Annotated in this window: 49 protein-coding genes (2 of these 49 cut by a window edge); 17 read left to right on the plus strand and 32 right to left on the minus strand. The window is 31.2% G+C overall.

Annotated elements, in window-relative coordinates:
* Nucleotides 1-31, plus strand: the 3' end of a protein-coding gene (locus CCE28_RS06565; protein ID WP_095132208.1) for an arsenic resistance protein. The gene continues 944 nt to the left of window position 1, outside the view; 31 of the gene's 975 nt are visible here — the last part of the coding sequence; the start codon falls outside the window, past its left edge; its stop codon occupies nucleotides 29-31.
* A gap of 584 nt (nucleotides 32-615) precedes the next feature.
* On the opposite strand, the gene CCE28_RS06570 is transcribed toward CCE28_RS06565, so the two are convergent.
* Nucleotides 616-2208 carry an ArnT family glycosyltransferase gene (locus tag CCE28_RS06570; protein WP_095132210.1) on the minus strand — a complete coding sequence of 531 codons (1593 nt, stop codon included), beginning with the start codon at nucleotides 2206-2208 and terminating at the stop codon, nucleotides 616-618.
* Between the two features lie 238 nt (nucleotides 2209-2446).
* Here CCE28_RS06570 and CCE28_RS06575 point away from each other — a divergent pair, with 238 nt between their 5' ends.
* The 5 genes from CCE28_RS06575 to rfbA all read left to right on the plus strand — a co-directional run bounded on the left by CCE28_RS06575 (nucleotide 2447) and on the right by rfbA (nucleotide 7528).
* Nucleotides 2447-3364 (plus strand): sulfurtransferase, encoded by a 918-nt coding sequence (locus tag CCE28_RS06575; RefSeq protein ID WP_095132212.1) that lies wholly within the window; start codon nucleotides 2447-2449, stop codon nucleotides 3362-3364.
* 24 nt (nucleotides 3365-3388) lie between these two features.
* Nucleotides 3389-4345, plus strand: a complete 957-nt coding sequence (locus tag CCE28_RS06580) for a rhodanese-like domain-containing protein (protein ID WP_095132214.1) — start codon at nucleotides 3389-3391, stop codon at nucleotides 4343-4345.
* 88 nt (nucleotides 4346-4433) lie between these two features.
* On the plus strand, nucleotides 4434-5564 hold the full coding sequence (rffA, locus tag CCE28_RS06585; protein ID WP_095132216.1) for a dTDP-4-amino-4,6-dideoxygalactose transaminase: 1131 nt from the start codon (nucleotides 4434-4436) through the stop codon (nucleotides 5562-5564).
* A gap of 21 nt (nucleotides 5565-5585) precedes the next feature.
* A complete protein-coding gene (gene rfbB, locus CCE28_RS06590) occupies nucleotides 5586-6665 on the plus strand; it encodes a dTDP-glucose 4,6-dehydratase (protein ID WP_095132217.1) in 1080 nt (359 codons plus the stop codon).
* A gap of 5 nt (nucleotides 6666-6670) precedes the next feature.
* Nucleotides 6671-7528: a glucose-1-phosphate thymidylyltransferase RfbA gene (gene rfbA / locus CCE28_RS06595; RefSeq protein WP_095132219.1), complete on the plus strand. Its 858-nt coding sequence runs from the start codon at nucleotides 6671-6673 to the stop codon at nucleotides 7526-7528.
* A 44-nt stretch (nucleotides 7529-7572) separates the two neighbouring features.
* Here the strand turns inward: rfbA and CCE28_RS06600 are convergent, their stop codons facing one another.
* The 3 genes from CCE28_RS06600 to CCE28_RS06610 all read right to left on the minus strand — a co-directional run bounded on the left by CCE28_RS06600 (nucleotide 7573) and on the right by CCE28_RS06610 (nucleotide 10993).
* Complete coding sequence (locus CCE28_RS06600) at nucleotides 7573-9513, minus strand: GTP-binding protein (RefSeq protein ID WP_095132221.1); 1941 nt, start codon at nucleotides 9511-9513, stop codon at nucleotides 7573-7575.
* Between the two features lie 92 nt (nucleotides 9514-9605).
* Nucleotides 9606-9989, minus strand: a complete 384-nt coding sequence (gene mutT / locus CCE28_RS06605) for an 8-oxo-dGTP diphosphatase MutT (protein WP_095132222.1) — start codon at nucleotides 9987-9989, stop codon at nucleotides 9606-9608.
* Between the two features lie 227 nt (nucleotides 9990-10216).
* A complete protein-coding gene (locus CCE28_RS06610; RefSeq protein WP_095132224.1) occupies nucleotides 10217-10993 on the minus strand; it encodes a sporulation protein in 777 nt (258 codons plus the stop codon).
* A 209-nt stretch (nucleotides 10994-11202) separates the two neighbouring features.
* Here CCE28_RS06610 and CCE28_RS06615 point away from each other — a divergent pair, with 209 nt between their 5' ends.
* Both CCE28_RS06615 and CCE28_RS06620 read left to right on the plus strand, forming a co-directional pair.
* The gene (locus CCE28_RS06615; protein ID WP_095132226.1) at nucleotides 11203-11694 is read left to right on the plus strand and encodes a GNAT family N-acetyltransferase; all 492 of its coding nucleotides are present in this window, start codon (nucleotides 11203-11205) and stop codon (nucleotides 11692-11694) included.
* Nucleotides 11695-11730: 36 nt separating this feature from the next.
* Nucleotides 11731-12222 (plus strand): GNAT family N-acetyltransferase, encoded by a 492-nt coding sequence (locus CCE28_RS06620; RefSeq protein ID WP_095132229.1) that lies wholly within the window; start codon nucleotides 11731-11733, stop codon nucleotides 12220-12222.
* A gap of 54 nt (nucleotides 12223-12276) precedes the next feature.
* Here CCE28_RS06620 and CCE28_RS06625 read toward each other — a convergent pair whose 3' ends face one another.
* Nucleotides 12277-12831, minus strand: a complete 555-nt coding sequence (locus CCE28_RS06625) for a helix-turn-helix domain-containing protein (protein WP_095132231.1) — start codon at nucleotides 12829-12831, stop codon at nucleotides 12277-12279.
* A 248-nt stretch (nucleotides 12832-13079) separates the two neighbouring features.
* Between CCE28_RS06625 and CCE28_RS06630 the strand changes: the two genes are divergently transcribed.
* On the plus strand, nucleotides 13080-14444 hold the full coding sequence (locus CCE28_RS06630) for a D-serine ammonia-lyase (protein ID WP_095132233.1): 1365 nt from the start codon (nucleotides 13080-13082) through the stop codon (nucleotides 14442-14444).
* 61 nt (nucleotides 14445-14505) lie between these two features.
* Here CCE28_RS06630 and recQ read toward each other — a convergent pair whose 3' ends face one another.
* The 3 genes from recQ to CCE28_RS06645 form a co-directional block, all read right to left on the minus strand.
* Nucleotides 14506-16617: a DNA helicase RecQ gene (recQ, locus tag CCE28_RS06635; protein ID WP_095132235.1), complete on the minus strand. Its 2112-nt coding sequence runs from the start codon at nucleotides 16615-16617 to the stop codon at nucleotides 14506-14508.
* A gap of 154 nt (nucleotides 16618-16771) precedes the next feature.
* Nucleotides 16772-18181, minus strand: coding sequence for an HD-GYP domain-containing protein (locus tag CCE28_RS06640; RefSeq protein ID WP_095132237.1), 1410 nt, complete (start codon nucleotides 18179-18181; stop codon nucleotides 16772-16774).
* A 318-nt stretch (nucleotides 18182-18499) separates the two neighbouring features.
* Nucleotides 18500-19888 (minus strand): diguanylate cyclase, encoded by a 1389-nt coding sequence (locus CCE28_RS06645; RefSeq protein WP_095132239.1) that lies wholly within the window; start codon nucleotides 19886-19888, stop codon nucleotides 18500-18502.
* Nucleotides 19889-20454: 566 nt separating this feature from the next.
* On the opposite strand from CCE28_RS06645, the gene CCE28_RS06650 reads away from it, so the two are divergent.
* A complete protein-coding gene (locus tag CCE28_RS06650) occupies nucleotides 20455-22161 on the plus strand; it encodes a methyl-accepting chemotaxis protein (RefSeq protein WP_176461699.1) in 1707 nt (568 codons plus the stop codon).
* A gap of 274 nt (nucleotides 22162-22435) precedes the next feature.
* On the opposite strand, the gene CCE28_RS06655 is transcribed toward CCE28_RS06650, so the two are convergent.
* The 4 genes from CCE28_RS06655 to CCE28_RS06670 all read right to left on the minus strand — a co-directional run bounded on the left by CCE28_RS06655 (nucleotide 22436) and on the right by CCE28_RS06670 (nucleotide 26644).
* Nucleotides 22436-23233, minus strand: coding sequence for a DUF1835 domain-containing protein (locus CCE28_RS06655; protein WP_176461700.1), 798 nt, complete (start codon nucleotides 23231-23233; stop codon nucleotides 22436-22438).
* A gap of 91 nt (nucleotides 23234-23324) precedes the next feature.
* Nucleotides 23325-24422, minus strand: coding sequence for a TolB-like translocation protein (locus tag CCE28_RS06660; protein ID WP_095132245.1), 1098 nt, complete (start codon nucleotides 24420-24422; stop codon nucleotides 23325-23327).
* Between the two features lie 85 nt (nucleotides 24423-24507).
* Nucleotides 24508-25965, minus strand: coding sequence for a sensor histidine kinase (locus tag CCE28_RS06665; protein ID WP_095132246.1), 1458 nt, complete (start codon nucleotides 25963-25965; stop codon nucleotides 24508-24510).
* Nucleotides 25955-26644, minus strand: a complete 690-nt coding sequence (locus tag CCE28_RS06670; RefSeq protein ID WP_095132248.1) for a response regulator transcription factor — start codon at nucleotides 26642-26644, stop codon at nucleotides 25955-25957. Before CCE28_RS06670 ends, CCE28_RS06665 begins: the two co-directional genes overlap by 11 nt.
* A gap of 562 nt (nucleotides 26645-27206) precedes the next feature.
* Between CCE28_RS06670 and CCE28_RS06675 the strand changes: the two genes are divergently transcribed.
* Entirely contained in the window at nucleotides 27207-28481 is a 1275-nt protein-coding gene (locus tag CCE28_RS06675; RefSeq protein ID WP_095132250.1) for an S-layer homology domain-containing protein, read from the plus strand.
* A 244-nt stretch (nucleotides 28482-28725) separates the two neighbouring features.
* Here CCE28_RS06675 and CCE28_RS06680 read toward each other — a convergent pair whose 3' ends face one another.
* Nucleotides 28726-29298, minus strand: coding sequence for a TIGR03943 family putative permease subunit (locus tag CCE28_RS06680; protein WP_095132252.1), 573 nt, complete (start codon nucleotides 29296-29298; stop codon nucleotides 28726-28728).
* A gap of 266 nt (nucleotides 29299-29564) precedes the next feature.
* Between CCE28_RS06680 and CCE28_RS06685 the strand changes: the two genes are divergently transcribed.
* On the plus strand, nucleotides 29565-30839 hold the full coding sequence (locus CCE28_RS06685; protein ID WP_095132254.1) for an S-layer homology domain-containing protein: 1275 nt from the start codon (nucleotides 29565-29567) through the stop codon (nucleotides 30837-30839).
* A 67-nt stretch (nucleotides 30840-30906) separates the two neighbouring features.
* Here the strand turns inward: CCE28_RS06685 and CCE28_RS06690 are convergent, their stop codons facing one another.
* Together CCE28_RS06690 and CCE28_RS06695 are read right to left on the minus strand one after the other, a co-directional pair.
* Nucleotides 30907-32640 carry a heavy metal translocating P-type ATPase gene (locus CCE28_RS06690; protein WP_095132256.1) on the minus strand — a complete coding sequence of 578 codons (1734 nt, stop codon included), beginning with the start codon at nucleotides 32638-32640 and terminating at the stop codon, nucleotides 30907-30909.
* Between the two features lie 230 nt (nucleotides 32641-32870).
* Complete coding sequence (locus tag CCE28_RS06695) at nucleotides 32871-33230, minus strand: ArsR/SmtB family transcription factor (RefSeq protein ID WP_242972920.1); 360 nt, start codon at nucleotides 33228-33230, stop codon at nucleotides 32871-32873.
* A 318-nt stretch (nucleotides 33231-33548) separates the two neighbouring features.
* Between CCE28_RS06695 and CCE28_RS06700 the strand changes: the two genes are divergently transcribed.
* The 3 genes from CCE28_RS06700 (at nucleotide 33549) to CCE28_RS06710 (ending at nucleotide 35706) form a co-directional block, all read left to right on the plus strand.
* On the plus strand, nucleotides 33549-34022 hold the full coding sequence (locus tag CCE28_RS06700) for a MarR family winged helix-turn-helix transcriptional regulator (protein ID WP_095132260.1): 474 nt from the start codon (nucleotides 33549-33551) through the stop codon (nucleotides 34020-34022).
* A gap of 27 nt (nucleotides 34023-34049) precedes the next feature.
* On the plus strand, nucleotides 34050-34808 hold the full coding sequence (locus tag CCE28_RS22990; RefSeq protein ID WP_408607018.1) for a YwaF family protein: 759 nt from the start codon (nucleotides 34050-34052) through the stop codon (nucleotides 34806-34808).
* Between the two features lie 265 nt (nucleotides 34809-35073).
* Nucleotides 35074-35706, plus strand: coding sequence for a YgjV family protein (locus tag CCE28_RS06710; protein WP_095132264.1), 633 nt, complete (start codon nucleotides 35074-35076; stop codon nucleotides 35704-35706).
* Nucleotides 35707-35854: 148 nt separating this feature from the next.
* Here the strand turns inward: CCE28_RS06710 and CCE28_RS06715 are convergent, their stop codons facing one another.
* Nucleotides 35855-36835: an aromatic acid exporter family protein gene (locus tag CCE28_RS06715; RefSeq protein WP_095132266.1), complete on the minus strand. Its 981-nt coding sequence runs from the start codon at nucleotides 36833-36835 to the stop codon at nucleotides 35855-35857.
* Between the two features lie 294 nt (nucleotides 36836-37129).
* Nucleotides 37130-37987, minus strand: coding sequence for a MerR family transcriptional regulator (locus tag CCE28_RS06720; RefSeq protein ID WP_095132267.1), 858 nt, complete (start codon nucleotides 37985-37987; stop codon nucleotides 37130-37132).
* A gap of 209 nt (nucleotides 37988-38196) precedes the next feature.
* Here CCE28_RS06720 and CCE28_RS06725 point away from each other — a divergent pair, with 209 nt between their 5' ends.
* Nucleotides 38197-39525 carry an MATE family efflux transporter gene (locus tag CCE28_RS06725; RefSeq protein ID WP_095132268.1) on the plus strand — a complete coding sequence of 443 codons (1329 nt, stop codon included), beginning with the start codon at nucleotides 38197-38199 and terminating at the stop codon, nucleotides 39523-39525.
* A gap of 227 nt (nucleotides 39526-39752) precedes the next feature.
* Complete coding sequence (locus CCE28_RS06730) at nucleotides 39753-41360, plus strand: vanadium-dependent haloperoxidase (RefSeq protein WP_176461701.1); 1608 nt, start codon at nucleotides 39753-39755, stop codon at nucleotides 41358-41360.
* Nucleotides 41361-41468: 108 nt separating this feature from the next.
* Here the strand turns inward: CCE28_RS06730 and CCE28_RS06735 are convergent, their stop codons facing one another.
* The 15 genes from CCE28_RS06735 to glmL all read right to left on the minus strand — a co-directional run.
* Nucleotides 41469-43262: an aminopeptidase P family protein gene (locus CCE28_RS06735; protein ID WP_095132269.1), complete on the minus strand. Its 1794-nt coding sequence runs from the start codon at nucleotides 43260-43262 to the stop codon at nucleotides 41469-41471.
* A 51-nt stretch (nucleotides 43263-43313) separates the two neighbouring features.
* A complete protein-coding gene (locus tag CCE28_RS06740) occupies nucleotides 43314-44432 on the minus strand; it encodes a tRNA-dihydrouridine synthase (RefSeq protein ID WP_095132270.1) in 1119 nt (372 codons plus the stop codon).
* 14 nt (nucleotides 44433-44446) lie between these two features.
* The gene (locus tag CCE28_RS06745; protein ID WP_095132271.1) at nucleotides 44447-45475 is read right to left on the minus strand and encodes a LacI family DNA-binding transcriptional regulator; all 1029 of its coding nucleotides are present in this window, start codon (nucleotides 45473-45475) and stop codon (nucleotides 44447-44449) included.
* A 272-nt stretch (nucleotides 45476-45747) separates the two neighbouring features.
* Nucleotides 45748-47025 carry a cytosine deaminase gene (codA, locus tag CCE28_RS06750; RefSeq protein ID WP_095132273.1) on the minus strand — a complete coding sequence of 426 codons (1278 nt, stop codon included), beginning with the start codon at nucleotides 47023-47025 and terminating at the stop codon, nucleotides 45748-45750.
* A gap of 25 nt (nucleotides 47026-47050) precedes the next feature.
* A complete protein-coding gene (gene codB, locus CCE28_RS06755; RefSeq protein WP_095132274.1) occupies nucleotides 47051-48334 on the minus strand; it encodes a cytosine permease in 1284 nt (427 codons plus the stop codon).
* Between the two features lie 587 nt (nucleotides 48335-48921).
* Nucleotides 48922-49422, minus strand: a complete 501-nt coding sequence (gene citX, locus CCE28_RS06760; RefSeq protein WP_095132276.1) for a citrate lyase holo-[acyl-carrier protein] synthase — start codon at nucleotides 49420-49422, stop codon at nucleotides 48922-48924.
* 10 nt (nucleotides 49423-49432) lie between these two features.
* Nucleotides 49433-50452, minus strand: coding sequence for a [citrate (pro-3S)-lyase] ligase (gene citC, locus CCE28_RS06765; protein WP_095132278.1), 1020 nt, complete (start codon nucleotides 50450-50452; stop codon nucleotides 49433-49435).
* A gap of 5 nt (nucleotides 50453-50457) precedes the next feature.
* A complete protein-coding gene (gene citF, locus CCE28_RS06770; protein WP_095132280.1) occupies nucleotides 50458-51993 on the minus strand; it encodes a citrate lyase subunit alpha in 1536 nt (511 codons plus the stop codon).
* Nucleotides 51990-52877: an HpcH/HpaI aldolase/citrate lyase family protein gene (locus CCE28_RS06775; RefSeq protein ID WP_095132281.1), complete on the minus strand. Its 888-nt coding sequence runs from the start codon at nucleotides 52875-52877 to the stop codon at nucleotides 51990-51992. Before CCE28_RS06775 ends, citF begins: the two co-directional genes overlap by 4 nt.
* The gene (gene citD / locus CCE28_RS06780) at nucleotides 52870-53148 is read right to left on the minus strand and encodes a citrate lyase acyl carrier protein (protein ID WP_095132283.1); all 279 of its coding nucleotides are present in this window, start codon (nucleotides 53146-53148) and stop codon (nucleotides 52870-52872) included. The genes CCE28_RS06775 and citD overlap by 8 nt, the downstream gene beginning before the upstream one ends.
* A gap of 4 nt (nucleotides 53149-53152) precedes the next feature.
* A complete protein-coding gene (locus CCE28_RS06785) occupies nucleotides 53153-53710 on the minus strand; it encodes a Fe-S-containing hydro-lyase (protein WP_095132284.1) in 558 nt (185 codons plus the stop codon).
* Between the two features lie 10 nt (nucleotides 53711-53720).
* Complete coding sequence (locus CCE28_RS06790; RefSeq protein WP_095132286.1) at nucleotides 53721-54563, minus strand: fumarate hydratase; 843 nt, start codon at nucleotides 54561-54563, stop codon at nucleotides 53721-53723.
* Between the two features lie 20 nt (nucleotides 54564-54583).
* Complete coding sequence (locus tag CCE28_RS06795) at nucleotides 54584-55819, minus strand: methylaspartate ammonia-lyase (RefSeq protein WP_095132288.1); 1236 nt, start codon at nucleotides 55817-55819, stop codon at nucleotides 54584-54586.
* Between the two features lie 14 nt (nucleotides 55820-55833).
* Entirely contained in the window at nucleotides 55834-57282 is a 1449-nt protein-coding gene (locus tag CCE28_RS06800; protein ID WP_095132290.1) for a methylaspartate mutase subunit E, read from the minus strand.
* Nucleotides 57266-57671 carry the 3' end of a methylaspartate mutase accessory protein GlmL gene (glmL, locus tag CCE28_RS06805; RefSeq protein ID WP_095132293.1) on the minus strand. 1007 nt of this gene lie beyond the right edge of the window, so 406 of the gene's 1413 nt are visible here — the last part of the coding sequence; the start codon falls outside the window, past its right edge; the stop codon is at nucleotides 57266-57268. Before glmL ends, CCE28_RS06800 begins: the two co-directional genes overlap by 17 nt.

Raw genomic sequence — 57671 nt, forward strand, 5'->3', positions numbered from 1 at the left:
ATCAAAACAACAAGCATGTCAATATAACTAGACCTAAAATTTGAATTTAAAGAATAATAAAAAAGACCATGTGCAGAGTAAATTTATAAATATACTCTGCATTATGGTCTCTATTTTTTTATTAAGTGTATTTTGGGAATGATGGATTAACTAACAGCCTTGAAAAAAGCCTAGGATCTCTTCATCTTAATAAATATAAAGCTAAAGATCAAACAAGTCAGAACTTGTTTTGTAAAATAGCTGATGTAATAAATAGAATTAATATACTAATAAGTTCTAGTAATGAGAGTTTTGATTTATTAGAGACACTCACTGAAAAAATAAAACAGATATCATAATACTGTATAACGCAACACAATATTAATTATGTTGCATTGGGTGAAACCCACCAAACAATTGAAAATTCAAGAAAAGAAGGTGGTTTTTATAATCGCCTTTTTATTTTTGTTAGTTTGAATACAACATATAATACAATATATAATACAATATATCCATAATATGTTGCGTACAAAAAAGAATGATTTTTTGTATGAACTGAATTTCTATATTTAAATAGACTATAGCCTAAACTAACACTCAAAATATAAGTTCACATACCTTTAGCTTTGACGTAGTTTATCTATATTTATAATGATCCTTTACTCTATATATTTTTATAGTCCATATACCCTCATCTATATATTTATTTATTCTAATACCATAAGTTGAATCTTCAAACTCATCTATTAAAATACATTTATTCTCTAGAAAACTTTTCATATCTTCATAATAGAAAGATATATCTCCATACAAAGTATTAAACTTTGGTCTGTTTCTCATTATATAGTCCATTTCATTTGAATAAACTATATATTCTATTTCCCTTGAAATTATATATTCTTTAAAGACCATATTATTTTCTTTTAAATGATTTAAATTCCTATAATCATATAATTGATTGTTGTTAAATCCATACTCTGTATTTAGATTAGCCAATACTTTTTTATTGTGTGGAATAGAACTACTCACTCTTTTTATATAGTCATAATAATTATTATAATTTATATCCTTTAAATTCATATAACTATTGACAGTAGTAGCTACAAATAAACACAATATAATATACACTATCTTTTTTTCACTATTAGAATATAAACTTTTTAAGTTTATACTAAGTAGTAAAAACATGGATGGGTACAAAAATATTATGGATGTTTGATTGTATCTTCCTATTAAAAAAGTGGCTAGATTATATCCAATTATATTTAGTAGCACTACTCCTAGGTGGATTCTAGTACTCTTATCTTTTAAGTAGTTATATGTACTCCATAGGATTAGTCCTATAAACAATATAAAATCCATCTTTATGCTGGGAAGATAATAAGTTCCTAAGGATCTTGTGAATAACTTCTTATAAAACATAATAATTCCCATAGCCCTTGTAACTGTAGGTGCATCTACATTAAGAGTTTTTCCATAGGACATGTAATTAGAAAAAAAGTTGGGATCTAGCTTTAAACTAATAAATAAAAATATAGCTCCAAATATTCCTACACCTATAAAATAAGTAAACATACTCTTAAAGCTATTTTTGTCTTTCATTAAAACTAAATAAAATAAAGAACATATAAACATGGCCCCTACCACAAAGCTATTTGGGTGTACTCCTATTAATAGTCCAGTACTTATAGCCATCATAATAATGTTTATTAATCTATTTTCTTTAATATTTCTGAATAAAAATAAATAATTTATTATTATTCCTAGTAATATAATTGCCTCTTGTCTTGCAAAATGGGAAGCATAAATGAATTGAATATTTAATCCTAAAGTTAAAGTAATAAAAAAACTATAAATAGGTTTCATATTACTTTTTCTAATGATCAAATAAAATATGCATAGTCCTATAAGACTACTAATTAATGATATTAATCTAAAAGTCCATATGTCATAGGAAAATATGCTCATGAAGATCATTTGGATTTTGTGAAATAGAATCTTTATTCCATGGGGATTTCTTGGATATAGGTCAAAAAAGGTTTCTGTAACCTTCAATGAATCCTTCTCAATCATATTCCTACTAAGGCCACTTAACCAACTTTCATCTGAATGAACAAAGGGAAATTTCACTAGATAAAAACCGCTTATGATTCCATATATTAATATACCCACATAAGAATGTACATCTACCCAATACGCTTCTATAGGCTTTCTTTTAAATAATTCCATATATATTCCCTCCAATTATTCCCTACTATAGTTTCTAGTATAAAATATTTTCCTCCTTAAAAGAAGCTAATCCTTTCATAACGAAAACATATGTTGTATCGTTATTACTTATAACAAAATATCAGAAAAATAAGTTATAATTTATATAAGGTTTGTAGAATTATTAACAAACTAACATAATATAAGTGAATTATTTCAATAAATTTTCTAACCAAATTTAAAAAGGTGGTGATAATGCATGAAAGTGTATAGGAAGAAACCAATATACGTTCTAGTAATAATATCAATCCTTTTTACTCTTTTATTTGCAGGTTGTAGTGAAAAAACTTCCTATGAGGGATCTTTAAGGATTATAGAAGCACAAGAGTTATCATCTCTCCTTGGTAAGGAAAACGTTGTAGTTGTAGATGCAAGAAGTGTGACCAATTATAAGAAAGGTCACCTGGTAAATGCAGTAAATATACCTACTGGCACCCTTACTACCAACAAACCAGCTCCAGCTATGGTCATTGGTGACAAGGAACTTTCTAAAGTCCTTGGTTCAAAGGGCATTAAAAATGACGACTTAGTTATTGTGTATGATGACGACAAGGGAGTATCTGCTTCTAGGGTATTTTGGACTTTAAAGCTCTATGGACATGAAAAAGTAATGGTCCTAAACGGTGGAACAAATGCCATATTATCAAGTGGATTAAAAATTTCAGCTAAAAGTCCATCTATTAGTAACACTACATATGAGGCTAAACCATTAAACCAAGATATACTAGTGAGTTTAGAAGACATACAAAAAGTTGTTAATAACCCAACAAAGAATGTAAAGATTTTAGACGTTAGAACTCAAGCAGAATTTGACGAGGGACATATTCCTGGGTCCATATTGTATTCCCATAAGGATAACATGTATAAGGATGATACATTCAAGTCCTCTAGGAATATCTACTTGACTTATAAGGACTTGGGCTTAAACAAGGATGATTCTATTTATGTTTATTGTAAATCGTCATTTAGAGCTACTCAAACCTATATTCTTCTTAAAGAAGCCGGCTTTAATGATGTGAAGGTCTATGACGGAGCATATTTACAATGGTCTGGTGAAGGTATGGAAATAGAAAGATTAGAAGGAGCTAATGTTCTAAGTGAACAAGACGCATCCTAACAATTTGATAGGGGGATTATTTAAATGAGAAAAAAGTTTTTTAAAGGTTTATCCTTATTATTAATATTAATTTTATCACTTAGTTTTGTAGCATGTTCTAAGGAAGAACAGTCAAGTGTACCTGCACCACAAGAAAATGCTATGGTTGCTGCTGATGCTGAGGTAAATGTTTTAGAAGAAAAGGTTATGGCTTATTTTGCCAACATGCCAAAGGACATATATAAGGTAAAACATTCTAAAGCTGTTGAAGAAGTAAAAAATGGTGAAGATATTTTCATTTTAGATATAAGAAGTGCTGATGATTATGCCAAAGGTCATTTAAAGAGTGCTTATAATGCTCCTTGGGGACCTGCCATTGCAGAAGCTCTACCTATGATTCCGCAGGATAAAAAGGTTTATGTTTATTGCTACACTGGTCAAACTGCAGGTCAGGCTGTTATGACATTAAATCTTGCTGGATTTGACGCTAAGAGTATCAACTTAGGATGGATGTTAGGTATTTCTAAGGTTGAAGGTTATGAAGATGTAGTAGAAACTACTTCAAATGAACTAGCAGATAAAGTTACTGATATTGACCCAGAAATCCAAGAAGCTATAACTGCTTATTATAATGGTTTAGCAGATGTTTCTGGCTCAATCTTTAAAAACTATAAGGTATCTGAAAAAAGCTTAAAAGAACTTATAGATAACAAAGATGAATCTATCTATGTATTATCAGTAAGAAGTGCTGAAGACTTTGGTAAAATGAAAATAGCTACAGCTAATAACATCCCTTGGGGAGCAGGAATGGAAAAGGAATTTGCCAATCTTCCAAAGGATAAAACTATCGTAGTATATTGCTACACTGGTCAAACTGCAGGTCAAACAGTTGCAGGACTTAGATTATTAGGTTATGATGCTGTATCCTTAAATGGTGGTATGGGAATGGATATTAACAAACCACACGGATGGCTTAATAAGGGATACGAAACAGTTAAATAAGATTTAATACTTGGTGTATTTACCCTTAATGATATAATTATCATGTGGGAAAATACACCATTTATTTTAACTAATAAGGAGAGACTCCATGATAGATTTTAATAAACCTTATATTACAGATAAAGAATATTATTATATGGCTGATGCCCTTAGTAGAAAGAGTTTGTCAGGAGATGGACATTATACTAAATTAGTCTCCTCTTTTATGGAAAATAAATTTAAAACTAAAAAAGCTTTACTAACTACCTCTTGTAGTTCTGCCCTAGATATGAGTACTCTACTTCTAGATTTAAAACCTGATGATGAGATCATCTTACCATCTTATACCTTTGTATCTACAGGTAATTCTGCCCTTTTAGGTGGTGGTAAAATTGTCTTTGCAGATATAAGTGAAGATACTCTAAATATGGATCCTAATAGTATTATTGAAAAAATAAGTAACAAAACAAAGGCTATAATTCCCGTTCATTATGGTGGAGTATCCTGTGATATGGACTCTATAATGCATATTTCAAGGGATTATAATGTTACCGTTATAGAAGATGCAGCTCAAGGAGTTAATGGCAAATATAAGGATAAATATTTAGGTACCATAGGCCATATGGGTTGTTATAGCTTCCATGAAACTAAGAACTACTCCTGCGGCGAAGGTGGTGCTCTACTAATAAACCACAGTGATGAATTAGTCAAAAGAGCTGAGATTATTAGAGAAAAGGGTACTAATAAAAAACAATTTTTGAACAAAGAAGTAGATAAATATACTTGGGTAGATAAGGGATCAAGTTTTCTACCTTCAGATATTTTAGCTGCCCTTTTACACGCACAATTAGAAAAATTATATGAGATACATAATAAAAGAAAAAGTATATACGAAACCTACTCTAGAGAACTTAAAGATCTTCAAGATAGAGAATTATTAAAGCTTCCTATTATACCTGATTATAGTACAAGCAATTATCATATATTTCATATACTTCTAAATTCAGAGGAAGAAAGAAACTATCTTATGAACAAACTTAATGAAAGGGAAATTCAAGCATATTTTCATTATATACCCCTTCATTTATCTCCCATGGGGAAAAAACTAGGTTATAAAATGGGTGATTTACCTAAAACAGAAGGTTTAAGTGCTAGACTCTTAAGACTTCCCATTTATTGTGACTTAGAAGATAAAGAAATTAACTATATTATTGAAAATATATATGAAATTCTTAGATAAATTAAATGACAGGGTGATTATATGAAAACATACTTAATAACTGGCGGTGCAGGATTTATTGGTTCTAATTTTACCTCTTATATTCTAAAGAAATATGATAAAAATTCTATGATTATAAATCTAGATAAACTAACTTATGCTGGTAATCTTAACAATCTAAAATCTATTGAAAAACATACAAACTACAAGTTCATTAAGGGAGATATTTGTGATGAAACATTAGTAGATAGCATATTTAAAAATCATACCATAGATTATGTTATAAATTTTGCAGCAGAATCCCATGTGGATAGAAGTATAATGGATTCATCAATCTTCACAAAGACAAATGTGTTGGGAATTCAAGTTTTACTGGATAAGGCTAAGAAATATTGGCAATCAGGTGAATGTTTTAAACCTAACAAGAAATTTGTACAAATCTCCACAGACGAAGTATACGGCTCCTTAGATAGGGATGGCTATTTTAGAGAAGAGACCCCCTTATCTCCTCGTAATCCCTATTCGGCAAGTAAAGCTGCTGCTGATTTAATAGTTAATTCCTATTATCACACACACAAAATGCCCATTAACATAACACGTTGTTCTAATAATTATGGCCCCTATCAATTTCCAGAAAAGTTCATTCCACTAATTATAAATAATTGTTTAAACAATAGAAAAATGCCCTTATATGGAGACGGAAAAAATATTAGGGACTGGATTCATGTGGAGGACCACTGCAGAGCCATAGATGTGGTTCTAAGCCATGGAAAACCAGGAGAAACATATAATATTGGAGCTCATAATGAGAAAGAAAATATTGAAATTGCTAAACTCATTATAAAATATTTAAATGAAATTTTACCTAATTATAATTACTCTACTAAATATATAAGTCCAGACTCAATAGAATTTGTAAAGGACAGAAAAGGCCACGATAAAAGATATGCCATAGATTCATCAAAAATTAAGAATCAATTAAACTGGCATAGTGAAATAGATTTTAATGAAGGCATTATTAAAACTTTAAAGTGGTACTTAGAAAATGAAAATTGGTTAAAGGATATAACTTCAGGTGAATATATGAAATATTATAATTCTATGTACAATGGGAGGATTTAAAAATTATGAAGGGAATAATTCTAGCAGGTGGTCATGGAACTCGACTCTATCCAATTACAAAGGCTATTAGCAAACAGATACTACCTGTCTATGATAAACCAATGATATACTATCCCTTATCCGTTTTGCTATTGACAAAAATAAGAGAAATACTTATTATTTCTACCCCAAGGGATTTACCTTTATTTAAAGACCTCCTAGGTGACGGTAGCCAACTAGGTGTGTCATTTACCTATTTATCACAGGATGAGCCACGGGGTATTGGAGATGTTTTTTTAATAGGAAAAGATTTCATAGGTAAGGATACGGTATGCCTAGTTTTAGGAGATAATATTTTTCATGGAAGAGGCTTTTCTTCCCTCCTTAAGGATTTAGCTAACATAACAGAAGGAGCCCATATATTTGGATACCAGGTAGATAATCCTAAAGATTATGGTATTGTCAATTTAAATGATGAAGGACAAGTACTATCAATTGAAGAAAAACCATCACATCCAACATCTAATTTTGCAATCCCAGGTTTATATTTTTATGACAACAACGTTATTAATATTGCTAAAAGTATTAAGCCCTCTTCCCGTGGAGAACTTGAAATTAGTCACATTAACAATATATATCTAAGGAATAATAAATTGAATATTAATTTCCTCAGTAGAGGCTTTATGTGGTTTGATATGGGTACTAATGAATCTCTTCTTCAAGGAAGTAATTTTGTTTACACTGTACAAAAAAGACAGAGATTATATGTAGGTTGTATAGAAGAAATAGCTTATAAAAATGGATATATTAATAGGCAACAATTACATAATCTAGCTAACGCCATGATAAATACTGAATATGGTAAATATCTTTTAAAGTTATAGCAAAGAGTTTATGACATTAATCATAAACTCTTTTTTATATGATTTTACAAACAATGCATTTCTTCTTCAGCATTATCCCAAGGAACTACATAGGCCTGTCCCTTAGAACAGAATATGGAAGATGAAGTATACTCCATATCTATATTCTTATCATATCCTATTTTCTCTATAACCATATCTTGATTATGGCATATATCATATCCACTAAATGCTAGACTTATGACCCCTTTTCCATGGGTATAGACCACTAGTTCCATAGGATAATTCATAAAGGTAGCCACAGGTACCCGTCCTGTTACAATAGTTTTATCCCCTACAGTTTCTGGTGGATTAAAGGTTCCACTAGCCTTTTGTACATCCGATAAAACCCTTCCCATATGGTCTAAATCTACCTTTATCTTAAAGTCATAATAGGGTTCAAGAAGTATATTTTCTGCCTTTTCTAGCCCCTGCCTTAATGCTCTATAAGTGGCCTGTCTAAAATCTCCACCACTAGTATGTTTATTATGGGCTCTTCCTCTTAACAAGGTCACCTTTATATCTGTTATAGGTGAACCTGTTAAAATTCCTCTATGTTCCCTTTCATATACATGATGTTTTACTAGATTTTGATTTCCTATAGTTAAGTGGTCTGCATGACATAGATTTTCATACTTTATGCCACTATTTCTTTCTCCTGATTCTATTTTTAAATGTACTTCTGAATAATGGCCCAGAGGTTCAAAGTGACCATATCCTATTACTTCACCATTTATAGTTTCCTTATATAATATATTAGGTTCTCCAAATTCTACAGAAAAGCCAAATCTGTCTTTTACTATTTGTTCTAGTATTTCTAATTGGATAGGTCCCATAACATGAATATGAATCTCTTGTAGTTCTTCTTCCCAAGTTACTTTTAATGAAGGATCTTCTGAATCTAATATGTTAAAAGCTCTTACTACTTCTTTTATATTTAAAGAAGAGTCAAATATAACCTTAGATTTTAAAGTAGGTATCATATTATAGGTGGCTTCTTCTCCTAGATTACCTAGGCCCTGTCCTGCCCATGTTTGTGATAATCCTATTACTCCAATTAGTTCACCGGGATGTGCTTCATTTATGGTTTTAAATTTATTTCCGTCATATACTCTTATTTGTGTTATTTTTTCACTTTGCCCATTACTATAGGTTATCTCATCTCTCACTTTTAATTTGCCACTTAGAAGTTTCATATATGTTATTTTAGTACCGTTATTTTCATGACCTATCTTGTATACTCTAGCACTGAAAGTTTCTTCATTATCATATTCCGTATATGTTAGAGTATGAAATTTATCTAAAAAATCTATTACTCCTACATCTTGTAATGCAGACCCACTAACACAAGGATATATGCGATTTTCTTTAATCATCTTTTTCATATATTTTAGCCATGTGTCTTTGTTGTATCCATCTTCCATATATTTTTCTAAAAGTTCTTCATCTCTCTCTGCTATGAACTCTATTAATTCTTCATCCATATCATCATTAAATGAATCTGTAATGTCACATAGGTCTTCTGTTAAATTTAATTTTATCTCATTTAATACATTGTCCACATTTGCTCCAACCCTATCTATTTTATTAATAAAAAAGAAGGTTGGTATATTATGTTTCTTTAGTAATTGCCATACAGTCTCCGTATGTCCCTGGACTCCTTCTACTGCACTTATTATTATAATTCCATAGTCCATAACCTTTATGGACCTTTCCATTTCTGGTGAAAAATCCACATGGCCTGGAGTATCTATTAAGTAGTATGTTGAATCTTTATATTTCATTACAGCCTGATCTGAAAACACTGTAATGCCTCTTTCTCTCTCTATTTCATGACTATCCAGGTGAGAGTCCTTATGATCTACCCTCCCCCTTTGTCTAATTGTATTTGTATGATACAGCAACCCCTCAGAAAAAGTAGTTTTTCCTGCATCTACATGGGCTAGTATTCCTATTGTCTTGTTCATATCTACACCTCTATTTAGATTGTATAGATTAATTATATCAAAATAACAATAGATTTAAATAAAAGTGTTCTTAAACAAGAACACTTTCTAATTCAATAATTCATTAACTTTTCTACAAACTTAACATCAGCTGGCGCTATTTTATACTTATTTAACTCATATTCTTTACACCACACATATTCAGAGTGGTCTTTCAACTTTATATTACCATTTTTTATAATGGCCTCATATGCTTTTAATTTAATCTTCTTATCTGTATAATCATGTATATTTTCATCAAAATAACTTTTAACTTCTATTTCTATATCCATTTCTTCTTTCAATTCCCTTATGAGGCTTTCTTCATCCCTTTCACCCTTTTCTATTTTTCCTCCTGGGAATTCCCAGAATCCTCCTAGACTTTTATCTTCTTTTCTCTTAGCTATTAAGATTTCATTTTTATCATTTCTTATAATTGCTGCTACTACTTCTATCATAGCCTTCTCCTATAAAACTATTTGCTCTACTAATCATGTTAGCTAGCATTTGTTTTTCTAGTCTCCATTAGAAACCCATTTTATTATAATTTAGTATATCTATATACTTCATCTTTTATATGCTATTCATAGTATATTCTTTTAAATCCTTCTTTAACAAAAATCCTATTATAATTTTATGCAATGTAAAAGGGAACCCTATTCTGGCTCCCTAATTTATTTAATTTCTATTTAATTATACAGTTTTTAATAGCGTTATATATTTTTTCTTGAATATAATCTGTTCCCTCAATTAACTCTTCCTCTGTTAGTTCTAACCAGGTTCTAGTTTTATCTGCGTTAATTAACTCTCTAAAAAGACCTGATCTTTTATCAATCTCCATAAAAACCCTTATCTTTCTATCTTTAATGAAAAATGCCACTTTTAATTCATCTATCTCACCATTAAATGCCTTCGTTGGAATTATATTAAATGCTTGTATGAAATCAACATCCTTTACATATGTATTCTTCTCATTCTGTATTCCACTGTCAGTAAATCCCAGATCAATAAATCCATCTAATATAGGTTGAATATATGGATGAGCACTTACTTTAATATAGTCTAAATCTGTTGGATCTATAGCTTTTTTTATGTCTAAAGATGTATCTATCCAAATTTCATTATTTTCAGTAGAAACAGGAGTATTAGGAGATAATTGAAATTTAAAGGGAACTTCATATTCATCTTTTGGTAAAATAACTTTTTCAAAGGGCAGTACTATATTTTGAATTGTAGCCGTATTTGTATACACTTTTTTCTTCCCATCCCTATACTCTATCTCCTTATATTCTGTTCGAATATCCATGTATATTTCATCTACCTTTTGTTCAACCTTTCCCCCTCTGATAACAACTTTTCCTGTGACACTTGCCCCTGCTTGAACCCTTTCTGAATCTAGAACTGCATCTACTTTAGCGCTACCCATACCCATGGAAGCCATAGCTTTCTTAAAAAAACTCATATGTTAAATCCCCCTTTTGAACTTTAACATAAAATATAAACCCTATTTTTAGGGTTTATATTTTATAATTATTTTCTATTCATATCATAATATCCTCTATGAGTAATCTATGCGTGGCAATTTTCATTTATTCATATGTACATTAACATAATAAATTTCCACTTAATTTACCACTTAGGTTATAATAACTACAAAGGAGGCTATATTTAATGAGCAGACTAAATATACGAAATGTAGTATTAACCGATTTAGATTGTGTAAGCGAAATAGAATCTCTTTGCTTTCCAGCAGCTGAGGCTGATTCAAAAAATATTTTCCAAGAAAGAATTTCAGTCTTCTCAGAGGGATTTTTTGTAGCTCAATTAGATGATAAAGTTATAGGCTTAGTTAATGGTGGAGTTACAAATGATACTCACCTAAAAGATGCCTTTTTTAAGACTATGGATTTACACATACCTAACGGAGATAATATAGTAATCTTTGGCCTTGATGTACATCCTGATTATCATGGAAGAGGTTATGGTAAAGAATTAATGAATCATTTCATTGAAGCTGCACGAAAGTCAGGTAGAAAAAAAGTATTACTTACATGTAAAAAACATTTAATAAAATACTATGAGCAATTTGGCTATATAAATGAAGGTTTATCCAAATCTACCCATGGTGGAGCTACATGGTATGACATGTATTTAGTACTATAATATTTATTTAATAAGAATAAAAGGGGGCAAAGTTTAATGAGCAGACTAAACATACGAAATGTATTATCAAATGATTTAGATTGTGTATGCAAAATAGAATCTCTTTGTTTTCCGGCAGCTGAAGCTGCTTCAAAAAAGGCCTTTGAAGAAAGGATATCCGTATTCCCTAAAGGTTTTTTCGTAGCTGAATTAGATAATGAAATCATAGGATTTATTAATGGTGGAGTCACGAATGATATTCATATAGAGGATGACTTTTTTAAGACTATGGATTTACATATACCCGATGGAGATAATATAGTAATCTTTGGCCTTGATATACATCCTGATTATCAAAGAAAGGGCTATGCTAAAGAATTAATGAGTCATTTTATTGAAGATGCAAAAAAGTCTGGTAGAAAGAAAGTATTACTTACATGTAAAGAACATTTGATAAAATACTATGAACAATTTGGATACGTAAATGAAGGTGTGTCTAGCTCTGAACATGGAGGAGCTAAATGGTATGATATGTATCTTACAGTATAAATAATAAAATAAGAGTGCCCATCTATTAATATATGAGCACTCTTTGCTTTTTCTTTAAAATGCTGGTGGTGTAACAGCAAATACAACCTTCGTAACCTTATCATATGTGTTTTCCCATTTGTGTTTCATATTAGGAAGTATTCTCACACTATCTCCTTCATTTAATAGGATAGGGTCATCATTTAAATATAGGGTTACCTTCCCTTCCATTACATAGGCTGCTTCTTCTCCCTTGTGTGCCATTAATTCCTCTGACGAATGAGAGCCAGGTGTTAATGTCATAAGTATAAACTCAATAGTAGTATTTAAATCTGGAGACAACAACTCATAGGCAAAGTTCTTATTCTCTGGAAATATGATTTTTTTACGACTATCTGCCCTTACAACCAAGTTATCTCTATTTACTGAATTCATGAAAAAAGTAAATAGGGGTACATCTAATGCCTTTGAAATTGCCTTTAATGTATTTATAGAAGGATTAGCCAATCCCCTTTCAATTTGACTAAGTAAGGATGGAGTCACTTCTACCATTTTAGCTAGATCCCTAATAGTTAGACTTTTGGCTTTTCTATATTCAAGTATCTTTTCACCAATATTTATATCTTCCATCTATAAGCTCCTTTAATGTATATAATCCCATATTTATTGTTAAACTTTATTTAACAAATTATTATAATCTTAAATATTTGTCTATTAGAATCATTATAGCATAGAAATATACTCTTTTTCAGTTTTGTTAAATGTGATTTAATAAATTAAATATACATTGACACAAGCTTTTTATATTGTTAATATTTACTTAATAAATTAAATACAATTGAATTATTTAATACTCATTAATAGTAAGGGGGATAAATATGAAGGATAAAATTGTTTTAGGCAAAACCATAGATAAGTGGACAAAAGATTATCCACTACTAGAAGATCTCATATGTACAAAAGAAGTTTTTTGGACTAATCCTAAATATAGAAAATTTGATGAAGCTATTAAAAATATCTCTTTATCTGAAAATCATGTGAAAGATGCGGAAGAAAGATTACAACGTTTTGCCCCATATATAGAAAAAGTATTTCCAGAAACTAAAGATAAACAAGGTATTATAGAATCTCCTATAGTTGAAATTCCAGATATGAAAGATTATTTGGATGCCCATTGTGAAACAAATCTTTTGGGTAATCTCCTTTTAAAATGTGATAGCCACCTTGCCATTTCAGGTTCTATTAAAGCTAGAGGTGGCATATATGAAGTATTAAAGCACGCAGAGGATTTAGCTATTGACCATAGCATGTTAAGTAAAGAAGATAACTATGCTATTTTAGATAGTGATAAATTTAGGGAATTTTTCTCCCAATATTCTGTAGCTGTAGGCTCAACGGGGAACCTAGGTCTTAGCATAGGTATTATGAGTGCTAAATTAGGTTTTAAAGTAACTGTTCATATGTCTGCAGATGCGAAAAAATGGAAAAAGGATCTCCTTAGAAGTAAGGGAGTTATAGTAGTTGAATATGAATCAGATTATAGTAAAGCAGTGGAAGAAGGTAGAAAACAATCAGATGCAAATCCAAATAGTTATTTTGTAGATGATGAGAATTCTATTAATCTGTTCCTAGGATATGCTGTTGCTGCTTATAGATTGAAAAAACAACTGGATGAACTAGGTGTAATTGTAGATAGAGATCATCCTTTATTTGTATATCTGCCATGCGGAGTTGGAGGGGGACCTGGAGGAGTTGCCTTTGGATTAAAATTGGCTTATAAGGACAACGTACATTGCTTTTTTGCAGAACCAACCCATTCTCCATGTATGTTAATTGGACTCATGACGGAAGAACATGATCAGGTATCTGTTCAAGATTTTGGAATAGATAATATTACGGCAGCAGATGGATTGGCTGTTGGTAGGGCCTCTGGATTTGTTGGAAAGACGTTAGAGAATCTATTAAGTGGTGATTATACTATAGATGATGATAAATTATATGTATTATTAAGTGCTTTAGCTGATACGGAAAATATTTACTTAGAACCTTCTGCACTAGCTGGTGTTGGTGGCATAGTTGACTTATTTAACACTAAAGCAGGGCAAAAGTATTTGAGAGATAGTAATTTAATAGATAAAATGAAAAATGCTAATCACATTGCCTGGGCCACAGGTGGAAGTATGGTTCCTAAGGAAGAAATGGATAAGTATTATGAAAAGGGAATAGAATTATCACGTGAATAATAATTTAGCTTAATAAAAATAAGGAGATAAAATTCATTTATCTCCTTATTTTTAAAATTTCTTACTCTATCATATTATGTTTACAAAGTACTGCCTTAATGGCCAAATAGCTAACGTCCTGAGGAAGAACTTCTTTTATAGGCTTTAATTTTTCAGCCCCTATTTCATTAATCTTTTCTAGAATAATATCCTCATAACTACTTGGAATAAAATCATCTAAATCTATCTCTAATCCCTCTGATGCACATCTAATAATATGATTGTTTATTGTAAGTATTTTCATATCCCTCTCTTCAGATATTTCTTTTAAGGATTTTCCCTCTTTATACATGTTTAGAGTTATAACATGGCTAGGAATCTTCTCTTCCTTTTCTACTTTCACCACTTCCGACGTTATGTCATTCTCCTGTACATAAGTTCTAATTGCACTTAAAAAGTCTTGTCCATATTTTTTTAACTTACCTTCTCCAACACCTTTAATTGTCAACATGGATTCTTCATCTAGAGGAAGGACTTTTCCCATTTCTCGAAGGGTACTATCGGAAAATATAACATATGGTGGAATTTTTTCCTTAGTCGAAATATCCTTTCTAATACCTCTAAGTATTTCAAACAATGTATTATCCACAAATACCTTTTCTTTTTTCTTCTGTATTTTTTGAAATACCTTTTCTTTACTCTTTAACACGGGCACAGCCTTCTGCTGTAACTTTACTATAGGATATTGTCCCTCTGTAAGGCCAAGATATCCTTCTGCAATGAATATGTTCATCATATCTTTTAATTCTTTTTCTTTATATTCTTTCATAATTCCATAGGTGGATAATCTATCCAGTCCAAATTGTAGAACTCTCTTGTTTTTAGAACCCTTAAGAACTTGAGCCACCAGGGAAGTTCCAAATCTTTCTTTCATTCTATATATACATGAAAAAATCTTTTGTGCCTCTATAGTAACATCTGTAAGCTCACTGTCATCATTACAAGTGCTACAATTATCACATTTATCTTCCACATCTTCTTCACCAAAGTATTCTAATATATATTTTCGTAAGCATTTGGTCGTATGGCAATAATCAACCATTTCTTGAAGTTTCCTGTACTCATTCTTTTCCCTGTCTAAGGATATATTAGATTGTTCCATTAAAAACTTTTGAAGCAGAATATCCTGAGCTGCAAATAGTAGAATACATTCACTAGGTTCTCCGTCTCTTCCTGCACGACCTGCCTCTTGATAATAGGCTTCCATATTCTTCGGTATGTTGTGGTGGATTACATATCTAACATTTGACTTGTCAATTCCCATACCAAAGGCATTAGTTGCCACTATGATCTTTATATCATCGTATAAAAATGCTTCTTGGCTTTCTTTTCTTTCAGCAGGACTTAATCCTCCATGGTATTTACCTACAGCATATCCCTTTGACTTTAAATTTTCATATAGGCTCTCCACTTCTTTTCTAGTGGCTCCATAAATAATTCCCACTTCATCCTTATTATCTTCCACATAATTCATAATAAAATCTTTTTTATTAGCCCCTCTCATAACAGAAAAGGAGAGATTTTCACGGTTAAATCCTGTAATATATGTGTTTTCATCTTTTAACTTTAAGAGCTTTACTACATCATCCTTTACCTGCTCTGTGGCAGTTGCAGTAAAGGCTGCTACAATAGGTCTATTAGGTAATTCTTTTATTAACTCTGTAATAGACCTATAACTTGGTCTAAAATCATGACCCCATTGAGATACACAATGGGCCTCATCTACCGCTACTAAGGATATCTTTATTGATTTTAATAACTGGCAAAAGTCCCAGGATTGTAATCTCTCTGGGGCCACATATAAAAGCTTATATTCACCCTCTTTAGCCTTGTTAATCCTATCTTGAACTTCCCCATTATCTAATGAACTATTTATATAAGTTCCTTTAATACCCACACTTTCTAAGGAATCTACTTGATCCTTCATAAGAGAAATCAAAGGAGAAATTACAAGGGTTAAACCTTCTAGTAAAAGAGCTGGTATTTGGAAACAAATAGATTTTCCTGCTCCAGTAGGCATAATAGCAAATGTATCCTTTTTATTTAATATACTATCTATAATATGTTCTTGACCTTTTCTAAAATTTTCATATCCATAATATTTTTTTAGTATGTGTCGTGCATTTTGTAACATGGTAATACCCCCTGATAATTGAAGTATTTATAGTATATCATTTGTCATAGTAAATATGCTTTAATAATAATCATTATTTCCATATTATAAAACGCCTATCCCTTCATTTGCTTAGGAGATAAGGCGTTTTGTAAATTTAAGTACTAATTTATTTTCATATTATTTCTAAAAACACATCTACTATTTTAGGAGAAAATTGAGTTCCTCTATTATTTTTCAATTCCTCTATACCTTCTTCTTTAGTTATTTTTCTTTTATAAGTCCTATCTGATGTCATTGCATGCCATGAATCTGCTACACATATTATTTGAGATATTAAAGGGATTTCATCACCTTTTAATCCCATTGGATAGCCAGTGCCATCCCAACGTTCATGGTGTAATAATACATATTTTGAAACCTCTCTTAAGGTATCTGCCTTAGATAATATATCGTATCCTATCTGCGTATGCTTCTTAACAAGTTCATATTCTTCTTTAGTCAATCTATCAGGTTTATTCAAAGTACTTGATGGTATTATTATTTTGCCAATATCATGTACCGTTGCAGCCCAATAAAGATCATTAAGCTGGCTATCATCCAGATTTAAAAGCTCTCCTATTTTAAGTGAATATGATGCAACAGCTTCAGAATGTCCCTTTGTATATTCATCATGAAGCTCTAAAGCTGAAATAAATGAGTGTACAATATCCCTTTGCACTAGGTTTTTTTGGTCATTTACCTTTTTAATCTTATAAAAACCATTAACAAGTTGTTGGAATGCTTCTAAGTTATGAATGCTTTCATCACTAAATTCAACACCCTCATCTGCACCAATATCTAAACTAAATCCACCGTATAAGTTATCATCATTAGATATGCCCACATAAATTGACTGCTTTATTTTAATATTCTTATTTGAATATTCCTCATATTCATCATCACTTAATCTTCTTTTAATGTTATATTCAGGATTGTTTCTAATTTTTATATGGTTAAATGCAAATTCAAATTTATCAACACTAACTTCAAGACTTTTTAATGATTCCATATGAAAACCTATTGATTCTATGTATCTAATCTTTCCATTTTCAACAATATAAGCACTTCCGAAATTAGATTCCTTTACTAGACTAAAGGCAATTTTAAATACTTCCCGTAATAACATTTCATCATCCACATGATTATTTTTTAATATTTTAGTTATTAACATAAAAAAATCATTTGTAACATTCATTGCCCTTTCTAGCTCTATATTCTTTTCTTCTATCAAAATTAAATTCTTTTTAGACTCCATTTTCTTATTTAGTAAATCCGTATTTAATTCATTAATTTTCAAAAAATCATTAAGGATTAAACGATAAAGTATGATAGCTGTAAAAAAAACAAAAAACCAACCCTTAAAGGTCTGAATATTCATATATAAGTCCCTATTAACTACAACCATACTTAAAATACGATCAGAGAATAAAATCCAAAAACAACCGAATAATACATAAGTAGCTACTATTCTTATAGGAGCTTTTCGAAAATCAATATTTTCTACTTTATATTTTTTATAAATTAAATCTATTATTTTCCTCATATTTCTATCACCCCCTATAATCGGACTTTATCATTAATGTAAATATTCGACATTTTTTATGCTTTTCCTCCAATTTTAGGCACTATTAAATACTTGAAATAAAAAAGGCATGCTCCGTATGCTTCGCTAGGAAACCCTATGGTTTCCTTCGACGATTGCTATTGCAATCTGAGCATCTTCCTTTAAAGAGGCAGGGGAATTTTTCCCCTACAACTCCTTATTTTTTTACCTATCCACAGTTTTGAGAATGTTATAATTTCCTATAGCGTAAAAAAATATGATTCACTTAAATAATAAGTGAATCATATCAGCCTTTCATTATTTTTCAATTCTATCTCTTCCATTTTCCTTTGCTTCATATAAAAGGTGATCTGCCTTATTAACTAATTCCTCTGGACTTTCTGATTTAAGCTGAACAATTCCACCACTAATAGTAATTTTTAATTCTTCATGTTCAAAACTTAATTTTTTTATTTTATTTCGAATTTCTTCTCCTATCTCATATGCATCATATAAGTTTTGCTCAGGGAGAATAACTAAAAACTCTTCTCCTCCATATCTTCCCACTACACCCATGTGCCCTACATGATTTTTAATACATTCTGCAACTTTTTTTAAAACCATGTCTCCACACTGATGTCCATAAATATCATTAACTTTTTTAAATCGATCAATATCATACATGATAACGCATAACGATGTATTTTTTTCTTTTGATTTTTCCATCTCTTCTTCTATAGTTTCATACATATACTTATGATTATATAAACCTGTGAGACCATCTGTAATACTGAGTTTTTTCAGTTTATTATTTACTTCAATAATTTTATTTTCCACTTTATTTCTCTCTTCAATCATGCGATTTAGAGAAATGGCCAACTCCTTTAATTCTGAATAATTTATTTTTCCTATATTAATATATACCTTTTCCTTTGAAGCTTTTTCAAAGAAAGAAATAAATACTTTTATATTTTTATTAATTTTTTCATTTGTTCTATTTGTAAGGAATCTTATAATAAAAATAATGCATAAAAATATTATAATTGTCTCAATCATCTCTTCTTTATACTGATTTTTTAGTTCTTCTTTCTTTAAATTGATTACTTCTTCAATTTCGTCTATATATATGCCAGTTCCAACAATCCATTCCCAATCTGGAACTGATTTTACAAAGTACAACTTCTCAGAAGTTTTATTTGAACCTTTTCTTAGCCAATGCCCCTTAAAAAAAATACCTTCTGGGTTTTCTCTTCCAAGTTTTATTTGTTTTTGAATAACTTTTACACCATTGTCATCTTCTAAATCCCAGATATTTTTTCCTATAAATTCTGGAAATCCCCCAGATGCTACCTGGATGCCCTTATAATTTCCAATATACATGTATTGGTCATTTTTATATCCATAGTGAATTTGAGAAACCCATTTAGTTATTTTATTCTGAAGAGTTTTTTCAATCTCATCTGTATATTCTCCATTTTCTCCTACCTGAGATCTTTCAAATTCAATATAATCAATAACTTTATTTACCTCATTTTCTATAAGTATCTTCTGTCTTTCTATATAATCTTTTCTTAACGATTCTGTCTCTGATATAAATTCAAAATATTCCTTAGTTACCCGTGTAAACCCTAAAATTAGGGTTCCAACAATAATGACTATAACCATATTCATAAAAATCGTATTTTCAATGCTTTTTTCAGCCTTCATTCTATCACCCTAATTTTATAATATAATGTCTAAATTTGTAGGATTTCCCATTTATGTGCCCATTATATCATATCTAATAAATTATTTGTCATTACTATTTCAATACAAAATTGTGCCCTGTTAAATAATAACCCCGTTCATAAGCATGACTTTTATATCAAAATGAAAATTGTTAATATATTAAAAATTAGTATTATAAAGTAAATTTATGTTATAAAATGTAAATATTGGGTAGATAGAAGGAGTATTTAAAAAACAACATATATTCTATTTGTAAATCTATAATTTAAATGAAAACAATATTAAAGTTTTGCTTGAAACATTCAATTATTTAAACTTCATCCCTATATGAAAATGATGAGTTATTTTTATACGCAAGTATACTATAAAAAACATGAAAAGGAGGTATTGGCTTTGTATATAAACCAGAAATATAAGCAACCTTGTTGATATAAATAGGCATAGGTAAATTATTACTAATAATGAAAAGTTATAAGCCTATATATTTACAATAATAAAAATTAAGTTTTATGTGGAATTTAAAATTACAACTGGAGGTATTTAATTTGTTAAAAATTACAAAATTGTCATCCCGCCTAATAGTATCTTTTCTATTAATAGTGATTTTAACTGGATTTTTAAGTTTTATGTCTATCAAAGACGTGAATACTTTAAAAAATTTGAATGTTAAGATGTATAAACATCCCTTTACAGTAAGCAATGCTGTATTAGAGATACAAGTTAATATTGTCAAAATTCATAGAGAAATGAAAGATATTTCTACAGCAAAGAGTAAATCTCAAATTGATCAATTAGTAGCAAATGTTGATAGATATGAGAAAGAGGTTTTTAATAAGTTTGAAGTTATATATGATCGATTCCTTGGAGATAAAAAGATGGTTGATGCTGCATATAATACTTTTAAGGATTGGAAAAAAATTAGAGACGAAGTAATAACGCTTACTATCCAAGATAAAAAAGAACAAGCAATTAGTATTACAAAGGGAAAGGGTGCTAAGCACGTAGCATTAATTGATGAAGAAATAGGTAACTTATCAGATTTTGCTCAAAACAAAGCTATAGAATTCTTTAATAATTCTAATAAGCAAACCCAACAATCCATAATCATGTTACTTGGTTTAGTGTCAATTATATTACTCTTAATCATAGTTATTGCATTTACAACGGTATTTAGTATTAAGAAGCGACTAGATTTAACAATAGATATGATGAAGGACTTAGCTGAAGGTGATGGTGACTTAACAAAAAGATTAGAAGTTAAGACCAAGGATGAACTAGGTGAAATAGCAGATTTACTAAACACTTTCGTAGGAAAAATAAGAGCTACAGTTAGTGAAGTGGTGTCTGCTTCAGCAACACTTACCCAATTCGGCGGCACACTAAGTACAGCTATTACAGAAGCTAACTCAGGCATGGAAGAAATTGCAACATCTATTAATACTATAAGCGATAGTGTGCAAAATGTTGCAGGCGTTACTGAAGAAACAACAGCAAGCATAGAAGAAATGTCTAGTAGTGCAGAAACAATAAGTATTGAATCAAATAAATCCTTCGATAACTCAAAGCTAGTATTAGAATCAGCTAACCAAGGGGCTAAACTAATAGAAGAAGTAGTTGATTCTATTGATAAGGTGAAAGACTCATCTTCCCATGTTTCACAGGTAATTAATGAACTTAAACAATCCTCAGGAAAAATTAGTGATATAGTCTTAATTATGACTAATATTTCTGAGCAAACTAATCTACTTGCTTTAAACGCAGCAATAGAGGCTGCAAGAGCAGGAGATGCTGGAAAAGGTTTTTCAGTAGTAGCTGAGGAGGTTAGAAAGCTTGCAGAAGAAAGTAAAAAATCTGCTGATGACATAACACAGTTAATTTCAGGTATACAACAACAAATTGAAAAAACTAATAATATTATTATGAATGAAAATCAGCTTGTAGATACAAGTGTTAAAAAGGTTTATGACACAAATGACTCCTTTAAGAAAATACTTAATGTAATTCAAGAAATCTCTATGAAGATAGAAATGATTGCCCAATCTTCAGAACAGCAGTCTGTAATTTCTAATGATATGACTAAAGCCATAGATAGCCTATCACAGGAAACCCAAACTAATGCAAGTGCAGCTCAACAAATTACTGCTGGCATAGAAGAACAGGTTGGAACATTCCAGGAAATTGGTTCAAATATTGAAGAATTAAACAATATTGTTAAGAACTTAAAAGGTCAAGCAGATAAATTTAAAATATAAACTTTTAATGTTATTTTGTAAAAAAAGGTTAAATATATTTATTCTATGTTCAGCCAATATTGTACATAAAATAAGAGAAAATCCTTTATAAACCCAGAGGATTTTCTCTTTTATGTACAATATATACTATATTAAAAAGTGTGTTTGGTAATTGGATCATATAAATTTGAGATAACTTCACAATTTAAAGTTATGCATTACTATGGTAAATGCCATCCTCATCTATTTCACATGTTCTATTAAATAGCCTTCAAAAAAGCTCATTTAAATCACCTCATAATCTTATTTCAAAATCTCTCATGGAAATAAGCTTTCCTCTATATTGAAGTTTTCCACTCTCTATTAATTTTCTTACTCTAAAATCAATATACAAATCCCCAACAAGCTGATCTGATTTACCCATGGTTTCTCCAATAACCCTGGCAGCTTTTTTAAAGTCCAAACTACAGTTTGATAATATATCATTATCATAATAGGTTTCATCTACTCCTATAATTTTTTTACCCTTCCATATTCTCAAATTTTCTTTAGAATTTCTTAGAACCCGCCAGTCACTAATCAGATTATTGTATATTTCTTTATTTACCTTTGTTATTTTAGAAATGAAAGTGGGTATTTCTTCAGGTGAACACTGCCCTAAAGCTATGGGTCTATATGCCCTATTATCATAGTCTTTTATGTATGAATCAGACACATTAACCTGGTATAAATCCCTATTCTTTAATAAGGACATTAAATATCTTAGTCCTACTTGATCATTAGTATTTTCACCGTACCATATTACTACTTTTGAATCTTGATCAATATTTCTTATGCATTCACATATTTTAATAAAATCTTTCTCAATGTCTCCAAAATACTCATAGGCTGAAACCTTTTTTAAGATGTCTATAAGATATTCTATTCTCTTTTTTAGCCCTGCTTCCTTATAAATTTCATAGATTGGTCCTATTGAAAAATCATCTCTTACACATATTACTTCTCCCTTATATTCACTTGGATTATTTTTAAAAAAGAATCTTAAGGTTCCACTGGCTGAATCACCAAATGCTATATGCACATATTTACTCATCCTTAGTCCTCCTTTTACCCTCATAGCTTTTATTCCCATTATTATACTACACCCTTTCATATTAGCATAATAAAAACCTAGTTGTTTTAGCTTATTTAAAGGTAAGTATATGGACTGTATCAACTACCTGTTCATTCTCCTGTTTATCCATATTTATCATAATTTTCTTCCCTGAAGGACTCCATATGGGAGCACCGTATCCAAAATACTCTGTAGATACAAATGATTGTATTTTGTTTTTCATATCCATTATATAAAAACCCACATCTCCATTAGAGCCTTTATTTAACATGTATGCTAATTTTGTTCCATCGGGAGACCAATTAACACCATATATAAACCTTCCTTCAACTAAGATTTCTTTATTTTTTCCATTTAAATCTGTTAAGATTAACGAATCCTTTTGTTCCTTTACAAGATGTTTGCTTAGAATTAATTCCTTTTTATCTGGGGATAAATAAAAACCTGTTACATTATCTTCAAATAATATCTTTTCTTTCATATTAATATCATAAACTTTCATTTTTTTATCATAGGTTTTATAGTACACCTTATCATTAACCTTAAAAGCATATTGAATCATATGGTCTTCCGCATTTTCTATCTTTCTTGTAGTCCCATCTACATTTACAAAATGAAAGTGACTACCCATAAATGGTATAATAATTTCATCATTATTCACCCATTTAGCTTCAGTAAATTCCTGAACATAAGGAAGTGAAATTTTAACCTTTATTTTGCCATCCATATCTACAATATAGCCTGTTCCTTTATTTTCTAACATATTAACATATAGAATATGCTTTCTATCAGGTGATACAATGGGATATTCCTGATACTGTGATTTATCTGTGAAAATCTTTTCTTCTTTTGTTTCTACATCATACAAATATAAATTTCTCATGATAGCACTAACATGTCCATCTACCTTAGAATATAATTCTTTATTTTCCTTCCCAACAATTATTTCCTCATCATTTACCCATTCAAAACCTTTCATTCCCTCATAAACTTTAATTTTTTCTATAGCAATATCTTCATATACTGCATCCTTTGTATCATCAATAACTATTATAGTTTTTTCTTCTTTCTCAATTACTTGACGTCCTTCCTTTTCAGTTTTTCCACATGCAGCAAATAAACTTAAGGAAATAATTAATGTAAATATATATATTCCTTTATTTCTCATTTCTGAAACCCCCTATATTTTATATTAATAATGTACAAGACTATTTTTTCAAAAATATATATTTATGTTTCAAAATTGTAAACTTTTATGAGAAAAGAGGAAAAACTATTGAAATGGTTGTACCTTTTCTTTTTATATCTAATATGGAGATATTTCCTTTTTGCTTTTCAACTAATTCCTTCACAAGGGACAAACCTAAGCCAGTACCAGCATATTCCTTTGATCTATCCCTGCTCACCGTATAAAAAGGCTCAAATATCTTTTCTCTTGCATGAACTGGAATTCCCATACCCGTATCTATTACCTCAATAAACACATTTCCATCTTTTTTATAGCTATTAACAAAAACCTTTCCATTAGACTCATTGTACTTAATTCCATTGTCAATCAAATTGATAAAAATATGCATTAGGCTCTCCTTGTCTCCTAAAATATAAGCTGATTGAAGGTTAGTTAATAAATCAATGTTAAATTTTTGAGCTTTTCCTTTCATACGATTACAAATTTCCTCTAAAATCTCTTTTATATTAATTTTTTCGGATTGAAGCTCAAAATCGTACTTTTCTAAAGAAGACAAGTACAATATTTTTTCTACCATTTCATACAACCTCTGGGCTTCCTTTGAAATATTAGACTTTGCATCTTCTAATAAGTTTGAATCGTCACTATACATCTCTAATAAATCAATATAAGCATTTATAACTGTAAGGGGCGTTTTGAACTCATGAGTAATATTTCCGATAAAGGTTTTTTGTTGCTTTTCTAACTCTTTTAATTTTTTTACTGCCAATCTTAGTTTCTCTTGCTCCTTTTCCATCCCCTCAATATGGTTTTTAATTTGATTACTCATATAATATATTCCCTGACTTAATTCTCCAAGTTCATCATTTCTTCTTAATGGGAGAATTTCATCATAAAAACCCTTCTCAATATTTGATGCATCCTTATTAAGTTTCAATATGCCCTTTGTTAGATCATTAAAATAGAAATAACCGCCTAGGAATGTTAGAGCAAATACTATAGTTCCTATGTTGAAAAATAGAGATTTAATGTTATTATAAAATTCTATATTTTTTCTAAGTGAATATTCAAATTTAATAACTCCAATTTGCCCATTTATATCATGAATAGGTGCCACATAATCTAATTTATCATTTACAATTTGATATGCTATTTTATCATTTAATCCATGCACTAATATATCTTTAACATCTGTCCTAGTTCCAATGTTGATTGAGTTTCCAACCTCTCTACCTGACATATCATATATGGAAACCTGCATGCCACTCATTAAATCCAACTGACTAGCTATTTGATTACCCTTTTCCTTAAGAAACGCCCTGGGCTCTTTTATGGATCCCATAAGATAAATTTGTCTAACATATATATTTGCAATTTTCGTCTGCTGAGCTAAATGTTCTTCATATTGCTTTTGTTGATCTCTTTCAATTCCTTTAAGAACTAAATAGCTCAAAAGACTTACTGTTATAAATAAAAGGAGTGCTAAAAAAATGCTAGACTTAAGTTTTATGCTAATCTTCATAAATTTCACCTATGGCCTTATATCCTACTCCATGAATTGTTTGGAGAATATTTTGATATGATTCTCCTAGCTTTTTTCTCAGTCTTTGTATATGTATATCCACAGTTCTTGTTCCACCTGCATATTCCATTCCCCATACTATATCTAATAATTGATCTCTAGTATATACTCTTCCCATATGAGAAAGTAACAGAGTTAACAAATCAAATTCCTTTGGTGTTAAGTTCAAAGATTGTCCATGCAATTGTACTTTTCTATGTTGTAAAATAACTTCTAAGTCTCTTATTGTTATCTTCTCTTGTTCTTCATCAGAATTTTTTTGTAACCTTCTTAATAGGGATTTTGCACGTGCAACTAATTCTCGCATATGAAAAGGCTTAGTAATATAATCGTCTGCCCCCAGTTCTAAGCCTAATATTTTATCAACTATATCATCCTTTGCCGTAAGTAGAATTATTCCTAATCCAGCTTTATTTTCTAATCGTTTACAAACTTCAAAGCCACTCATTTTAGGCATCATCACATCTAGTATTACCACATCCGGATTAAAAGCAGATATCTTATTTAACGCATCCTCTCCATCATAAGCTGCTTCAACTGTGTATCCTTCTCGATCAAGGGCATAGGTAATTGTATCTGCAATTGTTTTTTCATCATCTACTACTAAAATCTTATCCAAACTTCCACCTTCTTTCCGTATACTGATTAAATCTTTTATATTTTATCACATTTGTTTTACTCACAAAGTTCTTTATTTTTCTTTGTATATAATAAAGGCTACTTCCCTTTTTAATCTATTTGGAAGTAGCCTTTGTACTTTTAATTATTTTATTCATTATAACTATTATATACGGACAATACTGTATTTTTAGTTTTCATATATATTTTCTCTTCATGATTATGTTTAGCATTCAATATAGAAGGATCTTATTATCAAAAAGACTACTAACAAATAGTTTATCAACAGTCTAAAATGCCTAACAATAGTTGAATATCTTATATGATCAATCTATTTATTTTTCATTGAATAAATACTAACTCATATAAATCCTCTAAATAGTAATTTTGTGTGACTATATGAAAAGCTCCATAATAGGATTTCATCTCATGAAAATACACTTTATAGTTTTATTCTTTTCTAGCTTTTTCATAATTTATATTCATTAGAATAAATTCAATTTCTGCAATAAATGTACATATAATTAAAGAGAGGTGAAATTATTTATAAAGGAGGATTTTTTATGTATCTAAGAAAAATTTTCATATTGTTACTTGTAATTCTAATAGTATTACCTATAAACGTAAGCGCCAGAACCAAAGATGAAGCATCCAGTTGGCATTATGGAAATGTAAGTGACTGGGCAAAACCTGTGCTTGTATCTGCTGCAACAAAAGAGATTGCTAAAGATGAGAGTCTTTTTATAAATTGTAGTAGAAATATTACAGGAAAAGAATTTGTAACGCTCCTAGTGAATTTGTATGAATCATTAACAGAAAATACAATGAAACCTGCATCTAAAGTTAAATTTCCCGATGTTGATGTGACTTTACGAAAAGCATATAAGTATGAACTTGCCCATGGTATAGGTAATGAAAAGTTTGCACCAGATGATTATGTTACACGAGAACAAATGGCTGTTATGATTTATAATGAAATAAAACTCATACTTAAAAGGTTAAATATGGCTATTTATTATAGTGATGGTGTTCCTACTCTTAATTTTGCAGATAAGGCAAATGTTTCTTCTTGGGCCGTTGATGAAGTAGATTATATATTTGATAATAAAATTATTACAGGTGATGGAATCTATTTTAATCCGAAGGGAAATGTTTCTGTTGAGCAGGCAGTAGCAATATTAAATAACGTATACGATATCTATAATCCTCACTTTGAGGCAGGTGGAAAATCTAAAGCAGAAGTCAAAGCAGCTTTAGAAGCAATCAATACAAAAAAATTCACTGTAGGTGATATGGTATCTTTTAACTTGGGATATTATGATGATGCTAAAATGGTTTCTTATGAAGATGGATATGTTTTTCGTTTAGACGGAGTTAACAGCAATACTGGTGAAAAAAGGGGCACATTAGTTTTTGATAGTGATATGAATGAACAAAATAATTGGTACACAGATGTTGACATGGAGACTTATGTATTTATTGACAAAAAAAGCTGGTATTCTGATGTGGGTATAATGTTAAGAGTTAACGCAATGGAATTTGTAAATAATAGACATAGTGGATATTATATATGTATTCAAGGTAACGGAGATGTCCGTTTTGAAGTCTATTCTATAAGAGAGGGCTGGAAAGAGCTAGAATATTTCCATACCAATGTAGACCCAACAATTCCAAATAAATTACGGGTTACAGCCGTAGGGTCCAATTTCACTATTTATTTAAATGATAGAGAAATTGGTACTGTAAAAGATAGTACCTATTCTGCTGGTAACGTTGGTCTTAGCGCGTGGAACGAATACGCTTATTATTATGGCACTATAGTTAAAGATTTAGATTAATAAATATCTCTAAGATTTAGAAGAAAATCATGAAAAATTATTAAACATGTTGTTAACATTAACTTTAATAATAACTATGCTTATATGTTGTGACTATAGTGGAAACTGTCAAAAATTTGTAGATACATAAAATAAAGGTGTTAGTATTTGGATAAATACTAACACCTCACATACAGCCTGCACTTGTGGCTATTTTATTCAATATAACTATTATATATGGACAATATTTATATTGATCTTGTCCTTAGTTTTCATATATATTTTTTTCTTCAGGTGCATCAATACTTTCAACTTTAGTTGCCTTAATTATTGGAATCATTTCTTCCCTATTAGTATATTCATTATAATAACTAACTGCATCAATTATTCCCGTAACCTCTACCCATTCATTATCCTCAAATTTGCTGCCCTCACTCCATTCACATAATAATCCAGTCAATTGCTCATGATAATGGTCACCATGGCGACTCATTAATAATCGAGAAATAACAAATCTCTCTTTAGGAAAATCTGATTCCCTGTGTACAGCACCTGACAATGTAACTTCCTTACCCATCATTTCATCTGGATTCATATATACAGATTCTAGAGTTCTCTTAAACTTTTCCCCATCAGAATTAGGATCCTGGTCTTCAACATGATCCACTTTATCTTCATTAATATCTAAAGTTTCTTCTTGCTTAATAGGTTCTTTTTTATTTATTTCACTGTCACTAATCTCATTCTTCTGTCCTTTTTCAATTAATCCGTACGCAAAATAAATAAGGCCAATTGCTATTATAACCCCTATGAATTTACCTATCTGTGATTTCTTCATTTTATCTCTCCTTATACTGCTATATATACTATGACATTTATTAATTATTATTTTACCACATTTCTAATGTTATACTTTTTTACAAAAAATGTAATTCGATTAATCAGCTTCATTCATATAGTACATAATTTATTATGTATTTCCGACTAGATAAATTGTTATTTCAACTTTTTGATAAATTATACTCATTGAAATAAATTCAATTATTGTATAATATTTACATATAATTAAATTGGATAGAATTATATATAAGGGAGGATTTTTTTGTGAATGGAAAAAAAATTATAACATTGTTACTTGTAATTCTAATAGGATTACCTATAAACGTAAGCGCTAGACATAAAGACGAAGCATCCAGTTGGCATTATGGAAACGTAAGTAATTGGGCAAAACCTGCCCTGGTTTCTGCTGTTACAAAAGACATTGCTACAGATGAGAGCCTTTTTGTAGATTGTGCTAGAAATATTACAGGGAAAGAATTTGCAATTCTAGTAGTGAATCTGCATGAATCTTTAACAGAAAGTAAAATCAAACCTGCATCTAAAGGTAACTTTCCCGATGCTGATGTGAATTTACGAAAAGCATATACTCTTAAAATTATCAATGGTGTAGGAGAAGAAAAATTTGAACCCAATGCTTCTGTTACGCGAGAGCAAATGGCCGTTATCATATATAATGAAATAAAACTCATACTTAAAAGACTAAATATAGCTATTAATTATAGTGATGGAGTTCCTACTCTTAATTTTGCAGATAAGGCAAATGTTTCTCCTTGGGCTGTTGATGAAGTAGATTATATGTTTGATAATAAAATTATTACAGGTGATGGAACAAATTTCAATCCGAAGGGTAATGTTTCTGTTGAGCAAGCAGTAGCAATATTAAATAGAGTATATGATAAGTATAAGCCTGAGTTTGAGGCAGGTGGAAAATCTAAAGAAGAGGCAAAAGCAGCCCTAGAAGCAAGCATCACAGAAAAGTTTACTGTAGGTGATATGGTATCTTTTAACTTCGGATATTATGATGATGCTAAAATGGATTCCTATGGAGATGGATATGTTTTTCATTTAGACGGAGTTAACAGCAACACGGGTCGAAAAGAAGGTAAATTAGTTCTTGATAATGATATGAATGAACAGCATAATTGGTATACAGATGTTGACATGGAAACTTATGTATTTCTTGATAAAAAAAGTTCCTATTCTGATGCAGGCATAATGTTGAGAGTAAATGCAATGGAAGTTGGAAATAATAGACACAATGGATATTATGCATGTATTGAAGATAATGGAGATATTCGTTTTGGAGTATATGTTATGAGTGAAGGTTGGAAAGAACTACAATATTTTCATACCAATGTAGATCCAACAATTCCAAATAAATTACGTGTTAAAGCTGTAGGATCAAGTTTCACTATTTATTTAAATGATAGAGAAATTGGTACTGTAAGTGATAGTACATATTCTGCTGGTAAAGTTGGACTTAGAACTTGGAACGGAGATGCTTATTACTATGGTACTGTAGTTAAAGATTTAGATTAATAAATAGCCCTAAGTTTTAGGATAAAATTATAAAACCGATGATTTTTTAATCATCGGTTTTCTTTATCTATTTATCATTTAATACTCTCATGGCATTTAGTATGGCAATAGTAGCAACACCTACATCACCAAAAACTGCACTCCACATATTTGCTATACCAACGGCCCCTAGAACAAGGATAATTCCCTTAACACCAAGGGCAAATATAATATTTTGCCATACTATCTTATTAGTATTTTTAGAAATACTTATGGCCTTAGGAATTTTACTGATTTCATCTGTCATTAAAACCACATCTGCCGCTTCAATGGCAGCATCAGATCCTAAACCACCCATGGCTATTCCCACATCAGCCCTTGCCAATACAGGTGCATCATTAATGCCATCTCCAACAAATACAACTTTTCCTTTATTATTCTTATTAAATAATAATTCAAGCTTCTCTACTTTTTCATGGGGCAATAGTTCAGAATATACTTTATCAATTCCTATCTTCTTTCCTATATGATCAGCCACATTCTTATGGTCACCTGTTAACATAATAATGTTAGAAATGCCCATCTTCTTTAGGGACTCAATTCCATCTTTAGTATCTTCCTTTAATTCATCTGCAATTATGATTGTTCCAATATGTTTATTTTCCTTTGAAATATATATATTAGTTCCAGCTTGGTTAACTGCTGATATATGTATGTTATTATCTTTCATTAGAGCCTTGTTTCCAACAAGTACTTGAATTTCTTCAAATTCAGCTGAAATACCTTTCCCTGCTATCTCATTAATATTTGAAACCTTTGATTCATCTAGACCTTTAGAATATTCTTCTACAATTGATTGAGCAATAGGATGATTAGAGAAATGCTCTATATGAGCTGCTATCTTTAATACTTCATCCTCTTTAAAACCTTCTTGTGCCATTATTTCTTTAACTTTAAACTTACCTTTAGTTAGAGTTCCCGTCTTATCAAATACAATAGTATCTACATCTTTTAGGGCCTCTATAAAGTTTCCACCCTTTATCAATATACCATTTCTTGATGCGGCCCCAATACCACCAAAGTATCCAAGTGGGATTGAAATAACTAAAGCACAAGGACAGGATACAACTAAGAATATGGCTGCTCTATACATCCAAGGTAAAAAAGGTTCCTTTAATATAAGTGGAGGACAAATAGCTAATAATAGGGCTCCACCTACTACTGCTGGTGTATAGTATCTTGCAAATTTCGTAATAAACTTTTCTGTCTTGGCCTTTTGTGCATTTGCCTTTTCTACTAAATCCAATATTTTTGAAACTGTTGATTCATTAAATAATTTAGTAACTTTAATAGTTAAGGCTCCCGTTTTATTTATGGAACCACTTAGTACTTCATTATCCACATCCACTTCCCTAGGGATAGATTCTCCAGTGATTACAGAAGTATCTATAGTGGACTGCCCTTCTATTACTATTCCATCAAGTGGAACCTTTTCTCCTGGTTTAACTAAAATAATATCTCCAATTTGAATCTTATCAGGAGAAACTTTCACATAATTATTATCCTTTTTTAAATTAGCAAACTCTGGTTTAATATCTAATAGAGCAGTAATTGATCTCTTTGATCTATCTACTGCCATATGCTCAAATATCTCACCTACTCGGAAAAATAACATAACTGCCACAGCTTCTGGATATTCTCCTATAAGGAATGCTGCAAGGGATGCAATTGACATTAGGAAGTTTTCATCCAATAGTTGCCCTCCTAAGATCCCCTTAATAGCGTCAAATACAATATTTCTAGCAATAACTATGTATGCCATTACAAATAATCCTAGTTGAATAGATTGATTAACCGGAGCAAGTAATGCAGCAGCAAATATGATTGCACCGATAATTAGTTGAATTATATCACCTTTACTGGCTTCATGACTATGATCGTGATCATGGTGGTGATGATCATGGTCATGATGGTCATGACTTTTTTGAGCTGGTCCACAGCCACTAGAACAACCTCAAGAACTTTTAGCTTTTAATATTTTTTCACTCATTTCTATTTCCCCCTTTTTTCTAAAATGTGGTCTAACCCCATTTGGTAAATTCCCTCTACATGTTCATCATCTAAAGAGTAATATGACAACCTTCCTTCTTTTCTCATCTTTACTAATCTATGATTTCTAAGAACTCGTAGCTGATGAGATACGGATGATTGACTCATATTTAATAGATTTGCTATGGTCCCAACACATAACTCCCTTTTAAATAGGACGTAGATCAACTTGACTCTTGTCTGATCTCCAAATATTTTTAAGAACTCAGATAAAGAGTACAATGTATCTTCCTCTGGCATATTTTCAATAATTTCTTTAATAGCTTTATCTTCATTTCCTTTACAGCAAGCTTCTAAATGCAAATAGTCACCTCCAAAACACATCTATATATGTACATGTGTTCATGTGTTTGTTCAATCATAATTATATTACTTTTTAATCTAATTTCCAAGTGTTTATTGAAAATTTTTATCATTTACACTAAAAATTTGCTCCAGTGACTAGAAAACCTTCAAGTCTAAAGTAAACTACTTAAAATATCATTTAGCTATTAACAACTAAACGTATTTTTATTTTACAGAACAAAATTTTAGTTATCAATTAATAATTGTTTTTTGTTAAGTATTTTGTTATAATTGCATGTGCTTAATAAAAAGCAAATTAATTAAGGGGACAATACTATGAATGAACAATTGATAAATAAATTAATCTCAAATATTGTACATTTTTATCCTTTATTCCAAAAAGAATTCTTGGATTTAAGGATTGATAATAATGTTAAAGAAATAAGCCCATTACTCTTTAGAATCTTAGATGAGATTCATATTGAAGGAAATACCACTGTTTCCACTTTAAGTAAACGGCTGTCTATTTCCATGCCAAATACTAGTAGAAGCGTAAATACCCTAATCAAACTTGGGTATGTAGATAAAAGACAAGATGAAGTTGATAAAAGAATTATTCATTTATACCTAACAATGAAGGGTCTAGATTTAGTTGAAAATTCTATTCTTGAGGCTGAAAAAAAGATTTTTACCAAATTTAATGTACTAGATGAAAAAGAAATAAAAGAGCTTTCAGATTCGTTCTATTTAATAAGAAACCTACTTATTAAAGCAAGAGATTTAAATGAAAATTCAAAAGGAGGACTATAATTTAATACAATGATTAATCTTATAGATATGAATTTATTTTGGAAATTGTTTTGGACATCAACGGATAGACAAGGTTCTTTTAGTTTATATTCAATGGAACATGTACTTGCTTTGAGTATTATTTTAGGAATAATTATTTTTCTATTTATTCATAGAGAAAAATTGAAAGAAAATCATACTAGAATAAAAGTTGGACGAATCATAGCATCCATCTTATTTGTTCAAACTTTTTTTCTACATTTTTGGTTTTTTCAAAGTGGAACTTTTACACTTCAAGAATCTCTCCCTCTATACCTATGTAGAATAACTACTATATTATGTATTTTCATGATACTAAAAGAAGACTTTTCATTTTTTGAAATTGTTTATTTTTGGGGATTGGGGGGAGCATCTCAGGCGCTTTTAACTCCTGATACAGGTGGTTTTTTATTTCCTCATTGGATATATATTCAATTTTTTATTAGTCATGGAGGTATATTAATCTCAATATTTTTCATGATGATAGCTTATGAATATAAACCAAATTTTAAATCCTTAAAGAAAACATTTAAGTGGAGTTTTATCTACTTGTTCATTGTGTGGAATATTAATTATTTTGTTAATGGAAATTACTCTTATTTACGAAATAAACCATTAACCCCAACAATACTTGACTATTTGCCAGCCTTCCCTTATTATATTCCATTTATGGTAATGGGCATGTTTTTCGTTTTCTTTATTCTATATATTCCATTCTTTGTATTAGGTATGAAAGAAAAGAACCTACAGAAAAGTATCAATATATAATAAATAAAATGGGACAAACTTAAATGATTAAGTATTGTCCCATTAATTTTTTAGAGTGTAAATAGTCCTATAAACTGACCCCTTTCTAGTAGATATACAAATTAGTTGAATTTTCTATTAGAAGGACCTATTTCATGAGAGATGTTATTTTATTATTTTAAAACAATTCATACATAAAAACCTTAGATTTTCCTTCAATTACTGGGTTTAAAATTAATCTATTGTGGTATAATAATTCATATTAATTTTAAGAGGTGTTATTGAAATGAGTATTAATTGGTTTGAATGGTTAGGTTATTTAGCTTCTCTCATTGTACTAATATCCCTATTAATGAGTTCTATCCTAAAACTTCGATGGATTAATTTAGTAGGATCTGGTTTATTTGCTCTATATGGATTTTTAATTGGCGCATTGCCAGTAGGATTTATGAATCTAGGTATTGCTGCTATTAACATATACTACCTTATAAAGATATATAGATCAAAGGAATACTTTAAGATGCTTCCCATTGAAGGGGATTCTAAGTATTTCAGCTACTTCTTAGATTTTCATAAAAAGGGACTAGAAGAGTATGCTGGTACATCTCAGTTTCATATTAGCAACTCAGATGTAAATTTTTATATTTTAAGAAATATGGTACCAGCGGGAATTTTTATAGGCTCTAAATATGATGAGAATACTCTAAAGGTAGATCTTGATTTTGTTATACCAGAATATAGGGATTTTAAAATAGGAAGCTACATTTACGAAAATAGAAAGGAATATTTCCTAGATAAAGGCTACTCTAAGTTTATAAGTTTTTCATCAAAGGATGAACATATTAAATACCTTAAAAAAATGGGATTTGAAGAAAAAGAAGGAAAAGGCAAAAAATGTTTTGTAAAATCAATAATTTAGATAATTTTAGCATCTATGAAATCATAGATGCTAAAACAGTCTATAGTTCCTGTCAATTTATAATAAAAATAAATTTTATTCTGGATAATATATGAACATACTCACTCTTGTTAACTCATTCCCTAAATTCTTCTTATAGGCTAAAATATTATACTATATTGCAATATTTTATCTCTAAATTTGCCATCATAAATTTTGATTTAATCTCAATAAAGTAAACCAAATCATTGAAATATTGATATAGAACAGCTCTATTTTCAAATTCTTCTCTTGTTTTTGGTAATTCAGTGTCTTGGTAATGCTTTTTTATGAAATCTGCCTTTACTAAAAGGTGTTCTCCCGTATTGCACTCATTTAATTCGTTAGCTAGGTTTTCAGTAAACTCACTTAATAGCTTAGCTTTGTCAACAGTAATAAACATTTTTTCAAAATGTTTTTCCATATTTACAAGAATTTCATATTGTTTCCTTCTCATCTGAAAATATTTAATGAAATAGCTATTATCTTTCAATATGAAATTATTATTAAAGTTGATAGCATGATCAAAACCCTTTGATATAATACGATCTAACCTTTCTAAGGAATCTTCTTGTTCTTCTATAGAACATTGATTTAATAGTTGCAACTTCATGTTGTGTAGAATGGTTTTTATTAACTCTTCTACTTCCAATTGTATATCTCTTATTTCCTTTTCTTTGTTAGGTATATGAAGATTCATACCTAAAGCTACTATGACACCAGTTAATAATAACCCTATCTCATTGAGCATAATATCTAAGCTGAGACTTTGAATATTATAAATATGACTTACTAAAACTGTACTAACTGTCAGCCCTTCTGTAACTTTGAAGATTGTTAATATTGGTATAAATATAATCAAAAAAATACCAAGTACAGTTAAATTATGACCACCCACTTGAAATAAAATAGTGGCTAGAATTATTGCAGCTATAGATGTTATAAGCCTCTTTATACCTACGACATATGTTTGAAGTCTTGTATCTAAAATACTAATCATACATATCATTCCAGCTGAGGGACTATACTTTAGACCAAAGAAATCTGCTATAAATATGGATAGTATAAAACCTATGGCTACCTTTGTACCTCTATAAAATAAATTTTTCAATCAACTTCACCTCAACCTCTTTATTACCCCATTTTTTTTATAATATTCACTGTTTTTTTATCCAAAATATTGTATTAGACAGTTAAAGTTTTTAATCTTATACATAACTTATTTCATCTCTAACTTTTAAAATATAAGACATCTAACAGAGAAATACTCTATTAGATGTCTATTTATTTTTATATCATTTACATTGTTGAATTTAATTTCATTTTCATACCATTTAATTAACGCTCTATCATTTTACTTAAATTCAATAGCTTCAGCAACTTTAATACATCTTACATAAAATAGTTAAATACTCTTCATATCCATAACTTCATCACTGATTATAGGTACTTTTATTTCTACCAAATACTCATTTTCATTATTCACTATAAAGCTACTAATAATTGATGTTTTAATAATATCTCCCCTTATCTGTAATTGTTTCTTATTAATATATTCTCTTATTCTTGAAAAAGTATCTTCCATATTGGAATATGGACCTTCGTGGTAGGCTATAATACACTTTCCAAGTGAATACTCCTGAACATTTAAATCCTTAATAAATTCCTCATCTGTAGGCATTATTACTTTTTCCAGGTATTCAGTTTTAGTACAATGTAAATATTTTTCATTATATATAAATGAAATACCATGATTATGTCCAACTTCAGAATAGTTAGGATAACGCTCTGTTAGTTCAAGTAATTTAGTTTCAAATTCATACCAATCATTGACTGTTTGACAATCACCAATAACACCATAAATTGGATTGCAACTTTTAATCTCTATTTGGTTTTCAATTGTTTCATAGCGTATACTTGTTTCTTCTATTGTTTCAATAATAGACTCAAGTTTTTTTGCCACAGCTTGCATTTTCATTATTTTATTTTCAAACTGTTCTTTTTGGGATTTAAGGGTTTTTAATGCCTCATCTAAATGATGCATTTCTTTAAATTTTTTTACTTCTTCCAAAGATAATCCTAACATTTTATAAAACTTTATTCGATCGACCTCAATAAATTGTTCTAGTGAATAATATCTATAAGAATTTTGCTCATCAACTATTTCGGGCGATAATATGTCCATTTTATCGTAATATCTTAGGGTTTGAGCATCAATATTTTTAATCTTAGCGATTTCCCCTATTCTATATTTTTTCTTCATAATATCTCTCCAAAATTTTATTTAGCTTCCTATGCTACTTGAATATCAATAATAGGATACACCCTTTTTTATTAAAGTATAAACTCATCTTTTATACTATCTCTATTTATATGGTTCTATAGCATAAATCTAATGTTTCCTATTGACTTTATAGTTACTATAAGGTTTATAATACTATTTATCAATTATAGTATACAAGGAGGAAGTATATGAATAAAGATTTTGAAAACATTAACTTTAAAAATTATCTAAAGTTTGTACTACCTACAATTTTTTCTATGGTTTTTATTTCTATATATACAATGACCGATGGTATTTTTGTATCTAAAAAATTAGGTAGTACTGCTCTTGCAGCTCTTAATGTAACACTTCCTGCTTTTAACTTTATTTTTGGAAGTATTTTTATGATTGTCATTGGTGCATCAGCAATTATTGGTATTAATATTGGTGCAAAGGAAGTTGAAAAAGCTAATAAAAACTTTAGTAACATGATTTATGCACTTGCCTTTATAGGATTGTTTTATTTTGTAATCGGCTTGTTTTTTACTAAATCCATTGCTTCATTATTAGGAGCAAAAGAGGATTTATTACCTTATGCAACAGATTATCTATTTATATTATTTATAGGATCTATTGGATTTGTTATTAAACTTTTTACAGAAATATTTTTAAGGTTAGAAGGGAAATTTAATCTTTCTTTATTTGCTACGGTTGTTGGCGGTGTTGCAAATGTTATTTTAGATTATTTATTCATTTATGAACTAGATATGGGCATTAAAGGTGCTGCTCTTGGTACAATTCTTGGTGCTTTCATTAATGGTTTGTTTGGTGTTGTTTATTTTGCTTTCAAGGAATCTAAAATACGCTTTATTTTTACTAAAATCAATTTCAATTTTCTAAAGGACTCTATGATTAATGGTTCATCTGAAATGGTATCTAGTTTATCTACTGGCATTACAACCTTTTTATTTAATACAGTACTTTTAAATTCAGTTGGAGAAATTGGTGTATCTAGCATATCTATTATTTTATATGTTAACTTTTTATTATCTTCTATTTTCATTGGGATTTCCATGGGTATACAGCCATTACTTAGTTATAACTTTGGTGCAAATCACTTTAATAATATTAACAAGCTTGTAAAAATGTCTTCTATACTTATTGGTACTATCAGTATCATAGCCTTTGCCATATGTAATACTTTTAAATTTCAACTTATATCTTTGTTTAATACAGATAATATAACACTTATTCAGATGACTGCACAAGCCTTTACTATTTTTAGCTTTACATTTTTTATTAGTGGCTTTAATATCCTTGGATCTAACTTTTTTACATCCCTAAATAACGGTAAATATTCAGCAATTATTTCATTTAGCAGATCTATTGTATTTAAATCAATTATTATTTTAACCTTACCATCTATTATCGGCTTAAATGGTGTATGGTTAACAATTCCATTATCAGAATATCTTTGCATTATAATCACACTTTACTTTTATACGAAAGTAAAGAAAACTCAGCTATTGCCTGCATAAGTAAATAATTAGTTACTTGTTTTACAATTCATTAGATACATTCTTTATAAAGATTATAACTAATTGCATTCTTAACAATACAATTAGTTATAATCTTCTTTTTTTGTATCTTTCTATGCACCACTTATTCAAATAACATGCACAACATTAATCAATATACATATTATATAGTGCAAAATAGACAAGCCCATAATAAAAAAACTATATAATAATAGGAGGATAAACACATGATCCAAGAAAGTGATCAAAAGGAAACTTGTAAAAAGAAGATGAACGAGAGACAAGTTACAAATACAAACTCAAATTTAGGAAAATGCTGTGAAACTGGACCATTAACTCCACTGCAACGTCGGGAAGAGGCATTTGAAATTCGTGAGAATGCGGCACAGTTTCAGAAGGATCTCCCCCTTCCAAATCATCCATGTAATGGGGATGAAAATTTATATGCAAATAAAATCGGCAACTTCTCTAAGACCTTACCACACAATGGACTAGGAGAAGTGGACATTAATGCATATAACATCTTTATTAAAGCTTTAACCACTGGTAATCCAGATATTTTTGAAGCTATTCCTTTAGGAGGTGTTATGAAACTTGCTAATCCTCAAGCTTCCTATGCATATGATTTGATAGGACCTGATTCTCATCATTTGACCACTATGATACCTCCAACCTTTAGTAGCGCTTGGCGTGCCAGCGAAATGGCTGAAGACTATTGGAGTGCTCTAACCCGTGATGTGCCTTTCATAAATTATAATACGAACTACCTTACTATTGCTGCTGCTTCTGATCTATCAAAGTTTTCGGATTTTCGAGGACCTAAAGAAGACGGAGTTGTTACTACACAAACATTGTTTAGAGGGAATTTACCTGGCGATTTGATAGGGCCTTATATTTCACAATTTTTTTATAAAGATGTACCATTTGGCAACAAGACAATAGTACAACGATATGACAGTCCAATGGCTGGGGATGATTTTATGGTCTCCTATGATGAATGGCTTAATATCCAAAATGGAGGGCTGCCAAATAATTCAATAACCTTTGACTGTCTTCCACGTTATATTCGAAATGGTCGAGATTTGGGACAATGGGTTCATGTAGATTTTACCTATCAAGGTATGCTAACTGCTTGCTTGATTCTACTAAGTTTCGGAGATAAAGCATTAGACCCACGAAACCCCTATCTTAATTCTAGAACTCAGGTTGGTTTTATCACCTTTGGAGCAGCCCAAATTTTAGACTTCGTTGCAAAAGCAGCACGGATAGCACTAGAAGCTGCTTGGTATCAGAAATTTTTAGTACAGCGTGTCCTTCGACCTGAAGCCTTTGGCGGATGTGTTGAGAACAATTTAACAGGAGCAACCCGCTATCCCATTAATCCAGAATTATTTAATTCTAAGGCTCTTCCTAAGGTATTTAGTAAGTATGGGACTTATTTGTTACCTATGGCCTATCCGGAAGGTTGCCCTACCCATCCAGCCTATCCAGCTGGTCATGCTACTATTGCTGGAGCTGGTGCCACTATGCTGAAGGCATTTTTTAACGAATCATTTATAATTCCTGACCCGGTTGTAGCTAGTGCAGATGGTCTTTCCTTACTTCCTTATTCAGGAGCGGCATTGACAATAGGTGGGGAATTAAACAAACTTGCTTCTAATATATCTATTGGTCGAGATCTAGCAGGTGTCCATTGGCGTTCAGATTCCAGTGAAGGTTTAAAGTTAGGTGAATCAGTAGCTATCCAAATCCTTCAGGACTACAAAAATACCTACAATGAGCACTTTAGCGGATTTACCCTAACTAAATTTGATGGAACCACTATAATAATCTAATATAACCCCCTTAGAAAAAATAAAATTTTCTAAGGGGGTCATAATTTATAGAAAAGATAAATAGTCCTTAACTTATAATTTGTATTTTAACTTCATTTAGAGTACCTTTTACACTTCTCTAGTATATTCTTTTAACCATGCTCTCTCATCCTCATTTAAGTAAGTATATATCTTGTCATAGACTAACTTATGATATGAGTTTAAATAGTCCTTCTCTTCCCTATTCATTTCAGCCACATCTATAGCATCTAAATCTATTGGCGCAAAAGTTACAACTTCAAATTCCATAAATTGCCCATATTCATTCTTCTCAGCTTTTCTAGTGACTAGTTCATTTTCTATTCTAATACCATGGGACCCCTCTACATATATACCTGGTTCATTAGTTGTTACCATACCTTCTTCTAAAACAGAACTATCGAATATGTCAGGCCTTATCTTCCATCTAAATCCATTCCCATCTTCATGAACATTTAATAGATATCCTATACCGTGACCTGTTCCACACTTGTAATCTATACCTAAATTCCATATTGGTCTTCTAGCTAATATGTCTAAATTGTATCCTCTCACTCCATGTAAGAATTTTGCCATGGATAAATTTATCATCCCCCTTAATACGGCTGTAAAGTGTAACTTTAGTTCATCTGTTAACTCACCTAAAGCTATAGTTCTAGTTATATCTGTAGTTCCATCAAAATATTGTCCACCTGAATCTATTAAAAATAGATGTTCTGGTTCCAATTTATAATCAGATTCTTCAGTTGCACTATAGTGCATCATGGCTGCGTGTTCCTTATATGCGGCTATTGTACTAAAGCTTGGCTCTATAAATCCTTCTTGCTCTCTTCTCAACTCTTCTAACTTTTCAGCTGCACTCATTTCAGATATTTCTATCTTTCTTATATTTTTCTTTAACCAATACATGAACTTAGTAACAGCTACCCCATCTTTTATATGACTATTTCTTATATTTTCTATTTCTATTTCATTCTTTTGTGCTTTAAAAAATATGGTTGGGTTAATCTCATCTATCTTTTCTACTCCTGCTGGTATATTATTAACTATGGCGTAATTTACCTTACTTCTATCTAATAGTACTCGTTCATTTTCATTTATGCTTTTTATAAATTCATATATATGACCATATGGCTTTATCTGAACATTTTCTGTATTTAATACCTTTAATATTTCATCATTCAATTTACTTTCATCAACAAATAAGAATACTTTATCTAAGGTTATTAATGTATAAGAAAGTATTACAGGGCTATATAATATATCTCTACCTCTTATGTTAAACAGCCAGGCAATATCATCTAGGGAAGTTAAAATATGAGTGGTAACATTTTTTTCTTTCATCTTCTCTCTTAATCTAGATAGCTTAGAACTAAAGCTTTCTCCTGAATACTTAATATCTAATAAAAATGCTTTGCTATGGGGTAGTGATGGTCTATTTTCCCATATATTATTTATTAAATCATATGCATAAGATATTTTTATGCCTTTCTCGGCCAACTTATTTTCTAAGTTTACACCCTCTTTAGCTGATATTAATCTTCCATCAAAACCTAGTGTTCCACCTGTTGGTATAGATGCATATAAATATTCATCAGTAGTTGGTACCCCTTCTTCTCCCATCTTAAATAGTTTTACACCACTTCCTTCTAACTGCTTTTCTGCTTGTATAAAGTATCTTCCATCAGTCCAAAGCCCTGCTTCATCTTCAGTTACTACTGCAGTTCCTGCTGATCCAGTAAATCCTGATATAAATTCTCTAGACTTAAAATAATCTCCCACATATTCACTTTGATGACTATCAGAAGATGGAATTATATAGGCATCCATATTTTTTTCTTTCATATGTTTTCTTAATTGAATTATTCTGTCTTTAATGTTCATAATAAAGCCCCCTCATTTAGGATAGTTTATTTTACTTAAATGATATATTTATTATTCTTTCCATATTAGCTTAAAGTTTTTGTGCGAACAAATGCTAACACATAAACCACAGCCTGTACATCTTTCTGTATCAACAATTACCTTTTTTCCTTCTTTTTTAATAGCATTATATATACACCCTATTTTACACTTTTCACAATGAGCATTTACACATTCTTTTTCAGTTTGAGCTATATATGGCTCTATCTTCATTTCATCAAAGGATTTTAAAGAAGTTAAGGCCTTTCCTCTAATCTCTTCAAAATTTTCATATCTATTATCTATCATCCATTTTTCCAAATCATATATGACTTTGCCAATATGGTCAAATCCATTCAGAATAATAGACGTACCCATTTGGATCGTGGAAGCACCTAACATCATATACTCTAATATATTATAATAATTTTCAATTCCTCCAATACCACAAACCTGCAGATTAATAGCTTGTGAAATTGAAGCAACAGCTGCAAGTCCGATAGGACGTATGGGCGTACCAGAATATCCTCCATAGGTAGGTAATAGTGGCTTTCCAGCTTTAACATCCACTCCTATAATTGAACGTACCGTATCAATAGCACTAATAGCAGAGGCTCCAGCTTTTTCTGCCACCTTTGCTAACTTTGCCACATTTGTCACATTGGGAGATAGTTTAACCATTACTGGTATTTTTACTCTCTCAACTACACGATTGGTAATTTCATATAACTGATAAGGATTAGATGCCAGTACTTCTATCCCTTCTCCGTGGGGTGATGCAACCCCAAGTTCAATTGCATCTGCACCGAACTTTTCCACTCTACTTGCAATATAGGCCATCTCCGAAGGAGTTTGAGCCAAAATATTTGCAATTACAACTCCTCCCTGCTCTTTTACATAACCAATCTCATTTTCCCACTCTTCTAAAGTAAATTCGCTGTAGAGTCCAATATTTTGCATTCCACCTTCTTTTTCTACTAATCGAGGCCTTACATTAGCTCTTATTTCATTAACAATAGTTTCAGTAACTACAGCCCCTACGCCAGCATCTACTGCCTTTTTCATCATCTCTCCGTTACGAGTCCAAGGTCCTGCTGCAATTATAAGTGGATTTTTCAATTCTATTCCCATAAAATTAACTGACAAGTTCAATGTTTACTCCCCCTCTAATTGAAAATTTCTCTTAGTCGATCTTCATGGCCACAGGACTTTCGTACCTTTAATTTTGACTGTAAAAATATTTCTTGCTGAACATTTTCTTCTTCGTCATTACTTTCAATATTATCAAATAAAAGACGAGCCGCAATTAATCCCATCTTATATACTGGCTGGGATATGGTTGTTAATTTAGGTTCCACTAATGCTGACATGTCTATATTGTCAAATCCTACAATAGCAATATCTTGTGGAATTCTAAGTCCCATTGTTTTAATTGCATCCATGGCTCCAACAGCCATTAAGTCATTTGCTGCAAAAATAGCCTCAGGAATTTCCTTTGATTGAATCAGTTTTTTTGCTGCTAAATATCCTCCCTCAATGCTATTATTTCCTTCTATTATGTATTTTTTTTCTACAGGAAGACAAAATTCTTTTAATGCTTTTTCATACCCTATTTGTTTTTCAATATTTTCTATTTGGTGTTTCACCCCGGAAATATACGCTATTTTTCTATATCCAGTCTCAACAAGATGTTTTGTAGCTTCATAAGCACCTACTATATAATCTGTAAAAACCATATTTTCCTTTGCGCTACTCTTGTTTTTCCCAATCATCACCAATGGGGTTTCTCGTTTTTTAATTTTATTAATATCTTTTTTATTCAAAAGGCTAGCCGTTAATATTAATCCATCTACTTTTCTCTTTAGTAACATTTCTATATACTCTCTCTCCTTACTCTCATTTTCTTCAGTATTACATAAAAGGATGTTATAACCTTTTTGATGGGCTATATCCTCCACTCCTTTTGCAATTTGAGTATATATAGGATTTAATATATTGGGAATTAATAAAGCTATTACATTTGTTTTATTAAGGTTTAACCCCCTAGCAAACCAATTTGGAGTATAGTTTAGTTCTTTCATGATGGCTAATACATGTTCTTTGGTAGTAGGAGATACAGTATCTGGATGATTTAATACCCTTGATATGGTAGCAACAGAAACTCCGGCTTTCTTGGCCACATCTTTAATATTCATTATTTCTTCACCTCACTTGATGTAACCCATTACATTACTATATTTGATTATATCCTTTACAAATCCTTTCAAAAATTAATAAACTTTTTGATTAAAAACTTCTACATCCTTTAAATAATGTTTATTGGAATTGTGAACCAAATTATTTTTACTAACCTCTAATAATTTTCTAACTTCCTTTTATAACCATAAAATAAAAGACTATGAGTAATTACTCCTCATAGTCCAATGGTTATTTATCTATTTAATTAAATTATTATATGTATTCAATTCTATTTTCTTATTTTAAAATCAATATTTTCTGCTGCTCCTTTAAAGGTTACTACTCTTTCAGAAGGTTTAGTAGTTGCCACAATATTTCCTCTTCTAATTACATATATACACTCACTCATTAATCTTATCGCATCCATTTCATTATCAGCATCTAATACAATCATATCTGCAGGTTTTCCAACCTCTATTCCATATTCATCTTCAATGTTCATAGTTTTGGCAGAATTAATAGTAATCATATCAAACAAATCAGAAATTTGATCATATCCACTTAAGTGGGCAGTATGAAGTAGTAAGTTAGCAGCTTGTAACATACTACCCTTACCTAGTGGATACCATGGGTCCATAATAGAATCATGCCCAATACTAACATTTACTCCTCTAGCTATTAACTCATCTACTCTAGTATGCCCTCTTTTTCTTGGATAACCATCAGTTCTATTTTGAAGAACAGAATTATCAAATGGATTTGTAATCATATTCATTTCTGCTCTTTTTAAGATACCAATAAGTTTAAAGGCATAATCATTGTTGTAATTGTGCATGGCAGTAGTATGACTGGCTGTAACTAATCCTTGCATATTATTATTTATTGTGAGTTTTGCCATTACTTCTAGAAATCTAGATTGGTCATCTCCAGTTTCATCCACATGTATATCAATTAGTGCATTATATTTTTTAGCTACGTTAAAGACAAACTCAACATCTTTTACTCCATCTTCTCGAGTAAATTCATTGTGAGGGATACCACCCACCACATCAGCTCCCATTTCCATAGCTTTTTCCATTAACCTTTCTCCATCTTCAAATGTATAAATACCATCTTGAGGAAAGGCAACTATTTGAATGTCCACTAAATCTTTCATTTCTTCTTTAACCTCTACTAATGATTCTACTGTAAGCAATGTGGGATCAGTTGTATCTGCATGAGTTCTTATTTTTAATGTTCCATTAGCTACTTCCCATTTAATAGCTTCTATTGCATTTTTTTTAATAATTTCTTTCGTTAAATGTGGCTTTCTCTCTCCCCAAATCTGAATCCCTTCTAATAATGTTCCAGACATATTATATCTTGGATCTCCTACACTTAAAACTGCATCTAAGTGTAGATGTGGATCTACAAAAGACGGTGTCACTAAATTTCCATCTGCATTAATTTCTTTACTTCCATTAACGTCCATCTTCTCTTCTATAGCTACAATTTTGCCGTCTTTTATTGCAATATCTACTAACTCTTTTTCCTTTCTAAGTTTAGCATTTCTAATTACTAGATCCAAAATAACTTCCCCCTTTTATTAATGATTATTTAATGTGAGTTTCTGTTTCTACAGTCTTTCCATAAATAAAGTCATATGCAATCACATGTACAACAATGGCTGTTATAATTGCATTTAGTGGTGTAATACTAAATATACCTGCTTCAGGAGATATGCTAGATGCAATAATTGCAACAATCCAGGCAATCATAGCCGCCCAATTTACTTGTTTAAATTCATATTCTTTTGGAGAAGGGTATTCTCTTTTACATCTTAAATAAAAATCTGCAATGATAATTCCACCTATTGGAGGTAAAGATACACTTAAAAAGGTCAACCATCCAACAAAGTTATTATATAAAAATATGGAAAAAACAGTTCCAACAGTTCCAGCAACTATGGTTAAATGTTTCCTCTTTAGTCCTGTAATATTGGCAAGGCCAAGTCCTGAAGCATAGAGTGCATTGTCATTTGTCGTCCATATATTTAAAGCCAACAGGGCAATTCCAGCTCCCAGTAGTCCCTGAGCTGCCAAAACTTCTGAAATATCTGAAAGACCTGTAGCTATGGCACCAATAGCTCCAAAGAGAAACATTAAACTATTTCCGAAGGTAAAACCAATAATTGTGGCTTGAACACCAACTTGTTTTGTCTTAGCAAATCGTACAAAATCTGGAGTCAAAGTGGCACCACTAATAAAGGACCCTACTGTTAATGCAGTTCCTACTGCTACCGTCAATTTCTGCTCTGGCTGCACTGCCAACAACGATTGTAAACCTCCTCCACTGATAATAGCCTTTCCAACAGACATACACCCTAAAAGAATAATAGCAGGTACTGCAATCTTACTAATCCACTCGATGGCCTTAAATCCAATTACCACTGTGGCAGTCATTAATATACCGCCAATTATAATCAAAGGAATAATAGATACCCCAGTAAATTTATTAATTGGATAAGCAAACATAGCAACGCCTACACCAAACCATCCAATTTGGGTAAAAGCTAACATAAATGATGGTAATTTTGATCCTTTTATTCCAAAAGCATATCTGGCTAATATATGGGTTGAAAGATTTGTTTTTGCAGCAGCATAGCCTAAAAAAGCTCCATAAACTCCAAGAATTAAATTCCCAAGTGTTATTACTAAAATAAGATCTGGCCATAATCTAAATCCCATTCCTAAAGTTCCACCAGTCCACATGCTAGCCGCAAAAAATGTGAATCCAAGCATAACTGTAGACATGGAAATTAGACCTCTTCTAGCACTCTCTGGTACGGGTTCTAAGGCATAATCATCATGAGCTACTGACTTTTCTTCTATTGACATTTTCATTCCTCCTTATTCTTCATTATGTAACTAGTTACATAATCGAGAAAAAAAATATAATGTATAAGTTAATATGTGCGATAATTATGTGATTTTTCTGTTGTAACTAGTTACATTTATATTTGTATTCTATTACACAAATTTTTATACCTCTTATCTTCAAAGTGTTCATAGAGAATGAAAATGATAATTTGATTAAAAAAGGAAATGTAGAAGGAATGTTTGACTATATACATATTTAGAAATTAGTGATGAAGACCTTCAAAATGATATGACATGTTTACATCAGAAGAGTTTAGACCTTTAAGCCACTTAGTTATAATTATATAAATCTTTATGGTAAAAAAGGCATACTACGTATGCGACCTTATGGAACTCTATGGTTCCCGCGGGCGTATGCTAACGCAATCTGTCCCCTCCTTTAAAGAGGCAGGGGAATTCTTCCCCCACACCCCCTTCATTTTTTTACTTATCAACAGTTTCAAAAATTTGTAATTTCCTAGGAAGTAAAAAAACCTAGATATGAATAGTATGATATCTATTCATATCTAGGTTTTCTACAACTTTTAATACATTCTTATAATACCTCATATATGAGGTAGATCTTCTATCAATCCATTAATGGAATCTAGTACCTCATGTAAATCGTGCTTCTTCATAATCATACAATTATAAACTAAATCTCCACATACAACACATGACCTAGGAGATGCATTTTTATCTAGTCTGGATAGGGGCATTCCTTCTTTCGTATAAACATCTATGTCAAATACCCTTCCAAGAACATGTTCATGTTCCAGCTCCATGGCTTTTTCTTTAATAATATGATCTTCCTCATCTAGGATTAAGATGAATGAAGGGCCATCATAACCTTGTCTAGTTCCTTTGTATGAGATTTTTTTAGTAAATGTATTATCCAATAGTTTCTCAAGATACTTAAAAGCCTTCAAAGCATAATAGTTATTTTTATCTGAACCTGGATAATTGATTCTTCCACATATTAGAGTTTTCTTGTGATAATGGATTAAGTCCATTAAATCTTCAAAACGCTTTTCCCTATCTGATAATATTCTATCTATACTATTCAATCATATGCACCTACTCACTTAAAATCTTATTAATGATGCTATCTAATTCATCAGATACTAAATACTCAAATGTTGATTTAGGTACGAGATTTTTTAAAATATCCATGTTTCCTTCCCTTAAATACTCCCTAACCCTTGTTGCACTTATGGGTTTTTCATTAAAAGTTCTTCGATCAACAACTTTTAGCTCAACATCATATTTACTCAGAACCTTCATCAAAGAATTATTGTAAAGATTTGTGGTTTGACAATAGGGCTCTGTACCAACATATCTTCTTGTTATATCTATTGATTTAGCTATAATAGACCCAAATATGTGGGCATCCAATTCTGCACTTGCTTCCGCTCTCACTGAAGAGTCTTTTATGAAATACTCAGGAAATGTTGCCGATGAAACCATATAGGGACCACTAGGTATAACTTTTATATTACTAAGATCCTTAATACCATCTTGTACTAATTTCATACGAACGTTAAATGGAAATATAGATTTGTCTTCTTCAAGTACAAATACAATAACCTCGTCACTTTCCCTAGAAGCCCTTTCTATTAACATTCTATGACCTAGGGTAAAGGGGTTGCAATTCATCACAATGGCACTTCGTGTACCCTTGTATTCGCCTAAAGTTTCTTTTAAGGATTTTATATAAGATTCTATGCCTATGAAAGAGGACTCCATAAGAATAACTTTACCCGTATCACATATACAATTAAACTGAAATGATTCAAATATGTGCCTGTTTTCCGAAGAACTAAAGAGCTTCATATTATAAATTCCCTCGTCAAACATCCTATTTATAATATGGGTAAGTAAAATAGCTGCACCACCTGAAGCCCTATAACAAGGCCTAATTGCAAAGGATTTTATAACATCTCCCTCAAAGGAGCATGTTCCAATTGGAGTATCACCATGCTTTAACACAGCCGTATATGTCATACCATCATTAAGAACTAAGTTTGAACTTTTTAAAATATTAATCACATGATCTAAATCATTATTATTCATTTCAGATACGGAATAATTAGTCATACAATCTACACCCTTTTCACTAGGTCTATTACAGTACCATCCCTATACTCAACAATTGCAACTATGTCATCCTTTTGTTCTATTTTTTCAGGTTTACCTGCTATTTTTTCTGCCATTTCCTTTAACTCTTTTATGGATACCACATTTAACCCTGCATCCTTTAGCTTTTCAGCTAAACCTTTATTTTCTGGATTAACTGCAATACCTCTCTCTGTTACTAATACGTCTATTGACCTCCCTGGAGTTGTAACGGTAGTAACATTATCCTTTACAATTGGAATCCTACCTTTTATCAACTGAGTCACCACAATTGCTAGTTTTGAACCAGCTGCTGTATCACTATGACCTCCCGATCCGCCCATTATACGGCCATCTGAACCTGTAGTAACATTAACATTAAAGTCTAAATCAATCTCTGTAGCCCCTAATATCATTACATCTAATTGATCTACTACGGCTCCCTTGTTGTGAGGATTACCATATTTAGATGCTGACATTCCTTGATGATTTCTATTTTCTTTATATGAATTAATGGCATCTAAATCAAAACACTGAACATCAACAAGTGTTCTAAAATATCCTTCATTCAACATATCTACCAAATAACCCGTTATTCCACCTGAAGCAAAACTTCCCTTTATATCCTTTTCATGCATCATCTTTTTTAAGAAATGGGCTACAGCTAAAGACGTACCTCCTGCTCCAGTTTGAAAAGATAATCCATTTTTCAAAAATCCAGCGGCCTCAATTACTTTTCCTGTGTCACATGCAATCTTTAAACCTATTGGATCTTTCGTAATTTGGGTTGTACCAGATACAATACCACTTGGATCACCAATACTTTCAAGAGTAGTTACATAATCCACATATTCCTGACTAATTTCCACGTATTCAGCTGGATATTCAACTAAATTATCTGTAACTGCAACTACTATGTTTGCATACATGGCATCAGCAACAGCATATCCTAAAGTGCCGCATGCGGAAGTTCCTTGTACTCCATTTATGTTACCATAAGTATCACAAGTGGGCGCTCCTATAAAAGCTATATCTATATTAAGGTCTCCACTTTCAATGGATCTAGCTCTACCTCCATGGGTATGCATAATAGCAGGATATTTTAGTTTTCCTGATGATATGGCATCAGCAACTGGTCCTGATATGTAATTTGCCATAACTTGTGTTACTACACCATCTTCTATTAATTTTACTAATGGTTTGTGAATAGGGAATATGGAACTAGCAGCTACTTTAATATCCTTAATACCCATGTTTGCAACTTCTTGTAAAACATGATTAAGTACCTTATCACCATTTCTTAAGTGATGGTGAAAAGAAATAGTCATTCCATCTTTAATATTTGCTTTTAATAAAACTTCTTTTATACTATTTACATATTTTCCTTCACTTGATTTATTGTATGTATTAAGTATATTTTTCCTTTTTATAACAACATCATTATCTAAAGCATATTGAAAAGGCTTTACCTGACCATATCCTTCAATATACTCAGGTAACTCTCTTCCTACTTCGTTAATCATATAAGGTCACCCCCTGTTTCCAATTCAAGGCCCGCTTTTTTCAAAGTATTCTTTGCTCTAGATAAAATTGGAGCATCAACCATTTTTCCATTAAAGGAAAATACTCCTAAACCTTTAGCTTTAGCCACTTCCCATTCTTTAAGTACATCCGTTGCCCACTTTATCTCTTCCTCAGTAGGAGAAAATACTTCATGGACAATATCTATTTGACGAGGATTTATTAAGGCTTTTCCTGTAAATCCAAGCTTAACTGCAAGTTGTGAATCACTTCTTAATCCTGCATTGTCATTTACATCAGTAAATGGCGTATCAATAACCTGTTTATTAAAGGCCTTAGCAGCCATAACAAGTCTTGTTCTCCCATAAAATATTTCATCACCTTGAAGTGTTCTATGAACACCTAAATCAGCAGTTAAATCTTCTCCTCCTAATAAAATTCCTTCAACTCTATCAGATATTTGAATTATATCTGAAGACTTTTCTACTCCGTATGCAGTCTCAATTAATGCGATTATCTTAATCTGTCCATGATTATAGTTCATTTCTTTTTCAATATTATCTAACATTGAACAACATAGTTTAATAGACTTTTCATCTGCCTTTGGAACTAATATAGCATCAGGTTTCGCCTTTGATATGAAAGATAAATCTTTAATACCCATATGCGTATCTAGAGGATTTATCCTAACTACTTTTTCAGATGCCCCAAAGTCCAAAGCCATTAATCCATTGTATACTAAGTTTCTAGCCGAATCCTTCTCATCCATACTCACTGCATCTTCAAGATCAAGGATAACACTATCCGCACCAAATACACCTGCATTTTGAATCATACTAGGGTTATTCCCTGGTATAAATAACATACTCTTTCTTATTCTACTCATGGGAACCTCCTTGTATAGATCTTTCAATAGCTGTAGTAACTCGTGCTCTAATTGTATAATCTAGTGCACCACTATCTTTAACAATAAAGTGACCATGGGTTATATTTAATTCTTCTATAGTAGCCTTAATAACTTCTAAAATTCTCTTACCATATTGATGATATACCTTACTTTGTAAGTCAATCTTTATCCCCTCATTGCTTGGGTGAACCATTACAAAGATATCATTTGATTCCAGGGAACCAGCCCTTGATGGATTAAGGATTTTCATAACTTCACCTACTTTTCATTTCTAGATAGTTTTTTCTACCTAATTTATAATAATCTTCACCCTTTGATGAAACAGCAACTATTAATGGCATATCCTCAACTTCAAGCCTACGGATAGCCTCCGTCCCTAAATCTTCATAAGCAATAACTTCACATTTTTTAACACATTCTGCCATTAAAGCAGCCGTACCACCTACGGCTGCAAAGTATACAGCACCATTGTTCTTTATACTTTCAATCACATAATCTGATCTTTTTCCTTTTCCTACAGTTCCAAGGATACCTTTATCCAATAAAGTTGGAGTAAATTCGTCCATCCTATAGCTTGTTGTAGGTCCAGCTGAACCTATAATAGCCCCTTCAGGAGTTGGAGTAGGCCCCACATAATAGATTAACTGACCTTCTAATTGAAAGGGAGCATTTTTATTATCTTCTAGTGATTTTATTAATCTTTTGTGAGCTGCATCCCTTCCTGTGTAAATCACACCACTTAGGAGGATTTTCTCACCAACTTCTAAAGTACTGAGTATTTCTTTCGTTAATGGTGTTTGAATCTTTTTCATATTTCTCCTCCTAAATTGTTACTTCCATATGTCTATAGGCATGGCAGCCAATATTTATGGCAACGGGTAAACCTGCAATATGGGTAGGTGCAGTCTCAATATGGACTTTTAAAGCCGTTGTTTTTCCTCCAAATCCCTGGGGTCCAATACCTAAATCGTTTACTTTATTCAAAATAGTTTCCTCTAACTGAGCATAGTAAGAATCTTCGTTACTTGATCCAAGGGGTCTAATTAATGCCTTTTTAGCAAGAAGTGCTGCTTTTTCAAAGGTTCCACCAATACCAACTCCCACAACAATGGGAGGACAAGGATTTGGACCTGCTATTTCAACTGTTTCCAAAACAGACTCAATAACACCCTGAACACCTTGAGATGGCTTTAGCATATATATTCTACTCATGTTCTCACTTCCAAAGCCCTTGGGAATTACAGTGAGTTTTACTTTATCTCCTTTAACAATCTTATGATGTATAATGCAAGGAGTATTATCTCCCGTATTTTCTCTAGTAAGAGGGTCACGAACCACTGACTTTCTTAACTGTCCTTTATCATAACCTCTTCTAACTCCTTCATTAATTGCATCTTCAATGTATCCACCCTTAAATTGGACCTCTTGACCAACTTCTAAAAATACCACAACTAATCCCGTATCTTGACACATGGGAACATGTGTATTTGAGGCTGTTTCAGCATTTTGAATAATTAGTTCTAAAATGTCCTTTGCACTTGGCCAAGTCTCTTCATCCTTCATTTTTTCCAAACACGTCACCACATCTTTGGATAAATGCTTGTTTGAATGGATACACATCCTTTCAACTTCATCTGTTATAAGTCTTACATGAACCTCTCTCACCTTATTCATCTCCTATGCTTCTAACGATTAGCTAATGTTAGTACTCTATTCATTTCATTGAATACAATCATATAACCTTCATCTACACCCATACCTGGCTTTGCTAGACACTGATCGGCTCCACATGCAATGGCAATGTTAGTACAAATTTGAGCAGATCTTTCTGTCTCGTTGCATGTTCCTCCACAATAAGCTCCAATGCCTCTTTCTTTACAATAAATAATAGCTTCAACTATATTGTTAATACCACCAAGGTCTGGAGTCTTTATCTGAACCATGTCTGCAGCTTCATTATCAACAAAAAGCTTAATATCATCAAAAGTATTACACCATTCGTCTGCAACTAGCTCCACTTGGCATCCTTTTTCTCTTAATGCAAATCTTAAGTCCTTTAATGCCTTCATTTGAAGTTCTCTATCTTCCACATCCATAGGTCCTTCAATTCTTAATTTAAAAGGTTTTGCCGCTTCTTCAAGTAATAGAAAATAATCTACCATTTTCTCTAAGTCATTGTCAAAGGCAATACCAATTGTTCCGTATACATCTATATGTAGTACAGGGTTATAATCATCACTAGTACCCATACTACTAATTCTATTCTTTAACCACTTCACATAATCTAATAATTTACTTCCGTCCTTGCCTAATTTAGTTTCAACGTGATTTATAAGACCGTGTGGTAATACATCTGAACCTTTAATAATCATCTTATCCACATTATTGTATCTGTCATCTCCAGATTGAGTAAATATTGGTACTCTCACTAATTCACTATTGATGTCGTACTCTTCTTGAATAACTTCTGCCATAGTTTTTCTTCTTGCCTTAGCTGAAGCATCTAATAGGGCTTGAGTTACACCATATCTAATTGCCGTATGAAGATTCTTACCAGCAATAGAAAGTCCATCTATCATTTCAGCTAAATTTCTAAATTCCTTAGAGTCTTTTCCTATTAATAGGGGCTTTATATCCTCTTGGATTACTGGTATAAAGTCCTTTGCCAAAAATAGCGGGTCCCTTCCACCTGCGCCTGAATACTGAACAGCTGCACAATCTCCATAAGCCACTTGACCATCTTCAAGAATAATCATAACTGATATGGATTCTCCTGCCTGTCTAATTTCAGTAAATCCTTCCGTTTCTGTTTCTCCAACATACGCAAAACCATCAGTTTTTGCACCCTTTTTAATAGCTCTCTGATCATCAAAGTAAAAGCCCGTTCTTCCTTCTGAACATATTATATCTATAATTTTCATTTTATTTTCTCCTCCTAATTTGAATTACCAACTAGCTTACCTGCAGAAACTGCAAATATATCATCCACTACCATTTGGAAACTAACTTCTCTATTTTCATTCTTTGCTCTTATATCTAATAACTTATTATTAATTTCTTTTAATTCATCGCTTATTGGTAAATTTCCATAGGATAAATATCTAACTGCTCCATTCACATCCCTTGCTGGAAGAATCTTACCTGCATTATGTATAGAAGGAGCAAATGGAATATCTAGCATACCGTTTTTAAAGGCTCTAACTGTTCCAACGGCTAAGTCACCTTCTCCAACTTTTAATACATTATCTATTAAGCATTTAACTTCTTTCTTTATAAGTTGAATTTCATCAGCTACACCCTTTGAATTTTCCATGTTTTGTTCTCTTAATAAGCTTAGCATTTGTTTTGTAGCTTTCATTCCTTGTGCATTCGCTTCCTTTGTTGGAATACCTATTGCCTCATGGGGTGTTTTAACTATAACCTTTGTAGCTCCTGCTAATGCTGCTGTAGCTGCTCCCCATGAAATAACTGCAAATGCCTTTGATTCATCTTCTGGGAATCCACCCATCCATTGATGTAGTACTGTAGTTAATTCCACATCGTAACCATACTCTTTAAAATATTCATTGGCTTGTTCCTCTAAAGCCTTTATAGCTGCCACATCTTGAGTTAAGTTTCCACACTGACCATATCCTAAAGTAATATGCTTAACCCCTTGTTCAGCTGCTAATAATCCTTCTATTATGGCAATGGTATTAGAAATACTTGGTGGAACTAAAGTACCCGTTAAAGGACCAAATGGCTCCCTATTAATATCTATTCCTCTTTCTTGATAATATCCAGCAAGTCTATCGCAATATTGCCAATCTAAAAGGGTCTGCTCTAGTGTTACACTCTTAGCATAGGGAATGTTGTAAGAAATTCCTCCACCCTCATTAGATGTCCAACCACTTGCGTGTATAATTTCACTAAGAAGTCTTGCATCTGGTGTACCATGTCTAGCCTGTAGAGGTATATGTACAGATTCTAATACTTGCCTACAACCTGAAACTCCGTGATTTACAGCTGGGAATCCATTTAACATGGAACGTCCCGCCTTTTTACTTTCTTCTATTCCCTTTTCACCTTCTTCGTATCTGTTTTGTCTTGTGTAACTATCAATTGTAGAAGGTAATAAGTCCGCTCCACCTTCATCTTGAAGATATTTAAGTAGTTCTATATGTTCCTCAAGTAAAGCAACTCCCGCACGAGGCTGTAATAATGTTTTATTATTTCTTTTAGCATCTATCAAACGTTTAGCAAAATTTTTATGTTCTGGAAGTGATTTTAAATACTCTACAGCGTCTTCTAAATTAACATCTTCACCAGTTTTCCACTGACCTAATACCTTTTTTCTTTCTTCTAGGAATCTTTCTTCAGACCATTTCTTATTTTTCAGTTCCATTTGTCGCTCCCCCAATTTCTATTAAATGTTCATCCATAATTTTTATAGCAGTATTAGGATATTTTTTAGATAACAATCCTGCTGCCGAAAGGATATAATCTTTATCTATCATAAGTTTTGGATTAATAGGTTTTAGAATATGTGGTTCCTTTTCATCATAAAGGCAACTCTTTAATATAGTCTCTGGATCTTCGTTGTGAACCAATATTCCTCCTGTTCCAATTAATAACTTCACATTACTTAAGTCTTTTCCCCTTTGAAACATGACAGATCCCATAGGGTAATAAACCTTTTCTAGTATTCCCACATGCCTAGACATAGCAACTTTAGTTGCTAAAGATGCCATGGCTCTATCAAAGGATTTATCTTCTTCACAAGTAGATATATTT

Source organism: Anaeromicrobium sediminis (assembly GCF_002270055.1).
GTDB classification, from domain to species: domain Bacteria; phylum Bacillota; class Clostridia; order Peptostreptococcales; family Thermotaleaceae; genus Anaeromicrobium; species Anaeromicrobium sediminis.

What these genes read in the sequence shown, in the direction of transcription:
- CCE28_RS06570 (WP_095132210.1), bottom strand. Translation starts at nt 2,208, where the DNA reads ATGGAATTATTTAAAAGAAAGCCTATAGAAGCGTATTGGGTAGATGTA.
- CCE28_RS06575 (WP_095132212.1), top strand. Translation starts at nt 2,447, where the DNA reads ATGAAAGTGTATAGGAAGAAACCAATATACGTTCTAGTAATAATATCA.
- CCE28_RS06580 (WP_095132214.1), top strand. Translation starts at nt 3,389, where the DNA reads ATGAGAAAAAAGTTTTTTAAAGGTTTATCCTTATTATTAATATTAATT.
- rffA (WP_095132216.1), top strand. Translation starts at nt 4,434, where the DNA reads ATGATAGATTTTAATAAACCTTATATTACAGATAAAGAATATTATTAT.
- rfbB (WP_095132217.1), top strand. Translation starts at nt 5,586, where the DNA reads ATGAAAACATACTTAATAACTGGCGGTGCAGGATTTATTGGTTCTAAT.
- rfbA (WP_095132219.1), top strand. Translation starts at nt 6,671, where the DNA reads ATGAAGGGAATAATTCTAGCAGGTGGTCATGGAACTCGACTCTATCCA.
- CCE28_RS06600 (WP_095132221.1), bottom strand. Translation starts at nt 9,513, where the DNA reads ATGAACAAGACAATAGGAATACTAGCCCATGTAGATGCAGGAAAAACT.
- mutT (WP_095132222.1), bottom strand. Translation starts at nt 9,989, where the DNA reads ATGATAGAAGTAGTAGCAGCAATTATAAGAAATGATAAAAATGAAATC.
- CCE28_RS06610 (WP_095132224.1), bottom strand. Translation starts at nt 10,993, where the DNA reads ATGAGTTTTTTTAAGAAAGCTATGGCTTCCATGGGTATGGGTAGCGCT.
- CCE28_RS06615 (WP_095132226.1), top strand. Translation starts at nt 11,203, where the DNA reads ATGAGCAGACTAAATATACGAAATGTAGTATTAACCGATTTAGATTGT.
- CCE28_RS06620 (WP_095132229.1), top strand. Translation starts at nt 11,731, where the DNA reads ATGAGCAGACTAAACATACGAAATGTATTATCAAATGATTTAGATTGT.
- CCE28_RS06625 (WP_095132231.1), bottom strand. Translation starts at nt 12,831, where the DNA reads ATGGAAGATATAAATATTGGTGAAAAGATACTTGAATATAGAAAAGCC.
- CCE28_RS06630 (WP_095132233.1), top strand. Translation starts at nt 13,080, where the DNA reads ATGAAGGATAAAATTGTTTTAGGCAAAACCATAGATAAGTGGACAAAA.
- recQ (WP_095132235.1), bottom strand. Translation starts at nt 16,617, where the DNA reads ATGTTACAAAATGCACGACACATACTAAAAAAATATTATGGATATGAA.
- CCE28_RS06640 (WP_095132237.1), bottom strand. Translation starts at nt 18,181, where the DNA reads ATGAGGAAAATAATAGATTTAATTTATAAAAAATATAAAGTAGAAAAT.
- CCE28_RS06645 (WP_095132239.1), bottom strand. Translation starts at nt 19,888, where the DNA reads ATGAAGGCTGAAAAAAGCATTGAAAATACGATTTTTATGAATATGGTT.
- CCE28_RS06655 (WP_176461700.1), bottom strand. Translation starts at nt 23,233, where the DNA reads ATGAGTAAATATGTGCATATAGCATTTGGTGATTCAGCCAGTGGAACC.
- CCE28_RS06660 (WP_095132245.1), bottom strand. Translation starts at nt 24,422, where the DNA reads ATGAGAAATAAAGGAATATATATATTTACATTAATTATTTCCTTAAGT.
- CCE28_RS06665 (WP_095132246.1), bottom strand. Translation starts at nt 25,965, where the DNA reads ATGAAGATTAGCATAAAACTTAAGTCTAGCATTTTTTTAGCACTCCTT.
- CCE28_RS06675 (WP_095132250.1), top strand. Translation starts at nt 27,207, where the DNA reads ATGTATCTAAGAAAAATTTTCATATTGTTACTTGTAATTCTAATAGTA.
- CCE28_RS06680 (WP_095132252.1), bottom strand. Translation starts at nt 29,298, where the DNA reads ATGAAGAAATCACAGATAGGTAAATTCATAGGGGTTATAATAGCAATT.
- CCE28_RS06690 (WP_095132256.1), bottom strand. Translation starts at nt 32,640, where the DNA reads ATGGCATACATAGTTATTGCTAGAAATATTGTATTTGACGCTATTAAG.
- CCE28_RS06700 (WP_095132260.1), top strand. Translation starts at nt 33,549, where the DNA reads ATGAATGAACAATTGATAAATAAATTAATCTCAAATATTGTACATTTT.
- CCE28_RS22990 (WP_408607018.1), top strand. Translation starts at nt 34,050, where the DNA reads ATGAATTTATTTTGGAAATTGTTTTGGACATCAACGGATAGACAAGGT.
- CCE28_RS06710 (WP_095132264.1), top strand. Translation starts at nt 35,074, where the DNA reads ATGAGTATTAATTGGTTTGAATGGTTAGGTTATTTAGCTTCTCTCATT.
- CCE28_RS06720 (WP_095132267.1), bottom strand. Translation starts at nt 37,987, where the DNA reads ATGAAGAAAAAATATAGAATAGGGGAAATCGCTAAGATTAAAAATATT.
- CCE28_RS06725 (WP_095132268.1), top strand. Translation starts at nt 38,197, where the DNA reads ATGAATAAAGATTTTGAAAACATTAACTTTAAAAATTATCTAAAGTTT.
- CCE28_RS06730 (WP_176461701.1), top strand. Translation starts at nt 39,753, where the DNA reads ATGATCCAAGAAAGTGATCAAAAGGAAACTTGTAAAAAGAAGATGAAC.
- CCE28_RS06735 (WP_095132269.1), bottom strand. Translation starts at nt 43,262, where the DNA reads ATGAACATTAAAGACAGAATAATTCAATTAAGAAAACATATGAAAGAA.
- CCE28_RS06745 (WP_095132271.1), bottom strand. Translation starts at nt 45,475, where the DNA reads ATGAATATTAAAGATGTGGCCAAGAAAGCCGGAGTTTCTGTTGCTACC.
- codB (WP_095132274.1), bottom strand. Translation starts at nt 48,334, where the DNA reads ATGTCAATAGAAGAAAAGTCAGTAGCTCATGATGATTATGCCTTAGAA.
- citC (WP_095132278.1), bottom strand. Translation starts at nt 50,452, where the DNA reads ATGACTAATTATTCCGTATCTGAAATGAATAATAATGATTTAGATCAT.
- citF (WP_095132280.1), bottom strand. Translation starts at nt 51,993, where the DNA reads ATGATTAACGAAGTAGGAAGAGAGTTACCTGAGTATATTGAAGGATAT.
- CCE28_RS06775 (WP_095132281.1), bottom strand. Translation starts at nt 52,877, where the DNA reads ATGAGTAGAATAAGAAAGAGTATGTTATTTATACCAGGGAATAACCCT.
- citD (WP_095132283.1), bottom strand. Translation starts at nt 53,148, where the DNA reads ATGAAAATCCTTAATCCATCAAGGGCTGGTTCCCTGGAATCAAATGAT.
- CCE28_RS06785 (WP_095132284.1), bottom strand. Translation starts at nt 53,710, where the DNA reads ATGAAAAAGATTCAAACACCATTAACGAAAGAAATACTCAGTACTTTA.
- CCE28_RS06795 (WP_095132288.1), bottom strand. Translation starts at nt 55,819, where the DNA reads ATGAAAATTATAGATATAATATGTTCAGAAGGAAGAACGGGCTTTTAC.
- CCE28_RS06800 (WP_095132290.1), bottom strand. Translation starts at nt 57,282, where the DNA reads ATGGAACTGAAAAATAAGAAATGGTCTGAAGAAAGATTCCTAGAAGAA.